This window comes from Streptomyces sp. NPDC052012 (genome assembly GCF_040689265.1).
GTDB lineage: Bacteria > Actinomycetota > Actinomycetes > Streptomycetales > Streptomycetaceae > Streptomyces.
On sequence record NZ_JBFAXA010000036.1, the window covers coordinates 1 to 55,818 of the forward strand.

At 72.3% G+C, this 55,818-nt stretch carries 56 protein-coding genes (1 of these 56 only partly in view); 27 read left to right on the plus strand and 29 right to left on the minus strand.

What is annotated here, in order from left to right; translation table 11 throughout:
• Nucleotides 1-150: 150 nt before the first annotated feature.
• The 3 genes from AB0412_RS33770 to AB0412_RS33780 form a co-directional block, all read right to left on the minus strand.
• Nucleotides 151-372, minus strand: a complete 222-nt coding sequence (locus AB0412_RS33770; protein ID WP_184763609.1) for a hypothetical protein — start codon at nt 370-372, stop codon at nt 151-153.
• Between the two features lie 44 nt (nt 373-416).
• The gene (locus AB0412_RS33775) at nt 417-1,670 is read right to left on the minus strand and encodes an inorganic phosphate transporter (RefSeq protein WP_366406423.1); all 1,254 of its coding nucleotides are present in this window, start codon (nt 1,668-1,670) and stop codon (nt 417-419) included.
• Between the two features lie 185 nt (nt 1,671-1,855).
• Nucleotides 1,856-2,611 (minus strand): lysozyme, encoded by a 756-nt coding sequence (locus AB0412_RS33780; RefSeq protein ID WP_366406424.1) that lies wholly within the window; start codon nt 2,609-2,611, stop codon nt 1,856-1,858.
• A gap of 194 nt (nt 2,612-2,805) precedes the next feature.
• Here AB0412_RS33780 and AB0412_RS33785 point away from each other — a divergent pair, with 194 nt between their 5' ends.
• From AB0412_RS33785 to AB0412_RS33795, 3 genes are all read left to right on the plus strand, one after another.
• Nucleotides 2,806-3,537 (plus strand): class II aldolase/adducin family protein, encoded by a 732-nt coding sequence (locus AB0412_RS33785; RefSeq protein ID WP_366406425.1) that lies wholly within the window; start codon nt 2,806-2,808, stop codon nt 3,535-3,537.
• 585 nt (nt 3,538-4,122) lie between these two features.
• Nucleotides 4,123-5,250, plus strand: a complete 1,128-nt coding sequence (locus AB0412_RS33790; RefSeq protein ID WP_366406426.1) for an alpha/beta hydrolase — start codon at nt 4,123-4,125, stop codon at nt 5,248-5,250.
• A gap of 133 nt (nt 5,251-5,383) precedes the next feature.
• Complete coding sequence (locus AB0412_RS33795; protein WP_366406427.1) at nt 5,384-6,778, plus strand: hypothetical protein; 1,395 nt, start codon at nt 5,384-5,386, stop codon at nt 6,776-6,778.
• Between the two features lie 49 nt (nt 6,779-6,827).
• Here the strand turns inward: AB0412_RS33795 and AB0412_RS33800 are convergent, their stop codons facing one another.
• On the minus strand, nt 6,828-7,241 hold the full coding sequence (locus AB0412_RS33800; protein WP_366406428.1) for a VOC family protein: 414 nt from the start codon (nt 7,239-7,241) through the stop codon (nt 6,828-6,830).
• Between the two features lie 256 nt (nt 7,242-7,497).
• On the opposite strand from AB0412_RS33800, the gene AB0412_RS33805 reads away from it, so the two are divergent.
• The 3 genes from AB0412_RS33805 (at nt 7,498) to AB0412_RS33815 (ending at nt 10,643) form a co-directional block, all read left to right on the plus strand.
• Nucleotides 7,498-9,096 carry an ABC-F family ATP-binding cassette domain-containing protein gene (locus tag AB0412_RS33805; RefSeq protein WP_366406429.1) on the plus strand — a complete coding sequence of 533 codons (1,599 nt, stop codon included), beginning with the start codon at nt 7,498-7,500 and terminating at the stop codon, nt 9,094-9,096.
• Between the two features lie 369 nt (nt 9,097-9,465).
• Complete coding sequence (locus tag AB0412_RS33810) at nt 9,466-9,687, plus strand: helix-turn-helix domain-containing protein (protein WP_003976983.1); 222 nt, start codon at nt 9,466-9,468, stop codon at nt 9,685-9,687.
• Nucleotides 9,688-9,839: 152 nt separating this feature from the next.
• On the plus strand, nt 9,840-10,643 hold the full coding sequence (locus AB0412_RS33815; RefSeq protein WP_366406430.1) for an enoyl-CoA hydratase/isomerase family protein: 804 nt from the start codon (nt 9,840-9,842) through the stop codon (nt 10,641-10,643).
• A gap of 169 nt (nt 10,644-10,812) precedes the next feature.
• Here AB0412_RS33815 and AB0412_RS33820 read toward each other — a convergent pair whose 3' ends face one another.
• Nucleotides 10,813-11,583, minus strand: a complete 771-nt coding sequence (locus AB0412_RS33820; RefSeq protein WP_366406431.1) for a nucleopolyhedrovirus P10 family protein — start codon at nt 11,581-11,583, stop codon at nt 10,813-10,815.
• Between the two features lie 69 nt (nt 11,584-11,652).
• Here AB0412_RS33820 and AB0412_RS33825 point away from each other — a divergent pair, with 69 nt between their 5' ends.
• The 5 genes from AB0412_RS33825 to amaP are packed head-to-tail and all read left to right on the plus strand — an operon-like array spanning nt 11,653 to nt 13,939.
• A complete protein-coding gene (locus AB0412_RS33825; RefSeq protein ID WP_366406432.1) occupies nt 11,653-12,144 on the plus strand; it encodes an Asp23/Gls24 family envelope stress response protein in 492 nt (163 codons plus the stop codon).
• 34 nt (nt 12,145-12,178) lie between these two features.
• Entirely contained in the window at nt 12,179-12,364 is a 186-nt protein-coding gene (locus AB0412_RS33830; protein WP_366406433.1) for a hypothetical protein, read from the plus strand.
• Nucleotides 12,365-12,369: 5 nt separating this feature from the next.
• Entirely contained in the window at nt 12,370-12,744 is a 375-nt protein-coding gene (locus AB0412_RS33835; RefSeq protein WP_366406434.1) for a hypothetical protein, read from the plus strand.
• Entirely contained in the window at nt 12,741-13,355 is a 615-nt protein-coding gene (locus AB0412_RS33840; protein ID WP_366406435.1) for a DUF6286 domain-containing protein, read from the plus strand. The genes AB0412_RS33835 and AB0412_RS33840 overlap by 4 nt, the downstream gene beginning before the upstream one ends.
• Nucleotides 13,352-13,939, plus strand: a complete 588-nt coding sequence (gene amaP / locus AB0412_RS33845) for an alkaline shock response membrane anchor protein AmaP (RefSeq protein WP_366406436.1) — start codon at nt 13,352-13,354, stop codon at nt 13,937-13,939. The genes AB0412_RS33840 and amaP overlap by 4 nt, the downstream gene beginning before the upstream one ends.
• A gap of 80 nt (nt 13,940-14,019) precedes the next feature.
• Here amaP and AB0412_RS33850 read toward each other — a convergent pair whose 3' ends face one another.
• The 12 genes from AB0412_RS33850 to AB0412_RS33905 all read right to left on the minus strand — a co-directional run bounded on the left by AB0412_RS33850 (nt 14,020) and on the right by AB0412_RS33905 (nt 27,609).
• A complete protein-coding gene (locus tag AB0412_RS33850) occupies nt 14,020-14,775 on the minus strand; it encodes an SDR family oxidoreductase (RefSeq protein ID WP_366406437.1) in 756 nt (251 codons plus the stop codon).
• A 5-nt stretch (nt 14,776-14,780) separates the two neighbouring features.
• The gene (locus AB0412_RS33855) at nt 14,781-16,565 is read right to left on the minus strand and encodes a glycoside hydrolase family 15 protein (RefSeq protein ID WP_366406479.1); all 1,785 of its coding nucleotides are present in this window, start codon (nt 16,563-16,565) and stop codon (nt 14,781-14,783) included.
• Nucleotides 16,566-16,598: 33 nt separating this feature from the next.
• On the minus strand, nt 16,599-16,856 hold the full coding sequence (locus tag AB0412_RS33860) for a hypothetical protein (RefSeq protein ID WP_366406480.1): 258 nt from the start codon (nt 16,854-16,856) through the stop codon (nt 16,599-16,601).
• A 197-nt stretch (nt 16,857-17,053) separates the two neighbouring features.
• Entirely contained in the window at nt 17,054-17,704 is a 651-nt protein-coding gene (locus AB0412_RS33865; protein ID WP_366406438.1) for a sigma-70 family RNA polymerase sigma factor, read from the minus strand.
• Nucleotides 17,701-19,263 carry a sodium:solute symporter gene (locus tag AB0412_RS33870; protein WP_366406439.1) on the minus strand — a complete coding sequence of 521 codons (1,563 nt, stop codon included), beginning with the start codon at nt 19,261-19,263 and terminating at the stop codon, nt 17,701-17,703. Before AB0412_RS33870 ends, AB0412_RS33865 begins: the two co-directional genes overlap by 4 nt.
• A 243-nt stretch (nt 19,264-19,506) precedes the next feature.
• A complete protein-coding gene (locus tag AB0412_RS33875) occupies nt 19,507-20,298 on the minus strand; it encodes an SURF1 family protein (protein ID WP_366406440.1) in 792 nt (263 codons plus the stop codon).
• 72 nt (nt 20,299-20,370) lie between these two features.
• The gene (locus tag AB0412_RS33880; protein WP_366406441.1) at nt 20,371-20,604 is read right to left on the minus strand and encodes a hypothetical protein; all 234 of its coding nucleotides are present in this window, start codon (nt 20,602-20,604) and stop codon (nt 20,371-20,373) included.
• A gap of 101 nt (nt 20,605-20,705) precedes the next feature.
• Nucleotides 20,706-21,689, minus strand: a complete 984-nt coding sequence (locus AB0412_RS33885; RefSeq protein ID WP_366406442.1) for a DEDDh family exonuclease — start codon at nt 21,687-21,689, stop codon at nt 20,706-20,708.
• A gap of 79 nt (nt 21,690-21,768) precedes the next feature.
• Entirely contained in the window at nt 21,769-22,776 is a 1,008-nt protein-coding gene (locus tag AB0412_RS33890) for a CopD family protein (protein ID WP_366406443.1), read from the minus strand.
• Between the two features lie 136 nt (nt 22,777-22,912).
• Nucleotides 22,913-24,337 (minus strand): CoA transferase, encoded by a 1,425-nt coding sequence (locus tag AB0412_RS33895; protein ID WP_366406444.1) that lies wholly within the window; start codon nt 24,335-24,337, stop codon nt 22,913-22,915.
• Nucleotides 24,338-24,460: 123 nt separating this feature from the next.
• Nucleotides 24,461-25,993: a S8 family serine peptidase gene (locus tag AB0412_RS33900; RefSeq protein WP_366406445.1), complete on the minus strand. Its 1,533-nt coding sequence runs from the start codon at nt 25,991-25,993 to the stop codon at nt 24,461-24,463.
• Between the two features lie 86 nt (nt 25,994-26,079).
• On the minus strand, nt 26,080-27,609 hold the full coding sequence (locus AB0412_RS33905; protein WP_366406446.1) for a S8 family serine peptidase: 1,530 nt from the start codon (nt 27,607-27,609) through the stop codon (nt 26,080-26,082).
• 299 nt (nt 27,610-27,908) lie between these two features.
• Here AB0412_RS33905 and AB0412_RS33910 point away from each other — a divergent pair, with 299 nt between their 5' ends.
• The 3 genes from AB0412_RS33910 to moaA all read left to right on the plus strand — a co-directional run bounded on the left by AB0412_RS33910 (nt 27,909) and on the right by moaA (nt 31,088).
• Complete coding sequence (locus tag AB0412_RS33910) at nt 27,909-28,265, plus strand: DUF485 domain-containing protein (protein WP_366406447.1); 357 nt, start codon at nt 27,909-27,911, stop codon at nt 28,263-28,265.
• The gene (locus AB0412_RS33915; protein WP_366406448.1) at nt 28,262-29,911 is read left to right on the plus strand and encodes a cation acetate symporter; all 1,650 of its coding nucleotides are present in this window, start codon (nt 28,262-28,264) and stop codon (nt 29,909-29,911) included. Before AB0412_RS33910 ends, AB0412_RS33915 begins: the two co-directional genes overlap by 4 nt.
• A 187-nt stretch (nt 29,912-30,098) precedes the next feature.
• Nucleotides 30,099-31,088: a GTP 3',8-cyclase MoaA gene (moaA, locus tag AB0412_RS33920; protein WP_366406449.1), complete on the plus strand. Its 990-nt coding sequence runs from the start codon at nt 30,099-30,101 to the stop codon at nt 31,086-31,088.
• A 31-nt stretch (nt 31,089-31,119) separates the two neighbouring features.
• Here the strand turns inward: moaA and AB0412_RS33925 are convergent, their stop codons facing one another.
• Nucleotides 31,120-31,323: a hypothetical protein gene (locus AB0412_RS33925; RefSeq protein ID WP_366406481.1), complete on the minus strand. Its 204-nt coding sequence runs from the start codon at nt 31,321-31,323 to the stop codon at nt 31,120-31,122.
• Nucleotides 31,324-31,545: 222 nt separating this feature from the next.
• The gene (locus AB0412_RS33930; protein WP_366406450.1) at nt 31,546-31,944 is read right to left on the minus strand and encodes a DUF3099 domain-containing protein; all 399 of its coding nucleotides are present in this window, start codon (nt 31,942-31,944) and stop codon (nt 31,546-31,548) included.
• 165 nt (nt 31,945-32,109) lie between these two features.
• On the opposite strand from AB0412_RS33930, the gene AB0412_RS33935 reads away from it, so the two are divergent.
• Nucleotides 32,110-32,388 (plus strand): GlsB/YeaQ/YmgE family stress response membrane protein, encoded by a 279-nt coding sequence (locus AB0412_RS33935; RefSeq protein WP_366406451.1) that lies wholly within the window; start codon nt 32,110-32,112, stop codon nt 32,386-32,388.
• A 108-nt stretch (nt 32,389-32,496) separates the two neighbouring features.
• Here the strand turns inward: AB0412_RS33935 and tyrS are convergent, their stop codons facing one another.
• The 3 genes from tyrS to AB0412_RS33950 form a co-directional block, all read right to left on the minus strand.
• A complete protein-coding gene (gene tyrS, locus AB0412_RS33940; protein WP_366406452.1) occupies nt 32,497-33,765 on the minus strand; it encodes a tyrosine--tRNA ligase in 1,269 nt (422 codons plus the stop codon).
• Between the two features lie 65 nt (nt 33,766-33,830).
• Nucleotides 33,831-35,225: a metallopeptidase TldD-related protein gene (locus AB0412_RS33945; RefSeq protein ID WP_366406453.1), complete on the minus strand. Its 1,395-nt coding sequence runs from the start codon at nt 35,223-35,225 to the stop codon at nt 33,831-33,833.
• 82 nt (nt 35,226-35,307) lie between these two features.
• Nucleotides 35,308-36,864 carry a TldD/PmbA family protein gene (locus AB0412_RS33950; RefSeq protein ID WP_366406454.1) on the minus strand — a complete coding sequence of 519 codons (1,557 nt, stop codon included), beginning with the start codon at nt 36,862-36,864 and terminating at the stop codon, nt 35,308-35,310.
• Nucleotides 36,865-37,148: 284 nt separating this feature from the next.
• On the opposite strand from AB0412_RS33950, the gene fabG reads away from it, so the two are divergent.
• From fabG to AB0412_RS33965, 3 genes are all read left to right on the plus strand, one after another.
• Nucleotides 37,149-37,853, plus strand: coding sequence for a 3-oxoacyl-[acyl-carrier-protein] reductase (gene fabG / locus AB0412_RS33955; RefSeq protein ID WP_366406455.1), 705 nt, complete (start codon nt 37,149-37,151; stop codon nt 37,851-37,853).
• 5 nt (nt 37,854-37,858) lie between these two features.
• On the plus strand, nt 37,859-38,626 hold the full coding sequence (fabI, locus tag AB0412_RS33960) for an enoyl-ACP reductase FabI (RefSeq protein ID WP_366406456.1): 768 nt from the start codon (nt 37,859-37,861) through the stop codon (nt 38,624-38,626).
• Between the two features lie 161 nt (nt 38,627-38,787).
• Nucleotides 38,788-39,159, plus strand: a complete 372-nt coding sequence (locus tag AB0412_RS33965; protein ID WP_366406457.1) for a hypothetical protein — start codon at nt 38,788-38,790, stop codon at nt 39,157-39,159.
• Here the strand turns inward: AB0412_RS33965 and AB0412_RS33970 are convergent.
• On the minus strand, nt 39,137-39,829 hold the full coding sequence (locus AB0412_RS33970) for a FadR/GntR family transcriptional regulator (RefSeq protein ID WP_366406458.1): 693 nt from the start codon (nt 39,827-39,829) through the stop codon (nt 39,137-39,139). The genes AB0412_RS33965 and AB0412_RS33970 overlap by 23 nt on opposite strands.
• 82 nt (nt 39,830-39,911) lie before the next feature.
• Here AB0412_RS33970 and AB0412_RS33975 point away from each other — a divergent pair, with 82 nt between their 5' ends.
• The 4 genes from AB0412_RS33975 (at nt 39,912) to AB0412_RS33990 (ending at nt 42,883) form a co-directional block, all read left to right on the plus strand.
• Nucleotides 39,912-41,471: an MFS transporter gene (locus tag AB0412_RS33975; RefSeq protein ID WP_366406459.1), complete on the plus strand. Its 1,560-nt coding sequence runs from the start codon at nt 39,912-39,914 to the stop codon at nt 41,469-41,471.
• Between the two features lie 308 nt (nt 41,472-41,779).
• Entirely contained in the window at nt 41,780-41,896 is a 117-nt protein-coding gene (locus AB0412_RS33980) for an SGM_5486 family transporter-associated protein (protein ID WP_260825721.1), read from the plus strand.
• A gap of 185 nt (nt 41,897-42,081) precedes the next feature.
• Nucleotides 42,082-42,288, plus strand: a complete 207-nt coding sequence (locus AB0412_RS33985) for a hypothetical protein (protein WP_366406460.1) — start codon at nt 42,082-42,084, stop codon at nt 42,286-42,288.
• Between the two features lie 76 nt (nt 42,289-42,364).
• Nucleotides 42,365-42,883: a histidine phosphatase family protein gene (locus AB0412_RS33990; RefSeq protein WP_366406461.1), complete on the plus strand. Its 519-nt coding sequence runs from the start codon at nt 42,365-42,367 to the stop codon at nt 42,881-42,883.
• A 96-nt stretch (nt 42,884-42,979) separates the two neighbouring features.
• Here AB0412_RS33990 and serB read toward each other — a convergent pair whose 3' ends face one another.
• Both serB and AB0412_RS34000 read right to left on the minus strand, forming a co-directional pair.
• Nucleotides 42,980-44,188, minus strand: coding sequence for a phosphoserine phosphatase SerB (gene serB / locus AB0412_RS33995; protein WP_366406462.1), 1,209 nt, complete (start codon nt 44,186-44,188; stop codon nt 42,980-42,982).
• A gap of 109 nt (nt 44,189-44,297) precedes the next feature.
• Nucleotides 44,298-46,484 (minus strand): streptophobe family protein, encoded by a 2,187-nt coding sequence (locus AB0412_RS34000; RefSeq protein WP_366406463.1) that lies wholly within the window; start codon nt 46,482-46,484, stop codon nt 44,298-44,300.
• 241 nt (nt 46,485-46,725) lie between these two features.
• Here AB0412_RS34000 and AB0412_RS34005 point away from each other — a divergent pair, with 241 nt between their 5' ends.
• Nucleotides 46,726-49,260: an FHA domain-containing protein gene (locus AB0412_RS34005; protein ID WP_366406464.1), complete on the plus strand. Its 2,535-nt coding sequence runs from the start codon at nt 46,726-46,728 to the stop codon at nt 49,258-49,260.
• A 113-nt stretch (nt 49,261-49,373) separates the two neighbouring features.
• Here AB0412_RS34005 and AB0412_RS34010 read toward each other — a convergent pair whose 3' ends face one another.
• The 3 genes from AB0412_RS34010 to AB0412_RS34020 form a co-directional block, all read right to left on the minus strand.
• Nucleotides 49,374-50,108 carry a transglycosylase SLT domain-containing protein gene (locus tag AB0412_RS34010; RefSeq protein ID WP_366406465.1) on the minus strand — a complete coding sequence of 245 codons (735 nt, stop codon included), beginning with the start codon at nt 50,106-50,108 and terminating at the stop codon, nt 49,374-49,376.
• Between the two features lie 360 nt (nt 50,109-50,468).
• Nucleotides 50,469-51,512, minus strand: coding sequence for an S-adenosylmethionine:tRNA ribosyltransferase-isomerase (locus AB0412_RS34015; RefSeq protein ID WP_366406466.1), 1,044 nt, complete (start codon nt 51,510-51,512; stop codon nt 50,469-50,471).
• On the minus strand, nt 51,509-52,207 hold the full coding sequence (locus AB0412_RS34020; protein WP_366406467.1) for an SDR family oxidoreductase: 699 nt from the start codon (nt 52,205-52,207) through the stop codon (nt 51,509-51,511). Before AB0412_RS34020 ends, AB0412_RS34015 begins: the two co-directional genes overlap by 4 nt.
• A gap of 214 nt (nt 52,208-52,421) precedes the next feature.
• Here AB0412_RS34020 and AB0412_RS34025 point away from each other — a divergent pair, with 214 nt between their 5' ends.
• The 3 genes from AB0412_RS34025 (at nt 52,422) to AB0412_RS34035 (ending at nt 54,605) form a co-directional block, all read left to right on the plus strand.
• Nucleotides 52,422-53,567: a GAF domain-containing sensor histidine kinase gene (locus tag AB0412_RS34025; RefSeq protein ID WP_366406468.1), complete on the plus strand. Its 1,146-nt coding sequence runs from the start codon at nt 52,422-52,424 to the stop codon at nt 53,565-53,567.
• On the plus strand, nt 53,560-54,201 hold the full coding sequence (locus AB0412_RS34030) for a response regulator transcription factor (protein WP_366406469.1): 642 nt from the start codon (nt 53,560-53,562) through the stop codon (nt 54,199-54,201). The genes AB0412_RS34025 and AB0412_RS34030 overlap by 8 nt, the downstream gene beginning before the upstream one ends.
• A gap of 158 nt (nt 54,202-54,359) precedes the next feature.
• Nucleotides 54,360-54,605: a chaplin gene (locus AB0412_RS34035; protein ID WP_366406470.1), complete on the plus strand. Its 246-nt coding sequence runs from the start codon at nt 54,360-54,362 to the stop codon at nt 54,603-54,605.
• Between the two features lie 199 nt (nt 54,606-54,804).
• Here the strand turns inward: AB0412_RS34035 and AB0412_RS34040 are convergent, their stop codons facing one another.
• Nucleotides 54,805-55,593 (minus strand): hypothetical protein, encoded by a 789-nt coding sequence (locus AB0412_RS34040; RefSeq protein ID WP_366406471.1) that lies wholly within the window; start codon nt 55,591-55,593, stop codon nt 54,805-54,807.
• A gap of 162 nt (nt 55,594-55,755) precedes the next feature.
• On the opposite strand from AB0412_RS34040, the gene AB0412_RS34045 reads away from it, so the two are divergent.
• A protein-coding gene (locus AB0412_RS34045; protein WP_366406472.1) for an ABC transporter ATP-binding protein crosses the window boundary here: on the plus strand, nt 55,756-55,818 show its beginning. Its footprint extends 729 nt past the window's final position; the window shows 63 of its 792 coding nt (coding positions 1-63); the start codon lies at nt 55,756-55,758; its stop codon lies beyond the right edge, outside the window.

A 55,818-nucleotide genomic window follows, 5' to 3' on the forward strand; every position in this document is an offset into this window, starting at 1 on the left:
GTGCGTACGGCCCGAAACTTTCCCTTTCACGTGGTCGGCTTTTGTGGCTTCCGCCCCCCGGGGGGGTGGGGGTGTGGCACCGCCGCGGGGGGGGGCGAGGCGTCGCCTCGCACCACCCGTCGGACGGAGATGGCCGGAGCCGGCCCGGGATCAGGCCATGATCAGATAGATCCCGTAGCCCACCGCCGCCGCGCAGGCGGCGAAGCAGGCGTAGGCGCCGGTGACCGCGAGGGCCGCGGACTGGCCCTGCGCGGCGGCCCGCTCGCGGCGGGACAGGCCGGTGATGCCGAGGGTGAACAGGCCCACCAGCGCCACGGTGACCACGAGGCTGACGCCGAAGACGGAACCGAGGGCCGCCCAGTCGATCTTCATTGCTCTACTTCCTTCTGATGCCTTCGTACCGGACCGGGTCGCGGTCAGACGGTGGTCTTCGCCGGCGGGGCCGTCGAGTCGGTGGCGGCGGGGGCCGCGATCGTGGCCGCGAGGTCCTCGGACACGGTGCCCGCGGGCGGCGGGGTCACCGCGGCGATGGCCTGGGTGACCACGCCGGTCGGCTCGTCGGCCGGGGTGCCGGTGTCGTTGACGTTGGTGTGGTCGACGACCTCGCGCCGGGAGATCTTCCAGATCGCCGCGCTGGAGGCGACCAGGAAGACGGCCACCAGGGCGGTGCCCCAGTCACCGAAGCCGCAGACCCACTCGGCGAGCGCCGCGACCAGGGCGGCGGCCGGCAGCGTCAGACCCCAGGCGACGAACATCCGGGTGGCGGTCGACCAGCGGACCACGCCGCCCTTGCGGCCGAGGCCCGCGCCCATCACCGAACCGGACACGGAGTGCGTGGTGGACAGCGAGAAGCCCAGGTGGGAGGAGGCCAGGATGACCGTCGCGGCGCTGGTCTGGGCGGCGAAGCCCTGCTGCGGCTGGAGGTCGGTGAGGCCCTTGCCCATGGTGCGGATGATGCGCCAGCCGCCGAGGTAGGTGCCGAGCGCGATGGCGATGCCCGCGGACAGGATGACCCACAGGGGCGGGTCGGAGTCGGGAGCGAGAGTGCCGCCGGCGACCAGGGCGAGGGTGATGATGCCCATCGTCTTCTGGGCGTCGTTGGTGCCGTGGGCCAGGGAGACCAGACCGGCGGAGGCGATCTGCCCGGCCCGGTAGCCCTTCTTGGACGCCTCGCCGTCGGCCTTCCTGCCCAGGCGGTAGGTCAGCCGGGTCGCGAACATCGCTGCGATGCCGGCGACCAGCGGGGCGGCGATCGCGGGGATCAGCACCTTGGTGACCAGCACGTCGCCGTGCACCGCGCCGAGGCCCGCCGAGGCGACGGTGGCGCCGATCAGACCGCCCATGAGGGCGTGCGAGGAGCTGGACGGAAGGCCGACCAGCCAGGTGAGGAGGTTCCAGAGGATCGCGCCGACCAGTGCGGCGAAGATGACCTCGGGACGGATGCCGGTCTCGTCGACGAGACCCTTGGAGATCGTGTTGGCGACCTCCACCGAGAGAAAAGCACCGACGAGGTTCAGGACGGCGGACATGGCCACTGCCGCCTTGGGCCTCATCGCACCGGTCGAAATGGTCGTTGCCATCGCGTTCGCGGTGTCGTGGAAACCGTTCGTGAAATCGAACGCGAGTGCGGTTACCACCACAATCGCGAGGATCAGCGAGAAGCTTTCCATTTACCCAGGCAATCGTTCGAGGTCATTGGCTGGTCGAACGTAGGTAACCAGGGTGAACGGAAGATGAACTGGGAGGGGCTTGGTGGTGACCGGAAGAGGCGGTTGCTGTTCCGCCGGATGGCGGGGCGGCGCCGTGCCGTACGGGCGGCAGGGCGCCGGCCCCGCAATGGAGCGGTCGGCGGCCGTCAGCGGCCCCGCGCGAAGGTCCTCAGTCGATCGAGAGAACCGTTGAAGAGATTCTGGTCACCCGGCAGCGTGCCGCCGTTGTCGTACTGCCAGAAGGTCCACGACGACCAGCCGGCCGGCAGGGCACCGGCGCCCGACCTGCTGTAACGGGCGATCCACAGAGCGTGGTCCCGGCCGAAGGCGCGGCTGCCCCCGGTGCAGGTGTTCCACCAGTGGGTGGTCGTGTAGATCACCGGGCGGCGGCCCGTGAGCCGGACGACCTCGTTGCTGAACGAGCGGATCCAGGCGGTCATGCGTGCCTTGCTCAGCCCGTAGCACTTGTGCTTCTTGTCGTACGGGTTGTACTCGATGTCGAGCGCGGGCGGCAACGTCCACCCGTCCGCTCTCCAGCCGCCTCCGTTGCGTACGAAGTGCGCGGCCTGGGACTTGCCGGACGACTTGTGCGGCAGTGCGAAGTGATAGGCGCCGCGGATCATCCCGGCCTTGCGGGAGCCGTTGTACTGCTGTGTGAAGTACGGGTTGCGGTAGGTGGTGGACTCGGTCGCCTTGACGTAGACGAACCGGGCGCCCTTGGACCTAGCGGACGCCCAGTTCACGTTCGTCTGGTGCGACGAGACGTCGTGCCCCTTCGGACGGCTCGCCGCCGCGGCCGGGACCTCGGCGAGGGCGGTGCCGCCGAGCGCGAGCGCGGCCACGCAGGCAGTGAGGAGCCGGCGGCGGCGCGGCCGGGACGGCGGTATGTGATCACGGGCCATGCTTCCCCCCGGAATGGCGACGTGCACGAGACCGCCCCGACGCTACTGGAAGATCGTTGAATGCGAGACGATCTCCGGCCAAGGTTGCTGCCGGGGCGTTATGGGCGGGTGTGCCCCCTTACGGAGGGTCGCCTTCCGGCCTAAAGTGCCCCGGCCAGGCGGTGGCCCACGAGGACGGCTGGCAGGATCGCGGCATGGCTGAGCAGCGAACGAACCAGCGTGACGCCGGGGACCGCCGGGACGGTGTGGGAGACATGGGGGAGTCGCGGGGGCGGCGTGCGGACGCGGAGGAGACGCGGGCCTGGGCGGACCTCGTGGACACCGCGCGCCGGACCGTCTCCGAGGGCCTGGTCGTCGGCACGTCCGGCAACGTCTCCGTGCGCGTAGGCGAAACGGTCCTGGTCACGCCGTCGGGGGTCCCTTACGACCGGCTGACGCCGGACGACGTCACCGGGGTCGATCTCGACGGCCGGCAGGTCCTCGGCACGCTGGTCCCCACCAGCGAGCTGCCCATGCATCTCGCTGTGTACCGCGCGACCGGCGCCCGCGCGATCGTGCACACCCACGCCGTGCACGCGACGGCCGTCTCCACGCTCGTCGACGAGCTCCCGCTGATCCACTACATGGCCGCGGCCCTCGGCGGCCCCGTCCGGGTTGCCCGCTATGCGACGTACGGCACGGACGAGTTGGCCGAGAACATGCTCCACGCCCTGGCCGGCCGCACCGGCTGCCTGCTCCAGAACCACGGCACGATCACCTACGGCACGACCCTGTCCCAGGCCTACGACCGCACGGCCCAGCTGGAGTGGATGTGCCGAGTGTGGCTGACCGCCTCCAGCGTCCCCGGCCGGTCGCCGAGCCTGCTGTCACGGGAACAACTGGACGAGGTGAGCGAACGCCTGCGGGGGTACGGGCAGCGCGGTTGAGACTGGGGCCCGGGGGAGATCGAACGGGGCTGAAGCCGGGACACGGGGTGAGGTCGGGACCTGGGGTGAGGTCGGGCCCGGGGAGAGACCCGAGCCGGGGGAGAGGCCGAGACCCGGGGGGAGACGCGACGGGTCAGGCCGGGACTTGGGTGAGAGAGCGGAGCCGGGGGAGAGAGACGCGACCCGGGGGGGGGCTGAGGCCGGGATCCGGGGCTGAGGCCGGGACTTGGGGGAGAGAGCGGCGCCGGGGAGGGAGACGCGACCCGGGGGGCCGAGGCCGGGATCCGGGGGTGAGGCCGGGATCCGGGGGTGAGGCCGGGATCCGGGGCTGAGGCCGGGACACGGGGGGAGAGACGCGACCCCAGGCTGAGGCCGGGACCGAGCAGGGGCCGGGACCGAGGAGGGGCCGGGATCCGGGCTGAGGCCGGGCCCGGGGATGAGACCGGGCCCTCGGGAGACGCGGGACCCGGAGCCGACGGGCCGGTGTCCCTCCGTGGCCGATACCCGGCGTCGCCCGCCCGGCGCCCGTCACTCCCCGTGGGCCGCCCACTGGCCGGGGGGTCGGTGCGCCGGGACACTGAGGGGGTGCGCACTGTCAGAGCGACGGCCGCTGCCGTCTCCGCCGTGATAGGGGCCGGTGCCGCCGCCGTGGCCGCCGGCCGGCTCGCCAGCGACGCCGCCCTCAAGGCGCCCCCGGGCAGACCGCTGCCCACCGAACCCCGGCTCACCGTGCACGGCACCGCCGCCGGGCAGATCAGTCTCACCCGCGACCTCGCGGCGCTGCGCCCCGGTCGCTACGGGCTCGCCGGCGACGGGTCGCACGCGGTGGTCGGACCCGTGCTGGCCGGTGCCTCGCCCTCCGCCGACACCGTCGTCCGCCGCCTCGAACGCGTCACGCACGGCACGCTGGAGCCCGGCGACCGGGCCTGGCTCGTGCCCAACCTGTACGTCGGCGACCCCGGCTCCGCCCTCGGGCTGGAGTACACCGACCTCGCCCTCCCGGGGGAGCTCGGCCCGCTGCCGGCCTGGTTCGTGCCGGGTGCGCGGGGCACCTGGGTGATCGCGGTGCACGGCCTCGCCGCCACCCGGGAACACGCCATGAACATCATGGAGTTCCTGCACGGCCACCGCTTCCCGGTCCTCGCCCTCGCCTACCGCGGCGACCAGGGCGCACCGCGCCCACCCGACGGACTGCACCACTTCGGCGAGACCGAGTGGCGCGACCTGGACGCCGCCATCCACCACGCCGTGGACTCCGGCGCCCGGCAGGTGGTGCTGCTCGGCTGGTCCACCGGCGCGACCATGGCCCTGCGCGCCGCCGCGCGCTCGGCCCTGCGCGAGCGCATCGCCGGGCTCGTCCTGGACTCGCCGGTGCTCAGCTGGGAGGCGACCCTGCGCGCCCTCGCCGCCGCCCGCCGCACCCCGGGTCCCCTGCTGCCGCTCGCGGTCCGCGCCGCCCAGGGCCGCACCGGCCTGTACGGCGAGCGCGACCCCGACGCCGTCCGCCTGGACCGCATCGCCGTCCCCACCCACGTCTTCCACGGCCCGGGCGACCAGGTGGCCCCCTGGGAGCTCTCCCGCCGGCTGGCCGACGCCCACCCGAACACGGTCACCCTGCACCCGGTCATGGACGCTCCTCACGCCGCCATGTGGAACGCCGACCCCGAGGCCTACGAGGAAGCCCTCCGCCGTTTCCTCACTCCCCTGATGTGATTCCGGTTGGCGGTCGCCCGGTGGCCTGATCGCTCGCCCTCACCGCACCCCCGGGCCTGTGCATTGGCCCTCTCCCTCGCCCCCGGTGACATTCCGTTTGGGTTTTCGGACCGTCAACCGGAAGACTGCACCCGTGACGTCCCGTATCCCGCGCGACTCCAGGCTTCGACTCGTCCGCCCGCGACCCCTGGCCGCCGCCCCCAGAGCGATGAACCACCGGCGCCCGCGCCGCCCCGCGCCGCGCCCCCCGGAGGGCACGCCCGCACCCGCGGCACTGGCCGGAATGGCACGTTCCCAACTGGCCGGTGCCGTCCGTGTCGCCCGCTGGGCCGACACCGCCCTCGGCCCCGGCCGCGGCAGCGCCGGCGGTGACGGCAAGGCGACCCTCTCCGACGCGACCGCCGAGCGCGCGGCCCGGGATCTCGGCCTGACCCCCGCCCAGGTGCGCGCCGACTGGGACACCGCACGTCTCGCCGGCCTCGTCGAGGTGCACGGCGACAGTGCCCGCCCCGGCTGGCGGCTGCGCGCGTGGGACCGCGACGACAGCGCCGTCCTGCGCGGCTGGGTCGCCCTCTTCGACGCCTGGTCACTCGCGCACCCCGAGCCCGAGGACCACGAGCCCGCCGCCGTCGCCGAGGTCGTCTCGGCCATGCCGCAGGTGCTCTCCTTCCTCCAGCTCTCCGCCGGCCCCGTCCCCGTGCCGCAACTCCTCGACCTGCTGCGCCAGCGCGTCACCGAACTCCGCACGGAACGCTGCGAGATCGACTACGCGCCCCGGCCCGCACCCGTCGCACCGGAACCCCCCGACACCCCGCTCGAGCCGCTGCTCGACTGGGCCCTGAGGGCCCTCGCCTCCGTGGGCGCGCTCACCTACGGCGACGGGCAGGCCACGCTCACCCCGCTCGGCAGCTGGGCGGTCTGGGTCAAGCTGGAGCAGATCTGCGTGGCCGCCCAGAGCCCCGCCGGGAACATCGAGCAGAGCGCCGAGGACATGCTGCGCGGCTGCGCCCAGCTACGGCCCAACGCCGCCCGCGCCGAGTACCGCGCCTGGCTCGCCGCCCGCCCCGTCGGCAGCGCCGTCACGGAGCTGATCGGCGCCGCCCGCGGCGAGGACGCCCTGCTGCGCGGCCTCGCCTTCGAGGCGCTGCGCGTGGTCGGCGCCCCCGCCGAACCCGAGGTCCGCGCGGTCCTCGACGAACCCGCCCTCAGGCCCTACGCCCTGCTGTGGCTCGCCGAGCACGACGGCGCCGACCCCGAGGACGCCCACGAGGTCCTCACCCGGGAGGAGGCCACCTGGCTGTGGGTCGACACCGCCGCCGCCGTGGCCGACCACGGCGAGGCCCCGATGCTGGTACGGCACCTGGAGTCCGCCGTGCAGCCGACCGTCCCCGCGCTGCTGAGCGAGGTGCGGGCCGTCGGACACCCGCGCACCGTGCAGGTCCTGGTCGCGCTCGCCGCCGCACACCCCGACCCCGCTCTGGCCAAGGCCGTCCGCCGAGCCGCCTTCCAGGTGCACACCGGCGGCTGACGCCCCGGCCCGCTCACGACCCGGGCGGGCCCCAGCGGGCAGGCGGCCCTCAGGCCCTGATCTCCGGCGCGTACGTGCCGAAGCTCCAGATGTTGCCCTCGAGGTCCCGGGCCATGTAGTCCCGCGAGCCGTAGTCCTGGTCCGTCGGGGGCATCAGGATCTCCGCGCCGTGTTCCACCGCGCGCCGGTGGTGCGCGTCGACGTCGTCCACCACGATGTACACCCCGGCCGGGCCCGCGTCCTTCATCGCCGTGTCGAAGACCCCGCCGCGGCCCTTCGAGCCGAGCATCACAGCGCCGTTGCCCTGCACCAGCTCCGCGTGCATTACCGAGCCGTCCTCACCCTCGTACACGGACAGCTCCGTGAACCCGAAGGCCTCGGTGAGCTGCCGGATCGCCGCCTTCGCGTCCGCGTACAGCAGCGTGGGGAAGATGCTCGGACGCCCGCCGCCCGTGCCTGCCATCACGATCACTCCCTTGTGTCGTCGCCGCAGAACACACCGGAGATCACCGGACAACACCGGCCATTTCCAGCTGCCGCCCAGTCTTGCACCGGCCACTGACAACGACCCCCGGACCTGCCGGGCGCCACCCGCGCACGGAAAAAGTGCTTGCACGGCCCCGTTAGAATGGTCCGCATGGCCATTCTCCTTGCGCATTAGACGGCGGGAACGACCTCAGCCGCCCATCCCGCCACCCACCCGCTCTGGAGTCTGACCAGTGATCTCCGCTTCCGGCATCGAGCTGCGCGCCGGTGCCCGCGTCCTCATCGAGAACGCCACGTTCCGCGTGGCCAAGGGCGACCGCATCGGCCTGGTCGGCCGCAACGGCGCCGGCAAGACCACCCTCACCAAGGTCCTCGCCGGCCAGGGCATCCCCGCCGCCGGCACCGTCACCCGCTCCGGCGACGTCGGCTATCTCCCGCAGGACCCCCGCACCGGCGACCTCGACATGCTCGCCCGCGACCGCATCCTCTCGGCGCGCGGCCTCGACGTGCTGATCCGCAAGATGCGCGAGAACGAGCAGCGCATCGCGAACGGCCAGGGCGCGACCCGCGAGAAGGCGCTCAAGCAGTACGAGCGCCAGGAGACCGAGTTCCTCACCAAGGGCGGGTACGCCGCCGAGGCCGAGGCCGCCACCATCGCCGCCGCGCTCAAGCTGCCCGACCGGGTGCTGAGCCAGCCCCTGCACACGCTCTCCGGCGGTCAGCGCCGCCGTATCGAGCTGGCCCGGATCCTGTTCTCCGACGCGGACACCCTCCTGCTCGACGAGCCGACCAACCACCTCGACGCCGACTCGATCATCTGGCTGCGCGACTACCTCAAGACCTACCGCGGCGGCTTCATCGTGATCTCCCACGACGTCGACCTGGTCGAGACGGTCGTCAACAAGGTTTTCTACCTGGACGCCAACCGCGCGGCGATCGACATCTACAACATGGGCTGGAAGCTCTACCAGCAGCAGCGCGAGGCCGACGAGAAGCGCCGCAAGCGGGAGCGACAGAACGCCGAGAAGAAGGCCGCCGCGCTCAACGCCCAGGCGGACAAGATGCGCGCCAAGGCCACCAAGACGGTCGCCGCGCAGAACATGGCCCGCCGCGCGGAGAAGCTGCTCGCCGGTCTGGAGGAGGTCCGCCAGTCCGACAAGGTCGCCAAGCTGCGCTTCCCCGAGCCCGCGCCCTGCGGCAAGACCCCGCTGATGGCCGAGGGCCTGTCGAAGTCGTACGGCTCGCTGGAGATCTTCACCGACGTCGACCTGGCCATCGACAAGGGCTCGAGGGTCGTCATCCTCGGGCTGAACGGCGCGGGCAAGACCACCCTGCTGCGGCTGCTCGCGGGAGTCGAGCAGCCCGACACCGGCGCCGTGGTGCCCGGCCACGGGCTGAAGCTGGGTTACTACGCGCAGGAGCACGAGACCCTCGACCCCGATCGCACGGTCCTGGAGAACATGCGCTCGGCCGCGCCCGACATGGATCTCGTCGAGGTCCGCAAGGTGCTCGGCTCGTTCCTGTTCTCCGGCGACGACGTCGACAAGCCCGCCGGGGTGCTCTCCGGCGGCGAGAAGACCCGTCTGGCCCTCGCGACGCTCGTGGTCTCCTCGGCCAACGTGCTGCTGCTCGACGAGCCGACCAACAACCTCGACCCGGCCAGCCGTGAGGAGATCCTGGGCGCGCTGCGCACCTACAAGGGCGCGGTCGTCCTCGTCACTCACGACGAGGGCGCGGTCGAGGCGCTGCAGCCGGAGCGGATCATTCTGCTGCCGGACGGTGTCGAGGACCTGTGGGGTGCCGACTACGCGGACCTCGTCGCCCTCGCCTGACCGCATCGCGAGGGAAGCGTGGTCGGGACCGTGATCCGGGCCGTGATCAACGGCGTATGGATCATTCGGCCCATCCGTGATCCATCATCTGTGTGAGATCTCCTCGTACCGAGGTGTGTCCTACACGGATTTCGCGGCCGAGCCCCCGATGGACCGGGGCTCGGCCGTCGCGTCTTTCTGACCTGGCGCTTCGCGGAAGAACCCGTTCGGCGGTATGGCCGAGACCGGATGGAATCCCGCATTCCGTATGTGGGGATGGGCTCCTGTCGTCACAACCTTGTCTCACGGACCTTGCCGAATGGGTGGCCATGAAGCCCGGTAGGGGTGATCATGAGAAGACCAGAGCGCACTTCCCATGAGGAGGCACGGGTGGCCGAGACTCTGAAGAAGGGCAGCCGGGTGACCGGCGCCGCGCGCGACAAGCTCGCGGCAGACCTGAAGAAGAAGTACGACGCCGGTGCGAGCATCCGGGCGTTGGCCGAGGAGACCGGCCGCTCGTATGGCTTTGTGCACCGGATGCTGAGCGAGTCGGGCGTCACGCTGCGAGGGCGTGGCGGGGCGACACGGGGCAAGAAGGCCACGTCGGCCTGATCCCTGGCGCCCCACGTCCCCGATGGTGGCCACCCGGTCGGCCGACTGACCGGCTGGGTGGTTACTGTGCAGTCACTTAGCTGTGCCGCAGGATGGGCGCGAGCCCGTCGCCGTACGGCACGGAAGACGACCGCACCCATCGGAGGCGCCCCATGGCTTCGCCCGCCCAGGACCTCGGTCCGGTACTCGACAAGGACGGCGTACGGCTCACCGTCGACGACGCGATCGCCACGGTGACGCTGACCAACCCGGCCAAGCGCAACGCGCAGAGCCCCGCTCTGTGGCGGGCGCTGACCGAGGCCGGCCGGCTGCTGCCGGGCTCCGTCCGGGTCGTCGTGCTGCGCGGTGAGGGCAAGTCCTTCTCCGCGGGGCTCGACCGGCAGGCGTTCACGCCCGAGGGCTTCGACGGCGAGCCGTCGTTCATCGACCTCGCGCGCGGCGACGACGCGACGCTGGACGCGACCATCGCCGAGTACCAGGAGGCGTTCACCTGGTGGCGGCGCAGCGACATCGTGTCCGTCGCGGCCGTCCAGGGGCACGCGATCGGGGCCGGTTTCCAGCTGGCCCTGGCCTGTGACCTGCGGGTCGTCGCCGACGACGTGCAGTTCGCCATGCGCGAGACCAGCCTGGGCCTCGTCCCCGACCTGACCGGCACGCATCCGCTGGTCGGACTCGTCGGCTATGCCCGCGCGCTGGAGATCTGCGCGACCGGCCGCTTCGTCATGGCCGAGGAGGCCGTGAACACCGGCCTGGCCAACGTCGCCGTGCCCGCGGCGGAACTGGACGCGGCGGTCAGCGACCTCGCCTCCGCACTCCTCGCGGCTCCTCGCGACGCCGTCATCGAGACCAAGGCGCTCCTGCGCGGCGCCCAGGGCCGCACCTACGAGGAGCAGCGCACCGCCGAACGCGCGGCCCAGGCCCGCCGGTTGCGTGATCTGGCGGGGCTCGGCGAATAACCCTGGCCGGGGGCAGCGGCGACAGCCGCGGGACGCCTGCGGCACCCCGCGAGCGCGGACAAGCGAAACCACCCTTCGCCGAGGGACGGTGCGGGCCGTCCGGGGCTGGTCGCGCCCGCGCGGCGGAGCCGCATACGGACACCGCCCCGCGCCCCTTCCGGGCGCTCGTTCAGTCGAGCCTTGTCACCAGGACCGCCACCGTCGGGTGATCCGGCAGTGCTTCCGATACCGCCATGCGGACCGCTCGGGCCACCTCCAGGGGGCGGTGGTCCGCTCGGACCGCGAGGTCCACGCGTGCGTGGCGGTGGGGCAGCGCGGTCGCCGTGCCGGGTTGCTCCGTCAGGTGCACCGGGCGGCCCAACGTGCCCGTCAGCCGGGACACCCCGGGCACTGCGAGGGCCGCCGCAGCCACTCGGCTCTCGTCCGAGTCGGCGGGGGCGGCGGCCTGGAACTCCTCGGACTCTTCCTCGGTGTCGTCAGGCGCGGCGCCACCACTCGGCTGTGGCTCCGGCGCGCCCTCCAGCAGGTCCGTCACCCGCAGGTCCACTTCCGCGACCGTCAGCCCGATCCGCTCCTGCGCGGCCTGCGCCAGCGCCGCCCGCAGGCGTCCCGCCGTGCCCGGCAGCGGCTCGGACGCCGACGCCGTCGCCGCGAACTCCGCCGTCAGGCGCAGCGGACCCGGTGCCGGCGCACTCGGCGGGGGCGGCACCACCGGCTCGCTCACGCCCTCCGGATCGGCGAGCGCGATCCGCACGGCGTCCAGGCGTACACCCGGCACCTCCCGGGCCACCGCTCGCCGTAGCACCGACTCGGCCGCCCGCTCCGCGATCCACGCGCCGTCACGCGGGCCGCCCAGGGGCAGGAACCTGCCCAGCCCCAGCTGCCGTCGCACTGTCTGAGTCCACCGGTCCGCCGTCGTCATTCCTCCAGCCTGCCGCATCCCTGGCGCGCGACAACGCAACCGCGCATACGGTGGTCGAAGGAGGACGACCGAAGGGACGTAACGGCGATGACCGACATGACCGAGGGGGCCTCGACCCGGGCCTCCGAAACGGAGAAGACCCTTCAGGAGGGCTCCGCGCGCAAGGGCGGCACCCGGCGCGGCGGCGGCGATCCCGCGACCCGCGGACGCACCACCATCGCCGACGGGGTCGTGGAGAAGATCGCCGGACTGGCCGCCCGGGACGTGGACGGCGTGCACGCCATGGGCAGCGGGCTGTCCCGGACCTTCGGGGCCGTGCGCGACCGCGTGCCCGGCGGCTCGAAGTCCGTGACGCGCGGGGTGAAGGCCGAGGTCGGCGAGGTGCAGACCGCCCTCGACCTGGAGATCGTCGTCGACTACGGCGTCTCCATCTCCGATGTCGCCAGGGACGTGCGGGAGAACGTCATCGCGGCGGTGGAGCGGATGACCGGTCTGGAGGTCGTCGAGGTCAACATCGCCGTCAGCGATGTGAAACTGCCCGACGAGGAGGAAGAGGAACCGGAGTCCCGGCTCCAGTGAGACACACCCCGACTGAGGAACTGAGGAGCGCACCATGAGCATGGCCGTGGTCGGCATGATCGCCGGCATGGCGCTGGGCTTCGCCGGGTACTTCGGCGGATTCGGGGCTTTTCTGCTGGTGGCGGCGCTGGGAGCCGTCGGGTTCGTGGTCGGGCGGTTCCTCGACGGGGACTACGAGCTCGGCGACTTCTTCCGTCCTCGCAACGAACGGCGGCGGTGACGCGCATGAGCACGGGGGCCGGTGAGCTCGCCGCGGCGCCGGCCGCCGTCGCGCCGGGCGAGCGCGGAGCGACCAGGATCGCCGACCGGGTGGTCGCGAAGATCGCCTCCCAGGCGGCCCGCGAGGCCGTCGGCGCGCTGCACCCGGACGCCGCGCCGCCGCACGCGACCGTCGTCGTGCACGACGACACCGCCCGCGTGCGGGTCCATGTCGAGCTCGACTACCCCACCGACATCGGCGGACGCTGCGGGCACGTGCGCCGCCATGTGACCGAAAGGGTGGGCGCGCTGGCCGGCATGCACGTGCCGGAGGTCGTCGTCCACGTGGAGCGGCTGCACCTGGCGGCGGCACTCGCCGCGGCACAGGGGAGGACGCGATGAGCGAACCCACGGGCACGATCCTGGAGAAGAGCCCCGCGTCCTCGCCGCCGCCCGAGGCGGGAACGAAGGAGCGCCGGCGCTTCTGGTCGGCGCGCCGCGTCCCCGCCGGACTGCTCGCGCTGCTGGTCCTGCTGATCGCGGGCGCGTTCCTGTACGACATCGCCGCGGTGCGCGCCGACCGGCCCGCGATGAGCTGGCGCCGGGATCTGTCCCGGCAACTGGCCGAACGGCCCCTGGACGACATCTGGGTGCTGGTCGGCGCCGGCGTCGCCGCCGCCCTCGGGCTCTGGCTGCTCCTGCTGGCGCTGACCCCCGGACTGCGGCGCCTGCTCCCGATGCGCCGCACCCACCCCGACGTACGCGCCGGGCTGCACCGCGACGCGGCCGCGATGGTGCTGCGGGACCGGGCCATGGAGGTCGCCGGTGTGCAGTCGGTGCGGGTGCGGGTGAAGCGGCGCCGGGCCGACGTCCGCGCGGTGTCGCACTTCCGTGAACTGGACGACGTACGCGACGACCTGGACGCCGTACTCGCCGACGCGGTGCGCGGGCTGGGGCTGGCCCGGCCGCCCGCGCCGTCGGTCAGGGTGCGGCGGCCGGGCCGGAAGGGGTGAGGGCGATGCTCCGGGGCGTCAACCGTGTTCTGCTCGGCCTCGCGGGCCTGGTCCTTGTCGCCCTCGGCGGCTCCGTGCTGGCCATCGGACTGGGCGCACCGGCACCCTCCTGGTGGCTGCACGACGGGCGGGACGACGTGCTGCTGAGCGAGGCGGAGCGGACCCGTTGGCGGGACGAGGGCTGGTGGTGGCCGGTCGTCATCGCCGCCCTCGCCGTCCTGGTACTGCTCGCTCTGTGGTGGCTGGTCGCGGTGCTGCGCCGGCGACGGCTCGCCCAGATCTTCGTCGACACCGGGGACGGCGAGGGCGCGGTGCTGCACGGCCGGGCCCTGGAACACGTCCTCGCCGAGGAGACGAGCCACCTGGACGGCGTCGAACAGGCCCACGTCCACCTGACGGGGCGGCGCCACGCCCCGGAGACCCACGTGCGGCTGTCCCTGGCACCGCACGTCGATCCCGGGACAGCCCTGGACGACCTCACGACCCGGGCCGTGGCCCACGCCCGCGACTCGGCGGGGCTCGCCGCCCTGCCGACGGAGGTACGGCTGCGGGGCGTCCGGCACCGCGCGGAACGGGTCAGCTGACGCTGCACGCACCGCGCGGAACGGGTCGGCTGACGCTGCACGCACCGCGCGGAACGGGTCGGCTGACGCCGCCGGCTCGTTCAGAACCCGTGCCGGAAGCCGCCGTCCACCGGCAGCATCACACCCGAGAGGTAGGACGCCGCCGGGGAGAGCAGGAACGCCGCCGTGCGGCCGAACTCCTCCGGGGTGCCGTAGCGGCGCAGCGGGATACGGGACTCGGCGGCCCGCCGGGTGGCCTCCGGGTCGGCGGAGAGGGAGTCCAGTTCGCGCACCCGGTCCGTGTCGATACGGCCGGGCAGCAGGCCGACGACGCGGATGCCGCGCGGCCCCAGCTCGTCCGCGAGGGACTTGGCGAAGCCGGCCAGGCCGGGGCGCAGCCCGTTGGAGATGGTCAGACCCGGGATCGGCTCGTGCACCGAGCCGGACAGCACGAAGCCGATGACGCCGCCCTCGGACAGCTCCGCCGCCGCGGCCCGGGCCAGCCGTACCGCGCCGAGGAACACCGACTCGAACGCCGCCCGCCACTGCTCGTCGGTGTTGTCGGCGACGAACCCCGGCGGCGGCCCGCCCACGCTCACGAGGACGCCGTCGAGGCGGGCGAAGCGCTCCCGCGCGGTCGCGATCAGCCGCGCCGGCGCCTCGGGGTCGGCGTTGTCGACCGCGACGCCGACCGCGTTCGGGCCCAGCGCGGCGGCCGCCTCGACGGCGTTCTTCTCCTCCCGCCCCGTGACGACCACCTTCGCCCCGTCGGCGACCAGCTCCCGCGCGGCGGCGTGCCCCAGCCCGCGGGTCGCCCCGGTGACGACGTACACCCGGTCCTTCAGTCCAAGATCCATGGCCCCTATCCTGCCTCCTCGCCCCCGAACAGGGCGAGGGCGGTGTTCACCAGGCCGATGTGACTGAACGCCTGCGGGAAATTGCCGAGCAGCCGGCCACCCACCGTGTCGTACTCCTCCGCCAGCAGACCCACGTCGTTGGCGAGCCCCAGCAGCCGCTCGAACAGCTCGCGTGCCTCCTTCGTCCTGCCCGTCATGTGCAGGGCGTCCGCCAGCCAGAACGAGCACACCAGGAACGTGCCCTCCTCGCCGGGCAGCCCGTCGACGGTCCTGGCGTCGGAGGTGTAGCGGCGCAGCAGGCCGTCGCCCTGCCCCAGCTCCTCCCGGATCGCGTCGATCGTGCCGAGCACCCGCGGGTCGTCCGGCGGCAGGAAACCCACGCGCGGGATCAGCAGCAGCGCCGCGTCGAGCTCCCGCGATCCGTAGGACTGGGTGAAGGTGTTCCGCTCGGGGTCGTACCCCTTCTCGCACACCTCCCGGTGCACCTCGTCGCGCAGTTCGCGCCAGCCGTCGAGGTCGCCGTCGAAGTCGGGGTGCTCCTCCAGCGTGCGCACCGCGCGGTCGGCGGCCACCCACACCATCACCTTGGAGTGCACGAAGTGGCGCCGGCCGCCGCGCACCTCCCACAGCCCCTCGTCCGGCTGCCGCCAGGCGGAGCGCAGGAAGTTCATCAGGACCGTCTGCAGCGCCCATATGTCCGGCTGCGGGGACAGCCCGGAACGCCGGGCCAGCGCCAGCGAGTCCATGACCTCGCCGTACACGTCCAACTGGAGCTGGTTCACCGCGTCGTTGCCGATCCGCACCGGACGGGCGCCGTCGAAACCGGCCAGCCACGGCAGCTCGAACTCGGGCAGCCGCCGCTCGCCCGCCACGCCGTACATGATCTGCAGGTCCGCCGGATCGCCCGCGACCGCGCGCAGCAGCCAGTTGCGCCACGCCTCCGCCTCCTCCTGGTACCCGGCGGCCAGCAGCGCGTTCAGCGTGAGGGTGGAGTCGCGCAGCCAGCAGAACCGGTAGTCCCAGTTGCGCACCCCGTCCGGCTCCTCCGGCAGCGAGGTGGTGGGCGCGGCCACGATGCCGCCGGTCGGCGCGTAGGTGAGTGCCTTGAGGGTGATCAGCGAGCGGACCACCGCGTCCCGGTACGGGCCGTCGTAGCGGCAGCGCGAGGCCCACGCGCGCCAGTCCGCGACGCTGTGCCGCAGCGAGGAGTACGGGTCTATCAGCGGCGGGCGCGCCTCGTGGGAGGGGTGCCAGGTGAGGACGAACGCGACCCGCTCGCCCTCCTGCACCGTGAACTCCGAGTGCGTGCCCTGGTCCTCGCCCCAGGTGCGCACCTCCGGCTCGCTGCGCAGCCACGCCGAGTCCGGCCCGGCCACCGCCACTCGGTGGCCGTCGGACCGGCGCACCCAGGGCACGACCGAGCCGTAGTCGAAGCGCAGCCGGAGCGTGCTGCGGACGGTCACCTCACCGCGCACCCCCTGCACGATGCGCACCAGGTCGGGCGCGCGGTCGCGCTGGGGCATCAGGTCGGTGACGCGGACCGCCCCCTCGTCGGTCTCCCACTCGGTGTCCAGCACGAGGGTGTCGGGGCGGTAGGCGCGGCGGACGCACCGGTCCGCACCGACCGGGGCGATGCGCCAGTGGCCGTTGTTCTCGTCACCGAGGAGCCTTGCGAAGCAGGCCGCCGAGTCGAAGCGGGGCAGGCACAGCCAGTCGACCGAGCCGTCCGTGCCGACCAGGGCGGCGGTCTGTTCGTCGCCGATGAGCGCGTAGTCCTCGATGCGATGCACGAGGAGCGGATGCCCGGCCATCGGGGGTGGCAATCAGGGCTGCGGCCGGGGGAGTGACGGTCCGTCGGCGGAGGGGGAACCGTTGCCGGAGAAGATGACGCCGGGGTCCGAGGGGGCCTGGTTGAGCACCCACAGGCCGATGAGGGTGGCCAGGGTGAACACGACGGCCACGAGCACGGTGAGGACGAGGCGCCGCCGGCGTTCCCGGCGCAGCCACTCGCCACGCGCGGTGCGGTAGGCGTCGGGGTCGGGCAGCACGCCGCCGGCCAGGGCCGCCAGGGCGTCGCGCAGTTCCCGCTCGGTGCGTTCCGTGTCCGGGTCCGTGCCCGGTTCGGTGCCCTGTGCCGTGCCCTTGTCCCTGCCCGGTCCCGTGCCCCGTTCCATGCCCTTCTCGGTGCGCCTCTCCGTGCCCGGGGGCCGGGGCTCGGCGCGGTCGTGGCCCGTGCGGTCCGGGCTGGTGCCACGCGACGGAGTCGCATCTCGATGCGTCATCGCCGGGCCTCCATCGCCTGGGTGAGCGCGGCGATGCCGCGTGAGGTGTGCGTCTTGACGGAGCCGCAGGTGATGCCCATGGCGGCGGCGATCTCGGACTCCTTCAGCCCGAGCCAGTGCCGCAGCACCAGCGCCTCGCGCTGCCGGGTGGGCAGCTGCTGGAGCGCGTCGATCAGCACCCGCTGGTCGTCGCGCAGCAGCGCGGTGTTCTCCGCGGAGGCGACCGTCTCGTCCGGCGGGTTCTCCGTCAGTCGGCGGGCGACCTGGAGGTGGCGTATCCGCATCCGGGTCAGATTGCAGACGGTGGAGCGCAGATACGCCTCCGCCGCGGCCACGTCCTTCAGCCGCCGCCACTTGCGGTAGATCTGGTAGTACGCCTCGGCCACCACGTTCTCCGGGTCGTCGGCGCCGAGCAGGACGGCCAGGCGCAGCATCGAGGAGTAGTGCAGCTCGAACAGCCGGGCGACACCCGCCTCCCGCTCCAGCTCGTCCGGATCGGTGACGGCGGACGGCAGTGGTGCGGGCGCCGGCGTGGGCGGGGCGGGCGGTGGGGGAGCGGCCGGGACCGCCGGGGCCGGGGGAGCGGCCGGGGCGGGTACCGGGTTCGGCGGCAGGGTGGCGGCCTGAGGATGTTGTCTGCGTCTCACGAGGTGTTCGCTCCCGTCTCCGGGTGGCGCCTGGGCATCAGGCGGGACGGCAGGTCGGTGGCGTCGCCGCCGCACGGCACACCGAGGCGGTGCAGCGCCCCGGTGCCGGCCACGGCGACGGTCAGATTGAGCAGCAGGGCGGCGACACCGGCGTAGATCTCCAGCGGTCCGGTGCCGAGGTCGAGCGGCACGATCGAGGAGAACCCCTCGCGCACCACCAGATACGTCCCGGCGACCATGCCCACCGCCCACCCGGCGAGCAGCGCCCGCGGATGCAGCCACCGCGTGTACAGGCCGACGGCGACGGCCGGGAAGATCTGCAGTATCCACACCCCGCCGAGCAACTGGAGGTTGATGGCGTCCTGGTCGCGCAGTCCGAACACGAACGCGACCGCCCCCAGCTTCGCGGTGAGCGACACCGCCTTGGCGATCCGCACCTGCCGCTTGGGCGTGGCGGTGGGATGGACGTACTCGACGTACACGTTCCGCACGAAGCTCGTCGCGGCGGCGATCGACATGACCGCCGCAGGCACCAGCGCGCCCACGACGATCGCGCCGAACACCAGCCCGGCGAGCGGCCCCGGCATCAGCCGGTCGACCAGCATCGGCACGGCCGCCTCGGCCCCGCCCTCGGGCGCCCGCACCCCGGCCGCCAGGGCGGCGATACCGAGGAACCCGAACAGCGCCAGCAGCGCCGTCCAGGCGGGCAGCGCCACGGACACCTTCCGCAGGGTGCGCGGGGTGTCGGCGGCGAAACCGGCGGTGAGCACATGCGGGTACATCAGCAGCGCCAGCGCGGAGCCGAGCGCGAGCGTGGCGTACGCGGGCTGCTGCCCGGCGGTGAGCATCAGCGGCGAGTGTGCCGCGTCGGTGCCGCCGAGGGCGCGCCCGGCGCCGTCGAAGACCGCGCCGGGCCCGCCGAACCGGCGCAGCACCAGCCAGCACACGGCGGTCAGCGAGACGAAGACGGCCACCGCCTTGAGCGCCGCGATCACCGTGGGCGCCCGCAGCCCGTGCCGGTAGGTGGCCACCGCCAGCCCCGCGAACAGCGCCACCATGATCAGGTCGCCGGTGGCCCCGCGCGGGTACAGCCCGCCCGCGGCGAGCACCGCGCGGATGCCGAGCAACTGCAACGCCAGATACGGCATCGTCGCCAGGATCCCGGTCAGCGCCACCACCAGCGCCAGCGGCGGCGACCCGTACCGGCCGCGCACGAAGTCGGCCGCCGTGACATAGCCGTGCCGCCGGGCCACGCTCCACAGCCGGCTCAGCAGCACGAAGGCGAGCGGGCAGACGATCACCGTGTACGGCACCGCGAAGAAGGCGGGGGCGCCGTTTCCGTACGCCAGTCCCGGCACGGCGGTGAAGGTGTACGCGGTGTAGATCGTGCCGCCGAGCAGCAGCCAGGTCCAGCCCGCTCCGAGGCTCCGGTCGGCCAGCGCCCAGCCCTCCAGCGAGGGCAGCTGCTCGCTCGGCCTGAGCCGCCGCGCGGTGACGGCGAGCAGCGACGCCCCGCCGATCACGGCGAGGAACGTCGCGGTCATGGCGCCGTCGGCCATGGGTCACCGTCCTTGGTGTGCCTGTGCCCTCGGGGGAGAGTTGCGCGGAGCGCCCGTCCGGATGACAGGAACCGGCCGGAAAACCGGTCGCCGTCCGAACGGTCGTTGCCGCGTCAACCACCTCCGGCCGGCCGCAAGCCTCGCACAGACTTCCGGTCATCGGGAGGGGCGGCACGGGCCGGCCACCCAGCGGGCCTCACCGGTCACGGCATGTGTCCGCCGGGCTGGGCCACACCGGCTGGGCTACACCGTCGCCGGCTGCGCGTCCTCGGCGTCCTTCTCCCCGGCCACCGCCTGTGCCCGCTGCCGGGCCTCACGGCGCACCAGCACGAACCAGCCGACCGGCACGGCCGCGGCGAACAGCCACCACTGGAGGGCGTACGCGTAGTTCAGCGCCGCGTTCTCGTTGCCGGGATTCCCCAGCTGTTCCGGGATGTCGCCCTTCGGCTCGGGGGCCGTCTGCGCCACATAGCCGCCGAGCACGGGGGCGTCGAGGCGCCGGGCCTCCTGCTCGCTGTTGATCAGCATGATCTGCCGTTCGGGCAGGCCCTCGAGGTTCTTGATGCCGCTCGCCTCGGTCGTCTCGTCGGGCATGAGCCGGCCCTTGATCGTGATGTCGCCGCTCGGCGGCGCGGGGACCTCGGGGAAGGCGGTCTGGCTCGCTCCGGGGACCCAGCCCCGGTTGACCAGCAGAATCCTGCCGTCGCGGAGCACGAACGGGGTCAGCACGTGGAAGCCCACCTGGTCGTCGGCGTTGGTGCGGCGGCGGACGACGACCTCGTCCTCGGTGTCGAAGTGACCTGTGGCGGTCACGGTGCGGTACCGCTCGGTGCGGGTCACGGCGTGTCCCGGGGCGGCGAGCTCCTCGACCGGGACCGGCTGCGCGGCCAGCGCGTCCGCGACCAGCTGGTTACGGGCCGAGCGCTCGTGGTAGCGGTCCATCTGCCAGATGCCCAGCCTGATCATCGTGGGTACGAGGAGCAGGGCGACCAGCGTGATGATCACCCACTGGCGGGACAACAGGAAGCGGTACACCCCACGACCGTACAACTCGGTCGTGGGGTGCATTCAGCCGGGTACGTCCTCGCACGGCGCCCGTGCCGTGTCTCACACCTTGTCGACGATGCCCACCTTTCCCTCCGCGCGGGCGCAGTGCGCCCCGCAGTACCAGTGGCCGTCGGCCTCCACGCCCTGGCCGATGATCTGCACCCTGCAGTGCTCGCAGATGGGGGCCATGCGGTGGATCGCGCAGGAGAAGCAGTCGAAGACGTGGACCGCGCCCTGGGCGTGCACCTCGAAGGTCATTCCGTAGCTGTTGCCGCACACTTCACATGTCGCCATGCGCCACAGGGTGAGCCGTCCGCCCGGTGCGGGCGAGCGGGCGGCGGGCGAGTCGCCCGGCAATCACCCGTCCGTACGGTCCGGCCCGCCCGGCGCTCCGGTCAGCCCTCCGACGCGGGCTCGACGTCCCCGAGCAGCTGGCCGAACGCCGCCTCGTCCACGACCGGGGTGCCGTACTGCCGTGCCTTGACCACCTTGGACGTGCCCGACTCCGGGTCGTTGGTCACCAGGAGGCTGGTCAGCCGGGACAGGCTGCCGGCGACATGCAGTCCGGCCGCGGTCGCCCGGTCCTCCAGCAGCTCCCGCTCCACGGAGGTGTCACCGGAGAAGGCGACCCGCATGCCCTGCTTGAGTCGCTTGCCCGGTTCGTACCGGCCCGGGTTGGGATAGGGGCACGCAGGCCGCTTGCGGGACGGGCGCCAACTGGACGGCCGGTAGCCGCCCGGCCCCGGCTGACGGCCGATCAGGGGGCGGTCCGTCCACTCCGTCAGCGGCCGGCACTCGTGCAGCGGCAGCCGTACGCCCCTCGCCGCCGCGGTCCGCAGACTCGGCCGGAACGCCTCGGCCAGCACCCGCGCGTCGTCCAGCGCGTGATGCGCCCGGCGCTGGACGACGCCGAAGTGCGCGGCGAGCGACTCCAGCTTGTGGTTGGGCAGCGGCAGCGCGAGCTCCTTGGCGAGCGCGATGGTGCACAGCCGCTGCTTCACCGGGGCCTCGGCGCCGGCGCGGGCGTACTCGCGGGCGATCATCTGCCAGTCGAAGACGGCGTTGTGCGCGACGAGCACCCGGCCCTCCAGACGGGTCGCGAACTCCCCGGCGATGTCACGGAAGAGGGGCGCGCCCTGGAGTGCCTCGCTCGTCAGCCCGTGGATCCACACCGGTCCAGGATCGCGCTCGGGATCGACCACCGTGTACCAGTGGTCCTCGACCTCGCCGCGTGCGTCCAGCCGGTACACGGCCGCCGAGATGATGCGGTCGTCCCGGGCCAGCCCCGTGGTCTCCACGTCAACGACCGCGTATCCCTGGGGATACGCGGCCGGCCACGCGGTGGGGGAGGACGCTGCGGTCGTCAGGTCGTCGAGCATGGTTCACGAGGATACGGGCCACGACTGACAGCCCCGACCGTCAGGTGCCGCGCGCCGCGCCCCCGTTCGAACGTCGCTCTCACCAACGGATCGGAACGGGCAGCGCGGTCAGCAGACCCGACACCGCGACCACCAGCGCCAGTGCGTACACCTCGGCGCGTGCGGGAGAGCAGGCGGTCAGCGGATCGCTCGCGCGGGCCAGCCGGATCCGGGCCCACAGGGCGAGCGCGGCGACGCCCACCATCAGAATCACCTTGGCGAGCAGCACCCGCCCGTACGCCGTCGCCGTCAGCTGCTCCAGGATCGTCCCGGCCGGCATGCGGCGCAGTGAACTGCACACGCCTGTCGCGGTGATGGCGGCCAGCAGAAAGGCCGCCACGCGCGCGTAGAGCCCCAGCAGGGCGCTGCCCCCCTCCGCGCCCCGCCACTGCCGCAGGGTGCGCAGCACGTGCAGCAGGCCGCCGACCCACAGCGACGCGCAGGTCAGGTGGACCAGGGTGAGTCCGGAGCCGATCAGAGGGCTGTACTCGGTCGTCGGATGGGCGCGCAGCGCCTCCGCGACGACGACCGCGGCCAGCGGCAGGGCCTGCGTGGCCGGACGGGAGGAGCCGGCGCACAGAGCCGCCGCGAGGAAGCCGTTGACCTCCAGGAGGGCCAGCTTGCCGTCCCGGGAGGCGTACAGCCCGCCCACGTCGATGTCGGCCGGGCTGCCGGGAATCAGATTGCCGGTGGCGACGACGGAGGCGAGTCCGAGGGCCGCCGCGAAGCCGACCCAGCAGGCCGCGGCGGACCAACTGCGGGGCACGGCCGGGGGAGCGCCGGGCACGGATCGGGCGAGCCGGTTCGCGAACAGCTCGCCCACGGGTATCGCCAGCGCCGCGAACAGCACCGTGCGCAGCAGTGCTATGCCGCCGGTGCCGGGCGCTGCGGCCTCCCCGGTGCCGTGCAGCGCGGGGGACGGGCCGAGCAGCGGTATGAGCGCGGCCAGCGCCACCAGCACGATCACGGTGACGGCCCGGCAGGTGCCGGAACGCCGTGCGCCCCGGTGCGCACCGGTCGCCCCGGACCTGGGTTTGGTCAGAGTCACCCCAGGATCTTCACAAGCGCGCACAGAACCGGGCAAGTCCGGGGAGAAATCGGGGGCATGGATGACAGGTTTGGTCATGCTTCGCCCACATTTCGACCCGGACTGCCTGGGCGCTCACCGCGTGGTCACCGTGTACTCACGGCCACCGCGCCGGATCCGCTCCCCAACGGCCCGGCGGTCGCTCCCAGTCACGGGGCGCGCCCGCGAACCACACCGGAGACAGGGCGTACCGCAGTCTCCCCAGGGGGCTCTCCCGCTCCGCGAGCCAGGCATCCGGGGACGGTTCGGCCGGCTCGGACAGCCCTCCCGCCGGCCCCTCCCCTTCCGGCAGCGGCTCGGCCGCCCCTTCCGGCAGCCGCCCGGCCGCTCCCTCCAGCAACCACCCGGCCGTCCGTGCCAGCGCCACCCGTACGAAGCGGCTGCCGCCCTCGTCCCCCTGCTCGGTCAGCGCACGCAGCACCCCCGCCGCGAGCAGGTACCCCGTGCCGTGGTCGAGCGCCTGCGCCGGAAGCGCGCCCGGCTGCCGCGCCGAGCCCTCGATCGCCGCGATGCCCGTGGCGACCTGCACCAGGCTGTCGAAGCCGCGCCGTTCGCCCCACGGCCCGCCCTCGCCCCACGCCGACAGCTGGGCCACGACCACCCCGGGCCTGCGCTTGGCGAGCGCCTCGGGGGTCAGCCCGAAGCGGTCCAGGGCGCCCGGCCGGTAACCCGTGACGACGACGTCCGCCGCCGCGAGCAGCTCCTCGAAGGCACGCCGGTCGGCCCGCAGGTCCAGCCGCGCGGACCGCTTCCCGAAGCCCGTGTCGGCGTGCTGGTCGGGAAGTTCGGGCAGCCGCGGGGAGTCCAGGCGCAGCACGTCCGCGCCCAGCAGGGCGAGGGTGCGGGTGGCGACCGGTCCCGCGATGACCCGGGTGAGGTCCAGCACCCGGACCCCGGCGGCGGGCAGCAGAGGGTCCCGGCGCACGGACGTGAACGCACGCGTGCGGGCCGCGTCCAGGCGCCCGTGCTCCACCAGAGGGCGCCCCGCCACGGCCGCACCCTGTGCGTGCGCCGCCCACTCCCCGGGCGTACGCAGCGCCACGGCCAGGCCCCCGCGCGCGTACACGGTCTCCTCGACCTCACGCGCGGAGCGCTCGGCGAGCGCCGCCGCCACCGCTGCCGGGTCCTCGGGCACGCCCAGCGCGGCCAGCAGCCGGGCCCGGTGATGCGGGTAGTTGGCGTGCGTGCGCACCCACCCGTCGGCCGTCCGCCAGAAACGCGACAGCGGCGCGAAGTTCACCGGCGCCCGCCCGTCCACCAGCAGATGCCGCTCGCTGACGAACGCCGTCGCCACGGCGCCGTCGTCCACCCGCACCGCCGGCACCTCGTCCGTCCCCGCCCGCCGCGCACCCAGCTCCGCGGCGGCCAGCGCACAAGCGCCCACACAGGCCCGCGCCAGTTCCCGCACCGGCAGCCGCGCGTGCAGGACGCCGGGCCGCTCGACGGTCGACACGCGCGCGAGGAGGGCGGGATCGCCCCCGAGCGCCGACCACGCGGACGAGACATCAGGCATGACAGTCATGACTGCACACTGCACCATGCAGTGCTGACGCGAGGCTGATTCGATCAACATGCGCGCGACCGCCGCGCAGAGGAGCGGGGGCCGGACAAGCCACCGGCCCCCGCTCTCACCGCTCCGGAACGGCTACCGCGTGACCGCGTCCAGCGCGTCGGTCATGCCCCAGCCGTAGAAGCCGTTGCGGTTCTTCGGCCCCTCGCACACCGCGTCGACCTTGCCGTCGCCGTTGATGTCGTACGGGTCCGTGCACGGCGTGGCGTCGGCCTGCCCGTACAGCAGGGCCTTCACCAGCGCCGGCGGGGCGTACGGATGCGTCGACTTGATGAGCGCGGCGACACCCGCGACATGCGGGGACGCCATCGACGTACCCGCCATGTAGCCCCACTTGCCGCCGGGCAGCGTGCCCAGGATCAGACCGCTCGTCGCGGGCGGCTCCGGCTTCTGGTACGCCGTCGAGTCGCCGCCGGGCGCGGCGATGTCGATGACACCCAGACCGTGGTTGGAGAACGACGACTTCAGGCCCTTGGCGCCGGTCGCCGCGACCGTCACGACCCCCGGCAGCTGGGTCGGTATGTCGAGGCACTCGGACGGGTCGATCACCCGGTCCGACGGAGTGGAGTCGTTCGGGGAGACCGGGTCGGTGATCTCGTCGGCCGCGAGGTCGTAGTTCTCGTTGCCGGCCGCGGCCACGTTGACCGCGCCCTTGCGCTCGGCGTACTTCGACGCCCGGGTGACGGCCTCGACGAGCGCCTTCTGGTCCGGGTCGTTCTTGCAGTTGAAGTACCAGGGGTCGGTGTAATAGCTGTTGTTGGTCACGTCGACCCCGTGCTCGGCCGCCCACATGAAGCCGCACACCACGGCCTCCGTGTAGAAGAAGCCGTCCGGGTTGGACACCTTGATGCCCGAGACCTTCACGCCCGGCGCGACACCGGTCATGCCGACGCCGTTCTTGGCGGCGGCGATCTCACCGGCCACGTGCGTGCCGTGCGGGCTCTCCGACGGGCCCGGACGCCAGGCGCCCTCGCTGGTGTCCGGCTTGCCCGACACACAGTTGACCGACGCGGCCCGGTCGAAGTTGGGCGCGATGTCGGGGTGGGTGTCGTCGACGCCGGTGTCGATGACGGCGACGGTGACCTTCGAGCTGCCCAGCGACTTCTCGTGCGCCTTGTCCGCCTTGATGGCGGGCAGGTCCCACTGCAGCCCCTGGAGCGGATCCTGCCCCGCCGCGGCCTCGGACTCCGCCTCGGCGACCTCCGCGGCGCTGAGCACCTTCGGGGCGCCCAGGTCGGTGGTGGCCGCCGACGGCAGCGGCGCGGTGCGGGTGGCACCGGCCGACTGCACCCCGCGCACGGTGCGCATGGTCTTCGCGAATTCGGCGTTCGAGGAGTGCGCGACGATCACGCCGATCTTGTCGTACGACGCCACCACGGTGCCGCCGGCCTTGCCGATCGCCTTCTTCACGTGCGCCGAAGCGCCGTGCCCGCCGCTGACGTTGACGACATAGCTGAGCGGAGTGCCGTCGGTGGCGGCCGCGGTGGGCTCGTCGGCCGCCGGGGCGGCCGTGGCCGCGGTGTTCGGCAGGAACGCCAGCGCGGTCGCCATGGCCATCCCGGCCGGGATCACGAGGGCACGGCGGTAGCGCGGGTGAGACGCTGTCATGGAGTCTCCAGTTCGATCACGGAACGAGCAGTGGTGCGGGAACTTCCCTGGCTCTCCCGGATGCGGGAGAGCCTGAGGAGACGGGCTCACTTGACCGCGCGCAGCGCGTCGACGATGCCGAAGCCGTAGAAGCCGTTGACCCGGCTGCCGCCCTCGCACGTCGCGTCCTGCGTGCCGTCGCCGTCCTGGTCGTAGGACGCCGGGCAGCCCGGGTTGTTCGCCTGCGCCTTCAGCAGCGCCTGGAGCGCCGCCGGGGGCGCCCACGGGTGCTTGGACTTCAGCAGCGCGGCGACACCGGCCGCGTGCGGCGAGGCCATCGAGGTGCCCTGCAGGAAGGCGTACTCGCCGTTCGGCATGGTGGACAGGATCCGCCCGTCCTTCGACGGGGTGTCCGGCAGCTGGTAGCGCCGGTCGCCGCCCGGCGCGGCCACGTCCACCACTCCGTTGCCGTACGACGAGTAGTACGACTTGAGGTTGTGCACGCCCGTCGCGCTGACCGTGACCACGCCCGGCAGCTGGGTCGGCACGTCGTAGCACTCGTGCGGGTCGATGGTGCGCTCGACCGGCGTGGTGTCGTTCGGGCTGGAGTCGTCCACGATCGCGTCCGCGTCGAGGTCGTGGTTGGAGTTGCCCGCGGACGCCAGGTGCAGGGTGCCCTTCTTCTGGGCGTACAGCTGGGCCCGGTTGACCGCGTCGACGATGGCCCGCTGGTCGGGGTCGTCCATGCAGTTGTACAGCCACGGGTCGACGTAGTAGCTGTTGTTGGTGATCTCCACGCCGTGGTCGGCGGCGAACACGAAGGCGCAGACGACGCTCTCCGCGTAGAAGAGGCCGTTCTTCGGGTCGGTCACCTGGATGCCGGAGACCTTCACCCCGGGCGCGACACCGGCCACGCCGACGCCGTTGCGGGCCGCGGCGATCTCACCGGCCACGTGGGTGCCGTGGTAGTCCTGCGGGGTGTACGGCCGCCAGGCGCCCTCGCTGGTGTCCGCGACCCCGCCCGCGCAGTTCGCGGACTGCGACTTGGAGAAGTTCGGGGCGAGATCCGGGTGGGTGTCGTCGACGCCGGTGTCGATGACGGCGACGGTCACCTTGGAGCTGCCCGGGTTGATCCGGGCGGCCTTGTCGGCGCCGATCGCGCGCAGGTCCCACTGGTCGGCCTCGAGGGGCTCGCTGCCCGGCACCTCGGCGGAGGCGGCCTTGGTGCGCGCGGCCTCGGCGGCCGTCACATAGTCGGCGGCACCCTCGTCCGTCGTCCCGGCGGCCTGCAGCGGCGCGGTCCGCGTGGCACCCGCCGACTGGACCCCCTTCACGGCCCGTATCTTCGTGGCGAAGTCCGGGTCCGCCGAGTGGACGACGATCACACCGATCTTGTCGTACGTGACCACGACGGTCCCGCCCGCCGCCGCGATCGCCTTCTGCACCGACGCGATGGTGCGACGGTCCACCTTGGTGTTGACCACGTACGCCAGGGTGGACGCGTCCGCCGCCTGTTCGGCCGCCGCCTGCTGCGGTGCCGCCGACGCCGTCGCCGGCAGGAAGCCCAGCGAGGCGGTCAGGGACAGCACGACGGGCACGGCGAGGGCGAGTCGGCGTCTGGAACGCAGATGAGCCATGGGGTCTCCACATCATCCGGAAACGAAACCGGCCCGAGGCACAGGTGGGCTCGGGCAGGTACATGACGGGGTGGTGCAGGGTGAAGCTATCCGGCGATGTTGCCGCCCCACAACGTTTTCCCCGCAGGACTTCACAAACGTGGCCCCGAACCTCTCGGGGAAGTGTCGCGTTACGTCTTCCGGAAAGAAGCGAACCCGGTTGAACCGGTCCTCGTGTCGCGCCGTGCCCTTGTGCAGGAAGCGCGAGGACACTCGCCTTCCGTCCCGACCCGACCGAACCCGCAACGCGAGGAGACTCCGTGGCCGCCGAAGCACCGCCCCCCTCGACAGAACAACACAAACTCCCCACCCCGGAGGAGTTCACCGAGGTGCAGGAGAGCGCGGAGTTCGGTGAACTGCGCCGCTCCTACCGCTCCTTCGCCTTCCCGCTGACCGTCGCGTTCATCGCCTGGTACCTGCTGTACGTCCTGCTGTCGAACTACGCGGGCGGCTTCATGGGCACCAAGCTGTTCGGCAACATCAACGTCGCCTTCGTCTTCGGCGTGCTGCAGTTCGTCACGACGTTCCTCATCGCCTGGTGGTACTCCCGGCACGCCGCCGCCAAGCTCGACCCCAAGGCCGAGGCCATCAAGACCCGTATGGAGGGCGGCGCATGAGCCCCGCGATCACCCACGTCACCCTCGCCGCGAACGAGGTCACCGTCGCCGCGAACGAGGCGAGCGAGCACCGGCCGCTCATCATCACGCTGTTCGCCCTGTTCGTCGTCGCGACCCTCGGCATCACCGTCTGGGCGGGCCGCCAGACCAAGGACGCCGCCGACTTCTACGCCGGCGGACGCCAGTTCAGCGCCTTCCAGAACGGCCTCGCCGTCTCCGGCGACTACATGTCCGCCGCGTCGTTCCTCGGCATCGCCGGCGCCATCGCCCTGTTCGGCTACGACGGCTTCCTGTACTCCATCGGCTTCCTCGTCGCCTGGCTCGTCGCCCTTCTCCTGGTCGCCGAGCCGCTGCGCAACTCCGGCCGCTACACCATGGGCGACGTCCTCGCCTACCGCATGCGCCAGCGTCCCGTGCGCACCGCCGCCGGCACCTCCACCATCGTCGTGTCGATCTTCTACCTGCTGGCCCAGATGGCGGGCGCCGGCGTCCTCGTCTCGCTGCTGCTCGGCATCACCTCCGACGCCGGCAAGATCCTCATCGTCGCCCTGGTCGGCGTCCTGATGATCGTGTACGTCTCCATCGGCGGCATGAAGGGCACCACCTGGGTCCAGATGATCAAGGCCGTGCTGCTGATCGGCGGCACGATCCTCATCACCTTCCTGGTGCTGCTGAAGTTCAACTTCAACATCTCCGACCTGCTCGGCACGGCCGCCGAGAACAGCGGCAAGGGCGCCGCCTTCCTGGAGCCCGGCCTCCAGTACGGCGCGACCGGCACCTCCAAGCTGGACTTCATCTCCCTCGGCATCGCCCTGGTGCTCGGCACCGCCGGTCTGCCGCACATCCTGATCCGCTTCTACACGGTGCCCAACGCCAAGGCCGCCCGTAAGTCCGTGAACTGGGCCATCGGCATCATCGGCGGCTTCTACCTGATGACCATCGCCCTCGGCTTCGGCGCCGCCGCGCTGATCTCCCAGGACGAGATCATCGCCTCCAACCCGTCCGGCAACACGGCAGCGCCCCTGCTCGCCCTGCACCTGGGCGGCGTCGACTCGGCCTGGGGCGCGATCCTCCTCGCCACCATCTCCGCCGTCGCCTTCGCCACCATCCTCGCCGTGGTCGCGGGACTCACCCTCGCCTCGTCGTCCTCCTTCGCGCACGACATCTACGCGAACGTCATCCGCAAGGGGAAGGCCACCGGCGCCGAGGAGGTCCGCGCGGCCCGCTGGGCGACCGTCTTCATCGGCGTCGTCTCCATCGGCCTGGGTGCCCTCGCCCGCGACCTCAACGTGGCCGGCCTGGTCGCGCTCGCCTTCGCGGTCGCCGCGTCCGCGAACCTGCCGACCATTCTCTACAGCCTGTTCTGGAAGCGGTTCACCACCCAGGGCGCGCTGTGGTCGATCTACGGCGGTCTCATCGTCGCCGTCGGCCTGGTGCTGTTCTCGCCCGTCGTCTCCGGCGACCCCAAGGCGATGTTCCCCGACGTCGACTTCGCCTGGTTCCCGCTGAAGAACCCGGGCATCATCTCCATCCCGTTCGGCTTCCTGATGGGCTGGCTCGGCACCGTCCTGTCCAAGGAGGAGCCCGACGTCAAGAAGTACGCGGAGCTGGAGGTCCGGTCGCTGACCGGCACGGGCGCGCACTGACCCGTCCCGTCCGTCCATCGGCACGAACGGCCGCGTCACCGGGACCTGTAGGTCCCTACGACGCGGCCGTTCGGCTTCTCGTCACATCGGGCCGCTGTGGGTTGTCGGTGGCGTCACGTAGGCTCGCAGGTAGTCGGACAAGTGATCCACGCGGATCCACGCGATCCATGGCGAGGGAGGAGGCCCGGTGCTCATCGACACCTACGGCCGAGTGGCCACCGACCTGAGGGTCTCGCTGACCGACCGCTGCAATCTGCGGTGCACCTACTGCATGCCCGAGGAGGGCCTGCAGTGGCTGGCCAAGCCCGACCTGCTCACGGACGACGAGATCGTCCGCCTCATCGACATCGCGGTCACCTCCCTCGGGATCGAGGAGGTCCGCTTCACCGGCGGCGAGCCCCTGCTGCGCCCCGGGCTGGTCGGCATCGTCGAGCGCGTCGCCGCCCTGGAGCCCCGCCCGCAGATGTCCCTCACCACCAACGGCATCGGCCTCAGGCGCACCGCCGCCGCTCTGAAGGAGGCGGGCCTGGACCGGGTCAACGTCTCCCTCGACACGCTCCGCCCCGACGTCTTCAAGACCCTCACCCGGCGGGACCGCCACAAGGACGTCCTCGACGGCCTGTACGCCGCCCGCGAGGCCGGCCTCACCCCCGTCAAGGTCAACTCCGTCCTGATGCCGGGGCTCAACGACGACGAGGCCCCCGACCTGCTCGCCTGGGCCGTGGAGCACGACTACGAGCTCCGCTTCATCGAGCAGATGCCCCTGGACGCCCAGCACGGCTGGAAGCGCGACGGCATGATCACCGCCGGGGACATCCTCGCCTCCCTGCGCACCCGCTTCGAGCTGACCCCCGAGGGCGAGGAGAAGCGCGGCTCGGCCCCGGCGGAGCGCTGGCTGGTCGACGGCGGCCCGCACGTGGTCGGCGTCATCGCCTCGGTCACCCGCCCCTTCTGCTCCGCCTGCGACCGCACCCGCCTGACAGCAGACGGCCAGATACGCACCTGCCTGTTCGCCACGGAGGAGACCGACCTGCGGGCAGCCCTGCGCTCGGGCGCCGCCGACGAGGAAATCGCCGCGCTCTGGAAGCAGGCCATGTGGGGCAAGAAGGCGGGCGCGGGCCTGGACGACCCGTCCTTCGTCCAGCCGGACCGGCCCATGTCCGCAATCGGCGGCTAGCTGCAACGCCGCTCAGGGGCGCGGGGAACCCTCAAGCCCCCCGCGCTTCCCACTCCTCCAGGGCGACGACGTCCTTCAAGAACCCCCGCACCCCGAGAAACTGCGACAAATGCTCCCGGTGCTCCTCGCACGCGAGCCACGTCTTGCGCCGCTCCGGCGTATGGATCTTCGGGTTGTTCCAGGCAAGCACCCAGACAGCGTCGGCACGGCAACCCTTGGCGGAGCAGATCGGCATCACACGCCGAGCCTATCCCGGGAAAAGGCGACGCCGAGCAGCCACGGGGGGAGCTGCCCGGCGTCGGTCCGTCGCTCCGACGGGGGATGCGGAGCGCGTACGAAGTATGTCACGGCTCACCCCACCCCCGGCACCGAAAGAGCATGATTGATCTGAGCTTTTCTTGAGCTTGGCGGGGAAGTGACTTCCGCTTGAGCCCGCCGGGGCCCTGGCCCCCTCGTCTCACGACCGCTCGGGCCGCTCCGTTCGTGCGCCCGGCGTCGGCTCGGACGCCAGATCTTCCGCGCCCGGCTCCGCCGCGCCGTCATTCGTCCGCGGCGGCGCGATCATGGGTCGCATCGGCGCCGTGACGAAGGTCGACGGCATCGACGGCGCGTTCTCACGCCCGGCATTGGCGATCACCACCGCGATGTACGGCAGCACCGCACCGAGGACCAGCGCCACGATCGCGACATGCCGCTCCACGTTCCAGAGCGTCGCGGCGAGGATGACCGAGATCGTACGGACGGTCATCGAGATGACGTACCGGCGCTGCCGCGCGCGTACGTCCTCCTGGAGGCCCGCCCGCGCACCGGTGATCCGGAACACCTGGGCGCCGCCACCGCCATGCTGTTTCCGCATCACATTCACCATCCGCCCGCATCGGAGAACAGCACCACGTTACGCCGCGTCGCCGCCGCCCACGAGACCGGGTCACCTCCTGCGCGGCACTCCCGACGTGCGGCGCAGGGGGACTGGACCGACACTGGCGGTACTGCTCACGTCAAGCGGTACGAGGAGGCAGCAATGGGCTGGTTGTGGGCCATCATCGTGGGATTCGTGCTCGGTCTGATCGCCAAGGCGATCATTCCCGGCAAGCAGCACAGCCCTCTGTGGCTGACCACGATCGGCGGCATCCTCGGCGCCATCGTGGGCAACGCGGTGGCGCGCGGCTTCGGTGTCGACGAGACCCCGGGCATCGACTGGAGCCGGCACATCTTCCAGGTCGTGGCCGCCGTGATCATCGTGGCCCTGGTCGACGCGCTGTACATGCAGGTCCGCGGCGGCAAGAAACAACGGACCTGAGACAGCCGCCCCGCACGGCAGCACCCCGCACGGCAGCGCCCGCACGACGCAGGGACGGCCCCCGGTGCTCACCGGAAGCCGCCCCTGCCCTGAGACTGTGCCGGCTGCTCAGCCGCCGGTGACCTCCACCGCGGCCAGGTTCTTCTTGCCCCGGCGCAGCACCAGCCACCGCCCGTGCAGCAGGTCCTCCTTCGCGGGGACCTCGTCCTCCGCGGTGACCTTGACGTTGTTCACGTAGGCACCGCCCTCCTTCACCGTGCGCCGCGCGGCCGACTTGCTCGCCACCAGACCCACCTCGGCGAACAGGTCGACGACGGGACCGAGCTCGGCCACCTGGATGTGCGGGACCTCGGAGAGCGCCGCCGCCAGCGTCCGCTCGTCCAGCTCCGCCAGCTCACCCTGGCCGAACAGCGCCCGGGACGCGGCGATCACGGCGGCCGTCTGCTCCGCGCCGTGCACCAGCGTCGTCAGCTCCTCCGCCAGCGCACGCTGTGCGGCCCGCGCCTGCGGACGCTCCTGCGTCTGCCGCTCCAGCTCCTCCAGCTCCTCACGGGACTTGAAGGACAGGATCCGCATGTACGTCGAGATGTCCCGGTCGTCCGCGTTCAGCCAGAACTGGTAGAACGCGTACGGCGTCGTCATCTCCGGGTCGAGCCAGACGGCGCCGCCCTCGGTCTTGCCGAACTTGGTGCCGTCCGCCTTGGTCATCAGCGGGGTCGCCAGCGCGTGCACGTTCGCGTGCGGCTCCAGCTTGTGGATCAGGTCAAGACCCGCCGTGAGGTTGCCCCACTGGTCGCTGCCACCCTGCTGGAGCGTGCAGCCGTAGCGCCGGTACAGCTCCAGGAAGTCCATGCCCTGCAGCAGCTGGTAGCTGAACTCCGTGTAGCTGATGCCCTCGGCGGACTCCAGACGCCGGGCGACCGAGTCCTTCGTCAGCATCTTGTTGACGCGGAAGTGCTTGCCGATGTCCCGCAGGAACTCGATGGCCGACATGCCGGCCGTCCAGTCCAGGTTGTTCACCATCGTCGCGGCGTTGTCGCCCTCGAAGGAGAGGAAGGGCTCGATCTGCGCGCGCAGCCGGTTCACCCAGTTCGCGACCGTCTCCGGATCGTTCAGCGTGCGCTCGGCCGTCGGGCGCGGGTCGCCGATCTGGCCCGTCGCGCCGCCGACCAGCGCCAGCGGACGCAGGCCCGCCTGCTGGAGGCGGCGCATGGTGAGGACCTGGACCAGATGGCCGACGTGCAGGCTGGCCGCGGTCGGGTCGAAACCGCAATAGAACGTGACGGGACCGTCCGCGAGCGCCTTGCGCAAAGCGTCCTCGTCAGTGGACAGGGCGATCACGCCGCGCCACTTCAGCTCGTCGACGATGTCCGTCACGGTTCTCGTGTCTCCTCGATGATCTTCGGCCGGTCGGGTGACAGCCGATTACGACGCCTACGAGGTTATACGCCCTGGCTGACAGAGCTCATATTGAAATCGGGGACGCGCAGCGCGGGCATCGCCGCCCTGGTGAACCAGTCGCCCCACTCCCTCGGCAGCGTCTTCTCCGTGCGGCCCGCCTCGGTGGCCCGGCCCAGCAGGTCCACCGGCGACTCGTTGAACCGGAAGTTGTTGACCTCGCCGGTGACCTCGCCGTTCTCGACGAGGTAGACGCCGTCCCGGGTCAGCCCGGTGAGCAGCAGCGTCGCCGGGTCGACCTCGCGGATGTACCACAGACACGTCAGCAGCAGCCCCCGCTCGGTCGCCGCGACCATCTCCTCCAGGGAGCGGTCCTCGCCCCCGTCGAGGATCAGGTTGTCGATCGCCGGCGTCACCGGAAGCCCGGTCAGGGCCGCGCTGTGCCTGCTCGTCGTCAGCCGGTTCAGCTCGCCCTCGCGCACCCAGTCGGTGGCCGTCAGCGGCAGCCCGTTGTCGAACACCGACTGGTCGCCGCCCGAGGAGTGCGCGATCACGAAGGGCGCCGACTCCAGCCCCGGCTCGTTCGGGTCGCTGCGCAGTGTCAGCGGCAGCTCGGTCAGCTTCTCGCCGACGCGGGTGCCGCCGCCCGGCTTGGAGAACACGGTGCGGCCCTCGGCCGCGTCCCGCCCGGAGGCCGACCACAGCTGGTAGATCAGCAGATCCGCGACCGCCGTCGGCGGCAGCAGCGTCTCGTACCGGCCCGCGGGCAGCTCGAGCCGCCGCTCGGCCCAGCCCAGCCGCACCGCCAGCTCGGCGTCGAGCGCCGCCGGGTCGACGTCCTTGAAGTCCCGCGTGGAACGCCCCGCCCACGCCGACCGCGTACGGTCCGGCGACTTGGCGTTGATCTCCAGCGTCCCGTTGGGCTGGTCGTGCCGCAGACGCAGCCCCGTGGACGTACCCAGGTAGCTGGAGACCAGCTCGTGGTTGGCGAAGCCGTACAGCTCCCGGCCGCCCGCACGCGCGCGTGCGAACGCCTCACCGAGCGCCGGCGCGAAGTCGCCGAACACGGCGGAGGAGGTCTCCGCGGGCGCCTCGGTGAACTCGGGGGACTCGGCCACCCCCGTGACCAGCGGCTGCGCGTCCTCCGCCGGACCGGCACCACGCGCGGCGGCCTCGGCGGCCCGCACCAGCGGCTCCAGCTCGTCCATCGTCACGGCGGAACGGGACACCACGCCCGAGGCGGTGCCCTCCCTGCCGTCCACCGTGGCGATCACGGTGAGCGTGCGCCCGCGCGTGACACCGTTCGTCGTCAGCGCGTTGCCCGCCCAGCGCAGATTGGCGCTCGACTGCTCGTCGGCGATCACGACGCAGCCGTCGGCACGGGACAGCTCCAGAGCGCGCTCGACGATCTCGTGCGGCTTGGTGGGACGCGCGCTCATCGACCGGCCTCCTGCGTGGTGTTGAGGCTGTGCTTTTCCGGGGGGCAACCCCCGGACCCCCGGCCGATACCGATGCTGACGTTCATCGCCCGGCCTCCTGCGTTGTGTTGAGAATGTTGACTCCCTTGAAGAGGGCGGACGGACAGCCGTGCGAGACCGCCGCCACCTGGCCCGGCTGGGCCTTGCCGCAGTTGAAGGCGCCGCCCAGCACGTAGGTCTGCGGCCCGCCGACGGCGGCCATGGAGCCCCAGAAGTCGGTGGTCGTGGCCTGGTAGGCGACGTCCCGCAGCTGCCCCGCGAGCCGCCCGTTCTCGATCCGGTAGAAGCGCTGCCCGGTGAACTGGAAGTTGTAGCGCTGCATGTCGATGCTCCACGAGCGGTCGCCGACCACGTAGATGCCCCGGTCGACACCCCCGATCAGATCCTCGGTCGACATCCCGGCCGGATCCGGCCGCAGGGACACATTGGCCATGCGCTGCACCGGCACATGCCCGGGGGAGTCGGCGAAGGCGCACCCGTTCGAACGCTCGAAGCCGGTCAGCCTCGCGATCCGCCGGTCCAGCTGGTAGCCGACCAGGGTGCCGTCCCGCACCAGGTCCCAGGACTGCGCCTCGACGCCCTCGTCGTCGTAGCCGACGGTGGCGAGGCCGTGCTCGGCGGTGCGGTCGCCGGTGACGTTCATCAGCTCCGAGCCGTAGCGGAGCTTGCCGAGCAGGTCGAAGGTGGCGAAGGAGGTGCCGGCGTAGGCCGCCTCGTAGCCGAGGGCGCGGTCCAGTTCGGTGGCGTGCCCGATGGACTCGTGGATGGTCAGCCACAGGTTGGACGGGTCGACCACCAGGTCGTACAGCCCCGGCTCGACGCTCGGCGCGCGCATCTTCTCGGCGAGCAGCTCCGGGATCCGCTCCAGCTCCTCGTCCCAGTCCCAGCCGGTGCCCTTCAGATACTCCCAGCCACGGCCGACGGGCGGCGCGAGGGTGCGCATGGAGTCGAACTCACCGCTCGACTCGTCCACCGCCACCGCCGTGAACACCGGGTGCAGCCGGACCCGCTGCTGGGTGGTCACCGTGCCGGCCGTGTCGGCGTAGAACTTGTTCTCGTGCACGGTGAGCAGCGAGGCGTCCACATGGTCCACCCCGCTCGCCCGGAGCAGCCGCGCGCTCCACTCGGCCAGCAGCCCGGCCTTCTCCGAGTCGGGCACGCTGAACGGATCGATCTCGTACGACGACACCCACGTCTTGTCGGCGTGCACCGGCTCGTCGGCCAGCTCCACGCTCCCCCACTGCCCGAAAGGCGTGGGAGGTGCCCCCACGCCCGATCCAGCGGCCTTGATCACCTGTGCGGACAGCTTCGCCATGGCCACCGCCTGCGAGGCGACCTTGGCGGCGGCGTCCAGGGTCAGATCCACGCCGGAGGCGAACCCCCACGTCCCGCCGTGCACCACCCGCACCGCGTACCCGAGGTCGGTGGTGTCCGACGACCCCGCGGGCTTGGCGTCCCGGAACCGCCAGGACGCGTTGCGCACCCGCTCCAGGCGGAAGTCCGCGTGCTCGGCCCCGAGCGCCCGCGCGCGTGCGAGCGCGGCGTCGGCGAGGGCGCGCAGGGGCAGGGCCGTGAAGGCTTCGTCAATGCTATGAGGCACCTACGTCTCTTCCTGTCGGTCTTCGCTCGTGATGTCGGCTGTCCTGCTGTACAAGGTCGTCGCTGCGCATCATGTCGCGTCGGCCGGTGCCGGACCACAGGTTTGTGCCGGGAGCCCGGTGCTTTCTGTAGGGACCCGACAGAGCGACCCGTCGGCCACTGTCGGTGCCCGAATGTTCCCCGGCGGACCTCGACCGATAGGTTTTCGGTGAAGCCGCCTGTCATCGCCGCCTGTCGTCCGGGCGCTCGGGCGGGCCACCAGACCGCTATCGAAAGGGTGATCCGTTGAGCCGCTCGGTTCTCGTCACCGGAGGCAACCGGGGCATCGGCCTCGCCATCGCCCGCGCTTTCGCCGACGCCGGCGACAAGGTCGCGATCACGTACCGCTCGGGTGAGCCGCCGGCCGGCTTCCTGGCCGTCAAGTGCGACATCACCGACGCCGAGCAGGTGGAGCAGGCCTACAAGGAGATCGAGGAGGCGCACGGCCCCGTCGAGATCCTGGTGGCCAACGCCGGTGTCACCAAGGACCAGCTCCTGATGCGCATGTCCGAGGAGGACTTCACCTCGGTCATCGACACCAACCTCACCGGCACCTTCCGTGTGGTCAAGCGCGCCAACCGCGGCATGCTGCGCGCCAAGAAGGGCCGCGTCGTGCTCATCTCCTCGGTCGTCGGGCTGCTCGGCTCCGCGGGGCAGGCCAACTACGCCGCCTCCAAGGCCGCCCTGGTCGGCTTCGCGCGCTCCCTCGCCCGTGAGCTGGGCTCGCGCAACATCACCTTCAACGTCGTCGCGCCCGGCTTCGTCGACACCGACATGACCAAGGCGCTCACCGAGGAGCAGCGCTCGAACATCGTGTCGCAGGTGCCGCTCGGCCGGTACGCGCAGCCGGAGGAGATCGCCGCGACGGTGCGGTTCGTCGCCTCGGACGACGCCTCGTACATCACTGGAGCCGTCATCCCTGTTGACGGCGGACTGGGAATGGGTCACTGAACACCATGAGCGGAATTCTCGAGGGCAAGCGCGTCCTGATCACCGGTGTGCTGATGGAGTCCTCCATCGCCTTCCACGCCGCCAAGCTGGCCCAGGAGCAGGGTGCCGAGATCATCCTGACCGCGTTCCCGCGGCCCACGCTGACCGAGCGCATCGCCAGGAAGCTGCCCAAGCCCACCAAGGTCATCGAGCTCGACGTCACCAACGAGGAGCACCTCGGCCGGCTCGCGGACGTCGTCGGCGAGGAGCTCGGCGGCCTCGACGGCGTCGTGCACTCCATCGGCTTCGCGCCGCAGGACGCGCTCGGCGGCAACTTCCTCAACACCCCGTTCGAGTCCGTCGCCACGGCCATGCACGTCTCCGCGTTCTCGCTGAAGTCGCTGACCATGGCCTGCCTGCCGCTGATGCAGAACGGCGGCTCCGTCGTCGGCCTCACCTTCGACGCGCAGTACGCCTGGCCGCAGTACGACTGGATGGGCCCCGCCAAGGCCGCCCTGGAGGCCACCAGCCGCTACATGGCGCGCGACCTGGGCAAGCAGAACATCCGCTGCAACCTCATCTCCGCGGGCCCCATCGGCTCCATGGCCGCCAAGTCCATCCCGGGCTTCGGCGAGCTGGCCTCCGTGTGGGACACCCGCGCCCCGCTGGAGTGGGACCTGAAGGACCCGGAGCCGGCCGGCCGCGGCATCGTCGCCCTGCTGAGCGACTGGTTCCCGAAGACCACCGGCGAGATCATCCACGTCGACGGCGGTCTGCACGCCATCGGCGCCTGACCGAGCGCTTCGAGGGGCCCGCATCCGCCCGGGTGCGGGCCCCTCGGCGTGTCACCCGATCGGCTCAGCAGCGCGGGCGGCGCACGGCACCGGCGGGGCATCGTGAAGGTACGCGTCCACCGCGTGTTCCCCCTCCCCAGCACGGCCGAGGAGGTTCCCTTGTGCGCTTTTTCCGCCTGGCCTCAGCGACCGTCGCCGTCGCCGTCGCGCTCGCCCTTCCGTACGAGGCGACGGCCCACACGCGCGTGCAGCCCGACCGGGTCACGACCGACGACACGGAGACCGAGGAAACGGACGACCTGTTCGGTGCCGCGTGCTGGATCCGTGTCGACGGGTCGCATGTGACGGCGTACTGCCACAACCCCTATCCGGACATCGACCACGTGAGCCTGCACGTGGAATGCGTCCGTTGGTGGGACCTGGACAGCGACAGCCGCGCGGTGGCCGCCGAACCGGCGCAGACCGTGAAACTGACGGGGCGCTGCTGGCAGGAGGTCCGCTCCGCGTGGATCAGCCACCGGAGGGCGAGCTGAACAGTCCCGGACGGCACACGAACGGATAGGAGGCGGCCTCCTCGGCGGCCGTCACCGCGTCACCCGCGCGGATCGCGTCCACCAGCCGCCCGTGGTCCATGTGCGTCTCCGGGGTCAGCTCCTGGCCCACGTCGTCGCGCAGCCAGTCCCGCAGCACCTCGCTCAGGTCCGCGTACATCGCGGTCATCACGTCGTTGTGCGAGGCGGCCACCACCGCCAGATGGAAGGTCGCGTCCGCCGTCACGAACGCCTCCGCGTCGCCCGACTCCCAGGCCTCCTCGCGGCGCAGCAGCAGCGTGTCGAGCTGCTTGAGGTCCTTCTCGGTGCGCCGCTCGGCGGCCAGCCGCGCCGCGGCCGACTCCAGCGTGGAACGAAGCTCGGCGATGTGCCGCGGATCGGCTTCGGCGAAGCGGCGGTGCATCACGCCCGCCAGCTCACTGGTGGCCACGACGTACGTCCCCGAACCCTGGCGGATGTCCAGCAGCCCGTTGTGCGCCAGCGCACGCACCGCCTCGCGCACGGTATTGCGGGCCACCCCGAGCTGCTCGACCAGCTCCGGCTCGGTCGGGATGCGGGATCCGACCGCCCACTCACCCGAGGTGATCTGGGCCCGCAGCGCGGCGATGACCTGCTCGGACAGGGCCGAGCGACGGGGATGGCTCAGGGGCATGACACACACCTTCGCACGAGTGGGACGCCCGGCGGCGATTCACGGCGACCTCGAGATGGACAACCAATCATCCCATGATTCTATGATGGGCGTCATGGCTGGCGAAGACATACGGACGATCAAGTCCCCGACCGCACACACCCCGGCGGAGCCCGGCCCCCGGGAGGCGCAGGGCGCGGCAGGTACCGCCACGCGTGCGTGGAGCACGTGGACGATGCGGCTGCTCGTCGTCGGCATCGTGCTCGCCGCGCTGAATCTCCGCCCGGCCATCACCAGCCTCGGCGCGCTCCTCGAGGAGGTCCGCGACGGGCTCGGCATGAGCGGCAGCGTGGCCGGGCTGCTCACCTCCGTGCCCCCGCTGTGCTTCGCCGTCTTCGGCGTCACCGCCCCGCGCCTCGCCCGCCGCTTCGGGCCGGCCGCGGTGGTGTGCGCCGGGATGGCTGCCATCGCCGCCGGCCTGCTGATCCGCCCGTTCGCGGGCGGCACGGCCGGTTTCCTGGCCGCCAGCGCCCTCGCCCTCATGGGCATCGCCGTCAGCAACGTCCTGATGCCCGTCATCGTCAAGCGCTGGTTCCCCGACCGGGTGGGCTCCATGACCGGCCTGTACTCCATGGCCCTCGCCCTCGGTACGTCACTGGCGGCGGCGCTGACCGTGCCGCTGACGGACGCGCTGGGAGGGCACTGGCAGTCGGGTCTCGTCCTGTGGGCGGCCCTCGCCGCCGCGGCCGTACTGCCCTGGATCCCGTTCGTACGGGAACGGCAGGCGGGGCCGGCCGGGCGGGCACCGGTGCGGGAGGCGCGAGCACGGGAGCAGGGCGAGGGGGAGCAGGAAGCGGGGGCCGACGCGCCGGGGGACCGGGCGCATGCGGAGGCCGACGCACAGGGGAAGCGGGCGCACGCAGGGGCCGACGCACAGGGGAAGCGGGCGCACGCGGAGGACCGCGCCGGTGCCGCGCGTCAGCAGGCCCCCGCGCGAGAGCGCTCGTCCGCGCCGCGGCCCGCTGGGCAGCACGGGCAGCACGGGCAGCACGGGGAGCAGGCCGCCGCGCCGCGGCTGCGCATCACCCGCAGCCGTACCGCCTGGGCGCTGGCCGTCTTCTTCGGCCTCCAGGCGACCGCTGCCTACATCACCATGGGCTGGATGGCGCAGATCTTCCGCGACGCGGGCGTGCCCGCCGGCACCGCCGGACTGCTGCTCGCCGTCACGATGGTGATGGGCGTCCCCCTCGCCTTCGTCATCCCCCGCCTCGCCACCCGGCTGCCCAGCCAGGGCCCGATCGTGATCGCCCTGGGCGTGTGCGGCCTCGCCGGGTACGCCGGTCTGTACCTCGCGCCGGCCGCCGGCGCCTGGGCCTGGGCCCTGCTGCTGGGCGTCGCCAACTGCGCCTTCCCGCTCGCGCTCACCATGGTCGGGATGCGGGCCAGGAGCGGCGCGGGCGTGGCCCAGCTGTCGGCCTTCGCGCAGAGCACCGGCTATCTGATCTCCATCCCCGGCCCCCTGCTGGTCGGCGTCCTGTACCAGCACAGCGGCGGCTGGGGGTTGCCGATCGCGCTGATGGCCGGGCTGATGATCCCGCAGATGGTCGTGGGCGTCCTGGCGGGCCGCGACCGCACGGTGGAGGACGAGGCGGCCCCGAGCTGAGCCGCCGGGTCCGCGCGGACGCCGGGGCGTCTGTGTGCTGCGCTGCCGGGCCTATGCGGACCCCCGGGGGTGTGAGCTGCGCTGCCGGGTCCACGCGGACGGCGGGGCGTCTGAGTGCTGCGCTGCCGGGCCTATGTGGACCGCGGGGTGTCTGTGTGCCGGGCCGCCGGGTCCATGCGGACCCGGGGGCGTCTGTGCGCTGTGCCGCCGGGCCCGCGCCGACCCCGGGGCCTCTGTGTGCCGAGCAGCGCAGCCGGGGCGGGACCCCCGGGGCGGTGAGGGCGGCGCGCGGGTGCGAGACTGGGCGCATGCCAGTCCTCGACCCGAACCCGCAGAACGGCCAGAAGAAGATGCTGCTCGTCTTCGGCTCGTTCTTCGCCATCTTCATCGTCATCGGCGTGATCGCGACCATCCTCGCGCCGTGACGCCCGGACTCCGGCGCTCCGCAGGCGGCCGGGGTGGTGCTAGCCCCCCTGTCCCCTAGGGGGCCAGGCTCAGGGTCAAGTGGGTGGATCACCGGATGGGTTGAGGGCCCCGCGATCCGTACCTTCGAGATGTGCCCGCGAACAGCGGGTCACGGACCACGGACCACTCGAAGAGCGGAGGCCCCATGTCGGCGCGCACGCACACCCGGCCCCACCCGGCCCCCCGGGGCGGCGTCGACAGCCGGCTGCCGTGGTGGGCCCTCGCCCTTCCCACGCTCGCTTTCGTGACGCTGCTCGTCCTGATACTCGACCCCGCCGACGCCCACGCTGCCACCGGTGAGCCCGCCCTCACACACGTCGTGGAGCGAGTGCAGCAGCTCATAGCCCGTTGAGCAGCCCGCGCGACGCCCCGGAGGCGGCCGTCAACTCCCTGCGCCCTGTGGCCTGTTTCATGCGAAGCTGGGACGCATGAGCGTCGCAGAACCCCGCAGGATTGTCCTCTTCCGGCATGCGAAAGCCGACTGGCCCCCGGTGAACGATCATGAGCGCCCGCTCGCCGAGCGGGGCCGCATGGACGCCGCCGTCGCCGGACGCAAGCTCGCCGACACCGCCATCGCCTTCGATCTGGCCCTCTGCTCCACCTCGACCCGGACCCGGGAGACCTGGAAGCTCGCGGTCCAGGAATTCCCGCAGCGACCGAAGACCGTCTACGAGGAGCGGATCTACGAGGCCTCGCCCGGCGAACTGATCGCCCTGCTGAACGAAACCCCCGACGACGCGCAGAACGTGCTCCTGGTCGGCCACAACCCCGGCGTCCAGGGCCTCGCCGACATCCTGGCCGGCTCCGCCGACGGCGACGCCCGCGAGCGGATGAGCCGCCGCGGCTTCCCGGCCGCCGCCTTCGCCGTCCTGACCTTCACCGGCTCCTGGAAGTCCCTGGAGCCCGGCGTCGCCACCCTGCTCGACTACTGGGCGCCGAGCGAGTGACCCTCGCCTGAACCCACGACACGACAGGGGCCCGGCGCCGCGACGCCCGCACGCGGTGCCGGGCCCCTGCCACGCCCGTGACCGTGACCGGCGCCCTCAGCCCACGTCGAGGGTGTCCGCCGCCTCGACCTCTTCGCGGGTGATGCCCAGCAGATACAGAACCGTGTCCAGGAAGGGGAAGTTCACCGCCGTGTGCGCGGCCTCGCGCACCACCGGCTTGGCGTTGAAGGCGACCCCGAGCCCGGCCGCGTTGAGCATGTCCAGATCGTTGGCGCCGTCGCCGATCGCCACCGTCTGCGACAGCGGAACGCCCGCCTCGGCCGCGAACCGGCGCAGCAGCCGCGCCTTGCCCGCACGGTCCACGATCTCGCCGGTGACCCGGCCGGTCAGCTTCCCGTCGACGATCTCCAGGGTGTTGGCCTGGGCGAAGTCCAGACCCAGCCGCTCCTTCAGATCGTCCGTCACCTGGGTGAACCCGCCGGAGACCACGCCGACTTGGTAGCCGAGGCGCTTCAGCGTACGGATCAGGGTGCGGGCACCCGGTGTCAGCCGCACCTCGCTGCGCACCTTGTCCACCACCGAGGCGTCGAGCCCCTCCAGCAGCGCCACGCGTGCGTGCAGCGACTGCTCGAAGTCCAGCTCCCCGCGCATCGCGGCCGCCGTCACCTCGGCGACCTTGTCCTCGCAGCCGGCGTGCGCGGCGAACAACTCGATCACCTCGTCCTGGATGAGCGTGGAGTCCACATCCATGACGACCAGCCGCTGCGCCCGCCGGTACAGCCCCGCGGCGACGACCGCCACGTCGACCCCGAGCTTCGCCGCGTCCGTCACCAGCGCGGTGCGCAGCGGTTCCGTCTCCACGCCGGACACCGCGAACTCCACTGCGGTCACCGGGTACTTGGCGAGCCGGAAGATACGGTCGATGTTGCCGCCGGTCGCCGTGATCCGCCCCGCGATCGCCGCCGTCGCCTCGGAGGTGAGCGGGTGGCCGAGCACCGTGACGAGGGAACGGCCGAGGCCGCGCGGAAGGTTGTCGCCGATGCCGGAGATGATCTCCGCCTGCATCTTCATCGACTCCGCCCAGCTGTGGACGGTCGCCCGCAGATCCCCTTCCAGACCCCGCTGCGGCTCGGTCACCAGCGCGCACAGCACGATGCGGCCACGCGTGACGACCTGCTCGATGTCGACCACGTCGACGGAGTAGGCGGCCAGCGTGTCGAAGAGGCCGGCCGTGATGCCCGGCCTGTCCTTGCCGAAGATCTTGACCAGGAGGGTGGGGACGTCGGAGGTCTGCGATGCGCTCATGGTGCTTCCACCGTATCCGGCACCCAGTGCCTTCCGCCCCCGAGGTCCGCCTGGCGGACAGCGAACACTGGATGTCAGACAGGTGTCCCGCACCTTGCGCGCCTCGCGCTCACCGCCCGCCGTCAGGCTTCCGGGGCCTCGGGGGAGGGGCGGGCGGCGGGGGAGGCGGCGGCGGGGGCCCCTCGTCCGGCCACAGCGACGCCCGGCGCTCCCCGTCCGACGCCCTCGGCCCACGCTGCGGATCCCCGCGCCGGTCCGCACGCCGGTCCCCGCGCCGGTCCTCACGCCGGGGTGGTTCGACGGGCGCGATCACCGTAGGAGCGCCGTACACGTCGTCGCCGTCCGCCTCTCCGCCATCGACGTCCGCCGCCTCGCCCGGCTCCGGGTCGACCCCGAGCTCCTCCGGCACCCTCAGATACGGATTGGTGTCCGGATTGGGCGGCCGATACGGAACCCCCGGCGCATACGGCCCGGCCGGCCCTCCACGAGGGGGCTCGCCGTGCCCCTGTCCGGTCCCGTCCCCTGCCCCTTGCTCGCGGTGCCCTCGCTCCACCGCCTGCTCCCCGTATCCCCGCGCTGCCGGGCGCCCGGCGCCCGGCTCGTCGCCGTACCTCTGCTCCGCCCGGCGTCCGTAGCCCTCGGCATACCCCGCCCGCCGCTCGGCGTCGCCGTACCTCGGCGCATCGGCGTGGTGACCATGCCCGGCACCGTCCGCTCGCCACCGGGTCTCGCCGCCCCCGCCCGACTCGACCGGCTCCCCGCCCGACTCGACCGGCCCCGCGCCGTCCGGCGCAGCCCACCACACCGCCCGCCGCCCCGCCGCACCGCACACCCAGGCCAGCCACGCCCCCGCCGCCCCCGCGCCCGCACCCCACGCGGCGCCCAGCAGCAGGGCGACGCCGAGCCGTCCGCGCAGGTCGATGCCGGCGCCGAAGGCGTCGACGCCCAGCACCGAGAGGGAGGCGTTCACGGACACGCCGGTCAGCCAGGCCAGCAACGGCAGGGCAACCGCCGTGGCGACCCCCAGCCGCAGCGCACACCGCCCCACGAAGGCCCCCACACCCCGCCCCGGCATCCGCGCCCCGGGGCCCCCTTCCGGCGTAACAGCGTCCGCCCCCTGCCCGGGCGCCCGCCCCCCACGGCCACCCGGCGGCGTCCCGCCGCGCTCCGCGCCCCCCACCGGCGTCCGCACTCCGGTCAGCACACCCGCCAGGAGCATCGTCACCGCGGCCGCCACCGCCAGCAGCCACACCCGGCCGTCCAGCTCGGCCAGCCGCGCCAGCGTGACCGGCTGGTCGGAGTCCACGCGGAGGAGGTCGTCCAACGGATCGGGCAGGACGCCGAGCAGCGCGCCCGACGCCCGCCCTTCCCACGGCACGAACAGGCCGAGCGGCAGACCGAGCCACACCCCGTTCGGCGCCCCCAGCAGCGCGGCGCCGGCGATCCGCCGGGGATGGTCGTCGCCGATCGCCGCGTACCCGGCGGCGGCGAGACCCGCCACCACCGCCACCAGCAGCACGGTCACGAGCGCCGACACCGCGGGACGGACGGCCCGGTGCACGGCGTCCCAGCCGCGCGGCAGGGGAGTACGGCGGGAGGCCAGCAACGCGACGAGCAGCACGCCGGCCGACCAGCCGAGCCCGCCCAGCAGCGTCGGCACCGCGTCCACCGTGAAACCGACCGCCGCCTCCGCCTCGACGAGGTCCCCGATCCGGTCCGGCAGCAGCCCTCCGACGTCACCGAGATCCCCCAGCCCCGGAATCTCGAGCCCGCCACCGCCACCGCCCCCGCCCGGCAGCTCGTCCAGCCCCAGCGCGCCCCCGTCGAGGGTGATCACATCGTGACCCGCCCATACCAGGCCGCCCGTCATCGCCACGAACAGCGCGACCACCGTCCCCGCACGCGCGAGCAGTTCGGCCCGGGACACCACAACTCCCGCCGCCCGCAAGGACCGCAGAAAGAAGTACGCCAGGAGCAGCGCGCCCACGAGGCTCACGCCCAGTGGCGTGATATCGACCGCGGTGTCCGCCTCCGCCCCCGACAGCCCGAACGCCGACACATCGCCGGACGGCGTGACCGAGCCGCCGGCCGCCAGAGCCACCACCGCCGCGGTCATCGTCCCGAGCGAGCCCGCCGAGTCCGCCTCCAGCAGATGCAGCCCGAGCGCCGCCGTCCCCGCCATGCCGATGAGCGCCCAGCTCACCGCGGCCACGGCGGACATCACCACATCGACCCACGGCACGCGCGTGCCGTCCTCCACGCTCCCGGCGCTTCCTGCGCCTGTGGCAACACTCATGGCAGACCCCCCGATCCGCGGCGCGGCGAGGCGGCCGCGCATGTCCCCCTCGCGTGGTTTACCACTCTCCGGCCCGGTTTCCACCCCGTCAACGACAAACGGTGGGGGCGTTGGAGCGCGCTCTTCACAAGGCCCGACTTTCGGTCAGGGGGCCGAGCCTGAAATAGTTCCCCCCGATGTTCGACATCCCTAGACTCCCTGCGATGGGGGAAACTCGGGGGACAACTCAGTGGGGCATGGAGTGCCGGAACTCGTACTGGAATCGAATGGACGGACCTGGACGCTCGATCCGTCCAGGGCCTACACCCTCGGACGCGATCCGCAGGGGGACGTCGTGCTGGACGACGCCAGGGTCTCCTGGCGTCACGCCACGATCAGCTTCAACGGGCGCAGTTGGGTCATCGAGGACCACGGCAGCACCAACGGCACGTTCGTGCAGGGCCAGCGGATCCACCACCTGGAGCTCAGCTCCGACACGGTGATGAACCTGGGCAACGCGACCGACGGCCCGCGCGTGAAGCTGGCCGGGCTCGCCGCCCCGGTCGGCACGCCGCAGGCCCAGCCGCAGCAGCCGTACGCGGCGCAGGGCGCGGGCTGGGCCCAGCAGGCCCCGGCCCCGCACCAGCAGCCGCCCGCGCAGCAGGCCGGCTGGCAGCAGCAGGCGCAGCAGCCGCCGGCCCCGCAGCAGTCCGCGCCGCACATCCCGCAGCAGCAGGGCCCCGGTGGTGGCGCGGGGGCACCGCCGGTCTACGGCGACCGCAGCCCGACGACGTTCCACCAGTTCTCCCTCGGCCGCGTCATGCGCATCGGCCGTGCCCTGGAGAACGATCTGGTCGTCTCCGACCTCCAGGTCTCCCGCAACCACGCGGAGTTCCACTCGACGCCCGACGGCCGCATGGAGATCCGCGATCTGGGCTCGCACAACGGCACCTACGTCAACGGCCAGCCGATCCCCAAGGGCGGCTCGCAGCTGCTCGGTCCCACCGACATCGTGGGCGTCGGCCACTCGACGTTCCGCATCGTCGGCGACCGGCTCGAGGAGTTCGTCGACACCGGTGAGGTGTCCTTCTCCGCCCGCCACCTGACCGTCACGGTGGACGGCGGCAAGCAGATCCTCAAGGACGTCTCCTTCGGCGTCCCCGAGAAGTCGCTGATCGCGGTCATCGGCCCGTCCGGCTCCGGAAAGTCCACCCTGCTCAAGGCGCTCACCGGCTACCGGCCCGCCAACCAGGGCGAGGTCCTCTACGACAACCGGAACCTCTACAAGCAGTTCGCCGAGCTGCGCCAGCGCATCGGTCTGGTTCCGCAGGACGACATCCTGCACAAGGAGCTGACCGTCAAGAAGGCCCTGAAGTACGCGGCCAAGCTGCGCTTCCCGGCCGACACCACGGCCGCCGAGCGTGACGCCCGCATCGACGAGGTGCTGCGCGAGCTGAAGCTCGACATCCACAAGGACAAGAAGGTCACCTCCCTGTCCGGCGGCCAGCGCAAGCGCGTGTCCGTGGCCCTGGAGCTGCTCACCAAGCCGTCGCTGATCTTCCTGGACGAGCCGACCTCCGGCCTCGACCCGGGCATGGACCGCGACGTCATGCAGCTGCTGCGCGGCCTCGCCGACGACGGCCGCACCGTCCTGGTCGTCACGCACTCGGTGGCCGAGCTGGCGCTGTGCGACAAGCTGCTGGTGATGGCGCCCGGCGGCTCCGTGGCCTACTTCGGCCCGCCCGAGGAGGCGCTGAACTTCTTCGGCTACGACACCTGGGCCGACGTCTTCTCCGCCTTCGAGAACTACCGCGACTACGACTGGGCGGGCCGCTGGAAGGGCTCCCAGCACTACCAGATGTACGCCGCGGACATCGACGCCGTCGCCCCGCAGTCCGTAGCGGTCCCGGCGATGCAGGCGATGAAGCCGCCGAAACCGCAGGGCTGGATGTCGCAGTTCGGCACGCTGGTGCGCCGCTACGTCTCGGTGATCGCCTCCGACAAGGGTTTCCTCGCCCTGATGGTGATCCTGCCGGCCGTCCTCGGCGCGGTCAGCCTGCTCATCGACGCGGACAAGGGCCTGCTGCCCAATCCGCCGAACCCGCAGACCGGCCGGATCATCCCGAACGGCACGGCGACCACGGTGCTGCTGATCCTCGCGGTCGGCGCCTGTTTCGCCGGCGCCGCGAACTCCGTGCGTGAGCTGATCAAGGAACGGGTCATCTACGAACGGGAGCGCGCCACCGGCCTGTCCCGCTCGGCGTATCTGATGTCCAAGGTCTTCGTGCTCGGCATGATCACCGTGCTGCAGGGCCTGATGGTCGGCGTGATCGGCTTCTCCAGCCGGGAGATTCCCGAGGAGGGCCTGATCCTCGGCAGCGCCACCCTGGTCGAGCTGTCGCTGCCGATCATGGCGCTGGGCTTCACCTCGATGATGTTCGGTCTGATCATCTCGTCGCTGGTGAAGACCGCCGAGAAGACCATGCCGCTGCTGGTGATGTTCGCGATCATCCAGGTCGTCTTCACCGGCTGTCTGTTCACGCTGCACGGCTCGATCGGCGTCAACCAGTTCTCGTTCCTGATGCCGTCGCGCTGGGCGGTCGCCGCGTCCGGTGCCACGCTGGACTTCAACAAGATCAGCCCGCCCGAGACGGCCGGTGACACCGACCCGCTGTGGGAGCACACGGTCGGGGCCTGGGCGATGGACATGGGCGCGCTCATCGCCATCGGCGTGGTCTGCGGCTTCTTCGTGGCCCGCTTCCTGCGCCGCCACGAGCCGGAGGTCATGCGCAAGTAACCGGCCGCGCAGCCGGCTCCGTACGCCCCGAAGGGCGGCACCTCGTCAGGAGGGTGCCGCCCTTCGGCGTCTCAGGGGGTCGCGTCGATCGCGAGAAGAGGTCCGCGCCGACCTCAGTACGCGCTGTCGACGTTGTCCATGGTGCCGTACCGGTCCGCCGCGTAGTTGCAGGCGGCGGTGATGTTGGCGACCGGGTCGTAGATGTTCCAGGACGTGCCGGGCACGTGGTAGGCCTTGAAGGTCGGCGGGATCACCTGCAGCAGGCCCTTGGACGGGATGCCGTTCTGGGCGTTGATGTCCCAGAGGTTGATCGCCTTCGGGTTGCCCGAGGACTCGCGCATGATGTTGCGGTGGATGCCCTCGTAGGAGCCCGGGATGCCCTGCTTCTTCATGATCGCGAGGGACTCGCGGATCCAGCCGTCCAGGGTGTTCGGGTAAGACTTCGGGGCGGCCTTCTTCACCGCGGCGCGCTTGGCGGCGCGGCTCGCGGCCTCCTTGGCCTGGCGGGCCTGCTCGGCCTTCTTCGCGGCGGCGGCCTTCTTCGCGGCCGCGGCGGCCTTGGCCTTCGCCTCGGCCTGCTTCTTCGCCGCGATCTGCTCGGCGACGACGGTGGCGCCGGCGAGCTGGTCGGTGACGGTGCCCTTGACGTCCTTGATCTGCTCGGTGCTGTAAGCCACCTTCGCCGTGGGGACGGCGGCGGCCTCGCTCGTGGTGTTCGTCGACGCCGTGCTCGGCACCGCGGAGAGACCGATGGCGGCGGCACCGAGGGCGGCGACACCGGCAGCGGCGATCTTGTGGTGACGGGTCAGGGCACGACTATGGCCACGGGTGAGGAAGTTCTTGGACATGCTGAATGGACCTCTTCGAATAGCGCGGAGGTCGCTCGGCGTCCGGCGGGGACAGTGGTGCTTCCGGCACAAGCGCCGTGGGCGGAACCCACGGCGCTGAGCGACGGCAGCCATTCTTAGCGGCCGCAAAATTGCGTGGCAAAGGTGTGACGTACGAAGCCAGGTAGTGGATCAGGGAAGGGCAAAACGGGGCAGATTGGACAGTATGGCCCGCTCATGTGGGCGGTATGTATCTCCTACTCCCCTTCGTACGTGATGTGCGCCCTATGCGCGGCCTCACATCCGCCGCCCACCGGTCTCACAGCCAGTTGCGACAGCAATGCTGTGTGTGAGGGCCTGTGCGGGCCCTGTGGGCCCCTGTCACGGCAACAGAAGGTGCAGGTCCCCGAACTCGTGCCACAGGTAGCGCCCGCGCACGGCCTCCTCGTAACCGCGGTCGAGCGCCGCCCGCCCGGCGACCGCCTCCAGCATCAGCAGATGCGAGGCCTCCGGCTCGTGCAGACCGGTCAGCAGCCCGTCCACCACCCGCACACCCCGCTCAGGCGTCACCACCAGATCCGTCCACCCCGCGCGGGCCCGCACCACCCCGTCCGGGCCCGCCGCCGACTCCACCGCCCGCACGGCGGTCGTCCCCACGGCGATCACCCGCCCGTCGCCCGCCTTCACGGCGTTCAGCGCCCGCGCCGACGCCTCCGGCACCACGAACCGCTCCGGATACGGCGGCTCGTGCGCCTCCATCGACGCCACCCCCGTGTGCAGCGTGACCGGCGCGAACTGCACCCCCCGGCTCACCAGCTCCGTCACCATCCGCGCCGTGAACGGGCGCCCCGCACTCGGCATCTCCGCACTGCCCGCCCCGTCCGGCGACGGCAGCGCGAACACCGTCTGGTACGCCGACAGCGGCTGATCCCGCTCCGTGTAGGCGTACCGGATGGGCCGACCCTGCCGGCGCAGCAGCTCGAGGACCTCCGCACCCGTCACCCGTGCCCACCACAGCCGCTCGGCATGCGCGCTCAGCGGATCCTCCAGGAGCAGCCGTACGCGCCCGGGCAGCCACACCTCCACTCCCGCACGCACACCCGCACGCGCGCGCGTGGTGCCACGCCCGTCCGGATCCCGCAGCTCGACCGCCCACCGGCCGTCGTCACCCCGCGTGGAGAAGTGCACCACCACGCGCGCGTGCCCGATCCGCCCGTCCACGGCCGCCGCCAGCGTGGGGGAGGTGTTCACCACCAGCAGATCGCCGGCCCGCAGCAGCCGGGGCAGCTCCCTGAAGGCGTGATGCGACACCGCCGTCCCCCGCGACACCAGCAGCCGCACGGAGTCCCGCTCCAGGCCCGGCCCCCGCCGCTCCACCGGCATCCGGGCCGACAACCCCTCCGGGACCTTCACCGCCGGCGTCATGCCCGCCCCTGAAGCAGCGCCGGAGCCCCGTAGCGACCGCTCGCCGGCCGCTCGTCCAGCAGCCGCAGAAACGCCGGTACCACGGTGGCCGGCTCGGGCCGGGGACCGTCGTCGTCCGGTACGGCCGCGGCGTACAGGTCCGTGGCCATGTCACCGGGGTCGACCGCCCACACCCGAAGCCCCGGCTCCTCCACCGCCAGCACCGCCGCGAGCTGGTCGAGGGCCGCCTTGGACGCCCCGTATCCGCCCCACGTCTCGTACGCCTCGGCCCCGGCATCGGAACTCACGGTGATCACCGTGCCCGCCCCGGACGCCCTCAGCAGCGGCAGCGCCTCCTGCACCAGCCCCAGCGCCGCCACCAGGTTCACCTCCAGCGCCCGCCGCAGCCCGTCCAGCTCCAGCTTCTCCAGCCGAACCAGCGGCTCCGCGCCCAGCGCGCTCGCGTTGTGCACCAGCAGATCGACCCCGCCGAGCCGCCAGGCCGCCGCCACCAGCTCCGCGCGGTGCCCGCCGTCCGTCACATCCCCGGGCAGCGCCGTCACGCGCGTGCCGTGCGCCGACACCAGCCCGGCCGCCTCCGCCAGCGGCACCGGGTCCCGCGCGTCCAGCACCAGATCCCAGCCGCGCGCCGCCAGCGCCTCGGCCAGCGCGAACCCCAGTCCCTTCGAAGCCCCCGTGATGATCCCTACCGGCATGACCAGCCCCCTTGTCGGTTGAAACGCCACCGGATCGGCGTGCCCCCAACCTAGGAGCGGCCTCCGACACCCGCCTCGGACGCGAGCCGCAACCGCCCGGGTCCCTTGGCCCTACGCCCGCCGACCCCGGGACCAGGGACCTAGGCCCTGCGACGCAGCTCAGGCCCCCGCCCGCCCGATCCGGACTGTCACAGCCCGCCGGTACGGTGAGTTCATGAGCCACGGCCCCCGGTCCGGCCTCGCCGCGGTGAGTTCCGCGTTGCTGGCCATGAGCAGGCACCTCGAGGTGCGCGACGTCCTCAAGACGATCGTCGCCTCGGCCCGCGAGCTGCTCGACGCGCAGTACGCCGCCCTCGGCGTCCCCGACGACCACGGCGGCTTCGCCCAGTTCGTGGTCGACGGCGTCAGCGACGAGCAGTGGAAGGCCATCGGCCCCCTCCCGCGCCAGCACGGCATCCTCGCCGCGATGCTCACCGAGGCCAGGCCCCAGCGCCTCGCCGACGTCCGCAGGGACCCCCGCTTCGAGGGCTGGCCGAGCGCCCACCCCGACCTGGTCGACTTCCTGGGCCTGCCCATCCGGGACGGCGACGAGGTGATAGGAGCCCTCTTCCTCGCCAACAAGAACTGTTCCAAGCCGGAAGGCACCTGCGGCTTCACCGAGGACGACGAGGAACTGCTCGCCATCCTCGCCCAGCACGCCGCGATCGCCCTCACCAACGCCCGGCTCTACGAACGCAGCCGCGAGTTGACCATCGTCGAGGAACGCTCCCGTCTCGCCCACGAACTCCACGACGCCGTCAGCCAGAAACTCTTCTCCCTGCGCCTCACCGCCCAGGCCGCCGCCCGCCTCGTGGACCGCGACCCCGGCCGGGCCAAGGGCGAACTCCAGCAGGTCGCCGCCCTCGCCGCCGAGGCCGCCGACGAACTGCGCGCCGCCGTCGTCGAACTGCGCCCCGCCGCCCTCGACGAGGACGGCCTCGTCGCCACCCTGCGCACCCAGATCCAGGTCCTCGACCGCGCCCACAGTGCGCGCGTGACCTTCGAGGGCCACGGCGTGCGGGCCCTGCCCTCCGCCCAGGAGGAAGCGGTGCTCCGTGTCGCCCAGGAGGCCCTGCACAACGCCCTGCGGCACTCTGGCGCGGTGCACGTCGACGTCACCCTGGACCGCCGCGGCAACGGAGCCGTCCTGCGCGTCACCGACGACGGCAGCGGCTTCGACCCGCGCGTCGTCCGCCGCGCGGGACGCCATCTGGGCCTGGTCTCCATGCGGGACCGGGCGAGCGGCGTCGGCGGCACCCTGACCGTGGAATCGGCGCCCGGCAAGGGCACCACGATCGAGATGGAGGTCCCAGGTGGCTGACGCAATCAAGGTGCTCCTGGTCGACGACCACCAGGTGGTACGCCGGGGCCTGCGCACCTTCCTCGAGGTGCAGGACGACATCGAGGTCGTCGGCGAGGCCGCCGACGGCGCCGAAGGAGTCGCCCTGGCCGAGCGCCTGCAGCCCGACGTCATCCTCATGGACGTCAAGATGCCGGGCATGGACGGCGTGGACGCGCTGCGCAGACTCGGCGAACTGAACCACCCCGCGCGCGTGCTGATCGTCACCAGCTTCACCGAGCAGCGCACCGTCGTCCCCGCCCTGCGCGCGGGCGCCGCCGGGTACGTCTACAAGGACGTCGACCCCGACGCGCTCGCCGGAGCCATCCGCTCCGTGCACGCGGGCCACGTGCTCCTCCAGGCCGAGGTCGCCGGCGCCCTGCTGGCCCAGGAGGAGACCAACTCGGGCCAGGGCCGCGCCGGTTCCCTCACCGAACGGGAACGCGAAGTGCTCGGCCTGATCGCGGACGGCCGCTCCAACCGGGAGATCGCCCGTGCCCTCGTGCTCTCCGAGAAGACCGTCAAGACACACGTCTCGAACATCCTGATGAAGCTCGACCTGGCGGACCGCACCCAGGCCGCGCTGTGGGCCGTACGCCACGGCCTGAGCGGCTGAGCCCCGACGCCCCCGCCCGGGCGGAAGGTTCCCCTCCGGTCCGAGATTCATACCGTCGTGGGAATGTCCCCCATATGGCGCACCCTTCTCGGGCCCCTCGCCGTTTCCAGTGCATGCCGCGGTGCCTTGCCGCGGTCATCGCAAGGAGGGCTTGGAAAGTGAAGAACCTGAAGAAGGCAGCGGCCGTGACGATGGTGGCCGGCGGCCTGCTCGCCGCCGGTGCGGGCATGGCCTCGGCGACCGACGGCGCCCACGCCGACGGCAAGGCCGTGGGCTCCCCGGGCGTCGTCTCGGGCAACGTCATCCAGGTCCCGGTCGACGTCCCGGTCAACGTGTCCGGCAACAGCGTCAACGTCATCGGCGCGCTGAACCCGGCCTTCGGCAACGTGGCCGTCAACGACTGACACCCCTCACCGAAACCGGCCCCCCTGCCCCACACAGGGGGGCCGGTCAGCCGTGTCTGTGGCAGCTGCTTCAAGCGCCGGTCACCGATATCAGCCCGTCCGGCGTTTGAGGACGAGGCCGTTCAGGCCGATACGGGGGTCTGGGGGCGGAGCCCCCAGGTACGCAGGCTGCAACCCCGGTCCACCGGCAGACCTACGCTCACCGCACCCCCCGCTCCCGCTCCTCCACAACGGAGTTGTACGCGGCGACCTGCGCCCGCCGAGCCGTCCGCTCCACCGGCCGCAACGCCTCAGACCGCGCCGCCATCTCGGACGCGCTCACCGCACCCCCATGCCCCTTCGCCCCGGCCAGCGAGATCAACGCCCCCACCCGCTGCGCCAGCTCCAGCACCCGCGCCGCCCGCGGCGGATACCCCGGCGCCAGCACCTCCCGCCCCCGCTCGGCCCGCGCCCGATACGCATCGATCGCCGCCTCGGCCACCGGCCCCGACGCGGCCACGTCCAGCCGCGTCAGCACCTCCGTCGCCTCCCGCAGCGCCTCCGCCAGCTCCCGCTCGGCCTCACCCAGCGACGGCACATCGGCGGGCGGAGCCTCCCGCACCGGCAGGCAGTGCCACACCACCTCGACATGCACATCACCCTCGGGCCCGGCCTCGTACACCTCCGGCACCAGACCGAACGCGGCCCCGTGACAGACCACCGCCTCCTCGGCCTCCAGCGCCCGCGCGTTGAACTCCGGCGGCCCGCTCAGCCCCAGCGGATGCCCCGGCGCAGGCAGCGCCACCCGCAGCCCGCTCACCCCGAGCGCCCGCAGCCGCCCCAGCGCCAGCGTGAGCCCCACCGGCGCCGACTCACCCGGCAACCCCTCCACCCGGTGCACCGCGTCGTCGCCCACGACGGCGACCACGGCGTCATCCGGCGAGACAAGTCCGGCAAGAAGGGCATTTCCCCAAGCGGCAAGGCGACCAGAGCGCGGTTCGACGAACATGCCCCCCACCCTAGACAGGACCAATGGCCGGACCGATGGAATGTCCCGGACGGCCGGTGGCGTAGATTTCATGAGGGGCTGCGCCCACCGGCGCGGCGGACCGAGCCACAGGCGTACGCGACAGCCGAGACCGGCCACACTGCAAGGGGAGACAACGCGCTCATGAGCGATGTTCTGGAGCTTCAGGACGTATCCGTGGTCCGCGAGGGCCGGGCTCTGGTGGAC

What these genes read in the sequence shown, in the direction of transcription:
- AB0412_RS33870 (WP_366406439.1), bottom strand. Translation starts at nt 19,263, where the DNA reads ATGGCCGACGGCGCCATGACCGCGACGTTCCTCGCCGTGATCGGCGGG.
- AB0412_RS33935 (WP_366406451.1), top strand. Translation starts at nt 32,110, where the DNA reads ATGGGCTGGTTGTGGGCCATCATCGTGGGATTCGTGCTCGGTCTGATC.
- serB (WP_366406462.1), bottom strand. Translation starts at nt 44,188, where the DNA reads ATGAGCGCATCGCAGACCTCCGACGTCCCCACCCTCCTGGTCAAGATC.
- AB0412_RS33990 (WP_366406461.1), top strand. Translation starts at nt 42,365, where the DNA reads ATGAGCGTCGCAGAACCCCGCAGGATTGTCCTCTTCCGGCATGCGAAA.
- AB0412_RS33985 (WP_366406460.1), top strand. Translation starts at nt 42,082, where the DNA reads ATGTCGGCGCGCACGCACACCCGGCCCCACCCGGCCCCCCGGGGCGGC.
- AB0412_RS33925 (WP_366406481.1), bottom strand. Translation starts at nt 31,323, where the DNA reads ATGCCGATCTGCTCCGCCAAGGGTTGCCGTGCCGACGCTGTCTGGGTG.
- AB0412_RS34040 (WP_366406471.1), bottom strand. Translation starts at nt 55,593, where the DNA reads ATGTTCGTCGAACCGCGCTCTGGTCGCCTTGCCGCTTGGGGAAATGCC.
- AB0412_RS33835 (WP_366406434.1), top strand. Translation starts at nt 12,370, where the DNA reads ATGAGCACGGGGGCCGGTGAGCTCGCCGCGGCGCCGGCCGCCGTCGCG.
- AB0412_RS33895 (WP_366406444.1), bottom strand. Translation starts at nt 24,337, where the DNA reads ATGACTGTCATGCCTGATGTCTCGTCCGCGTGGTCGGCGCTCGGGGGC.
- AB0412_RS33905 (WP_366406446.1), bottom strand. Translation starts at nt 27,609, where the DNA reads ATGGCTCATCTGCGTTCCAGACGCCGACTCGCCCTCGCCGTGCCCGTC.
- AB0412_RS34015 (WP_366406466.1), bottom strand. Translation starts at nt 51,512, where the DNA reads ATGACGCCGGCGGTGAAGGTCCCGGAGGGGTTGTCGGCCCGGATGCCG.
- AB0412_RS33840 (WP_366406435.1), top strand. Translation starts at nt 12,741, where the DNA reads ATGAGCGAACCCACGGGCACGATCCTGGAGAAGAGCCCCGCGTCCTCG.
- AB0412_RS33970 (WP_366406458.1), bottom strand. Translation starts at nt 39,829, where the DNA reads ATGCCCCTGAGCCATCCCCGTCGCTCGGCCCTGTCCGAGCAGGTCATC.
- AB0412_RS33780 (WP_366406424.1), bottom strand. Translation starts at nt 2,611, where the DNA reads ATGGCCCGTGATCACATACCGCCGTCCCGGCCGCGCCGCCGCCGGCTC.
- AB0412_RS34000 (WP_366406463.1), bottom strand. Translation starts at nt 46,484, where the DNA reads ATGAGTGTTGCCACAGGCGCAGGAAGCGCCGGGAGCGTGGAGGACGGC.
- AB0412_RS34010 (WP_366406465.1), bottom strand. Translation starts at nt 50,108, where the DNA reads ATGTCCAAGAACTTCCTCACCCGTGGCCATAGTCGTGCCCTGACCCGT.
- AB0412_RS34020 (WP_366406467.1), bottom strand. Translation starts at nt 52,207, where the DNA reads ATGCCGGTAGGGATCATCACGGGGGCTTCGAAGGGACTGGGGTTCGCG.
- AB0412_RS33830 (WP_366406433.1), top strand. Translation starts at nt 12,179, where the DNA reads ATGAGCATGGCCGTGGTCGGCATGATCGCCGGCATGGCGCTGGGCTTC.
- AB0412_RS33785 (WP_366406425.1), top strand. Translation starts at nt 2,806, where the DNA reads ATGGCTGAGCAGCGAACGAACCAGCGTGACGCCGGGGACCGCCGGGAC.
- AB0412_RS33980 (WP_260825721.1), top strand. Translation starts at nt 41,780, where the DNA reads ATGCCAGTCCTCGACCCGAACCCGCAGAACGGCCAGAAGAAGATGCTG.
- AB0412_RS33975 (WP_366406459.1), top strand. Translation starts at nt 39,912, where the DNA reads ATGATGGGCGTCATGGCTGGCGAAGACATACGGACGATCAAGTCCCCG.
- AB0412_RS33915 (WP_366406448.1), top strand. Translation starts at nt 28,262, where the DNA reads ATGAGCCCCGCGATCACCCACGTCACCCTCGCCGCGAACGAGGTCACC.
- AB0412_RS33825 (WP_366406432.1), top strand. Translation starts at nt 11,653, where the DNA reads ATGACCGACATGACCGAGGGGGCCTCGACCCGGGCCTCCGAAACGGAG.
- AB0412_RS34025 (WP_366406468.1), top strand. Translation starts at nt 52,422, where the DNA reads ATGAGCCACGGCCCCCGGTCCGGCCTCGCCGCGGTGAGTTCCGCGTTG.
- AB0412_RS33800 (WP_366406428.1), bottom strand. Translation starts at nt 7,241, where the DNA reads ATGGCAGGCACGGGCGGCGGGCGTCCGAGCATCTTCCCCACGCTGCTG.
- fabI (WP_366406456.1), top strand. Translation starts at nt 37,859, where the DNA reads ATGAGCGGAATTCTCGAGGGCAAGCGCGTCCTGATCACCGGTGTGCTG.
- AB0412_RS33885 (WP_366406442.1), bottom strand. Translation starts at nt 21,689, where the DNA reads ATGCTCGACGACCTGACGACCGCAGCGTCCTCCCCCACCGCGTGGCCG.
- AB0412_RS33820 (WP_366406431.1), bottom strand. Translation starts at nt 11,583, where the DNA reads ATGCGGCAGGCTGGAGGAATGACGACGGCGGACCGGTGGACTCAGACA.
- AB0412_RS33945 (WP_366406453.1), bottom strand. Translation starts at nt 35,225, where the DNA reads ATGAGCGCGCGTCCCACCAAGCCGCACGAGATCGTCGAGCGCGCTCTG.
- AB0412_RS33770 (WP_184763609.1), bottom strand. Translation starts at nt 372, where the DNA reads ATGAAGATCGACTGGGCGGCCCTCGGTTCCGTCTTCGGCGTCAGCCTC.
- AB0412_RS33850 (WP_366406437.1), bottom strand. Translation starts at nt 14,775, where the DNA reads ATGGATCTTGGACTGAAGGACCGGGTGTACGTCGTCACCGGGGCGACC.
- AB0412_RS33930 (WP_366406450.1), bottom strand. Translation starts at nt 31,944, where the DNA reads ATGCGGAAACAGCATGGCGGTGGCGGCGCCCAGGTGTTCCGGATCACC.
- AB0412_RS33775 (WP_366406423.1), bottom strand. Translation starts at nt 1,670, where the DNA reads ATGGAAAGCTTCTCGCTGATCCTCGCGATTGTGGTGGTAACCGCACTC.
- AB0412_RS33900 (WP_366406445.1), bottom strand. Translation starts at nt 25,993, where the DNA reads ATGACAGCGTCTCACCCGCGCTACCGCCGTGCCCTCGTGATCCCGGCC.
- AB0412_RS33880 (WP_366406441.1), bottom strand. Translation starts at nt 20,604, where the DNA reads ATGGCGACATGTGAAGTGTGCGGCAACAGCTACGGAATGACCTTCGAG.
- AB0412_RS33815 (WP_366406430.1), top strand. Translation starts at nt 9,840, where the DNA reads ATGGCTTCGCCCGCCCAGGACCTCGGTCCGGTACTCGACAAGGACGGC.